The organism is Acinetobacter proteolyticus, from assembly GCF_000367945.1.
Lineage (GTDB): Bacteria > Pseudomonadota > Gammaproteobacteria > Pseudomonadales > Moraxellaceae > Acinetobacter > Acinetobacter proteolyticus.
The window spans coordinates 2,553,794-2,610,635 of sequence record NZ_KB849179.1 but is presented as its reverse complement, the minus strand read 5'-3'; the positions used below and the strand labels follow the sequence as shown (position 1 = coordinate 2,610,635).

At 43.0% G+C, this 56,842-nt stretch carries 59 protein-coding genes, 2 tRNA genes and 1 riboswitch (1 of these 62 only partly in view); of the genes, 34 read left to right on the top strand and 27 right to left on the bottom strand.

Annotated elements, in window-relative coordinates:
* The first annotated feature begins 1 nt into the window (after position 1).
* The gene (locus F993_RS04920) at positions 2–346 is read left to right on the top strand and encodes a hypothetical protein (protein WP_004656137.1); all 345 of its coding nucleotides are present in this window, start codon (positions 2–4) and stop codon (positions 344–346) included.
* Between the two features lie 56 nt (positions 347–402).
* Here the strand turns inward: F993_RS04920 and F993_RS04925 are convergent, their stop codons facing one another.
* Positions 403–666: a DUF2798 domain-containing protein gene (locus F993_RS04925; protein WP_004656136.1), complete on the bottom strand. Its 264-nt coding sequence runs from the start codon at positions 664–666 to the stop codon at positions 403–405.
* A gap of 245 nt (positions 667–911) precedes the next feature.
* On the opposite strand from F993_RS04925, the gene F993_RS04930 reads away from it, so the two are divergent.
* Positions 912–1,250, top strand: coding sequence for a tRNA-binding protein (locus F993_RS04930; protein WP_032812754.1), 339 nt, complete (start codon positions 912–914; stop codon positions 1,248–1,250).
* A 1-nt stretch (position 1,251) separates the two neighbouring features.
* Here the strand turns inward: F993_RS04930 and lnt are convergent, their stop codons facing one another.
* On the bottom strand, positions 1,252–2,811 hold the full coding sequence (gene lnt, locus F993_RS04935) for an apolipoprotein N-acyltransferase (RefSeq protein WP_004656131.1): 1,560 nt from the start codon (positions 2,809–2,811) through the stop codon (positions 1,252–1,254).
* Positions 2,808–3,647 (bottom strand): HlyC/CorC family transporter, encoded by an 840-nt coding sequence (locus F993_RS04940; RefSeq protein WP_004656129.1) that lies wholly within the window; start codon positions 3,645–3,647, stop codon positions 2,808–2,810. Before F993_RS04940 ends, lnt begins: the two co-directional genes overlap by 4 nt.
* A 175-nt stretch (positions 3,648–3,822) precedes the next feature.
* Here F993_RS04940 and tusA point away from each other — a divergent pair, with 175 nt between their 5' ends.
* Positions 3,823–4,080: a sulfurtransferase TusA gene (tusA, locus tag F993_RS04945; RefSeq protein WP_004656127.1), complete on the top strand. Its 258-nt coding sequence runs from the start codon at positions 3,823–3,825 to the stop codon at positions 4,078–4,080.
* A 70-nt stretch (positions 4,081–4,150) separates the two neighbouring features.
* On the opposite strand, the gene F993_RS04950 is transcribed toward tusA, so the two are convergent.
* Complete coding sequence (locus F993_RS04950) at positions 4,151–5,863, bottom strand: electron transfer flavoprotein-ubiquinone oxidoreductase (RefSeq protein WP_004656124.1); 1,713 nt, start codon at positions 5,861–5,863, stop codon at positions 4,151–4,153.
* A gap of 187 nt (positions 5,864–6,050) precedes the next feature.
* Here F993_RS04950 and F993_RS04955 point away from each other — a divergent pair, with 187 nt between their 5' ends.
* From F993_RS04955 to F993_RS04975, 5 genes are all read left to right on the top strand, one after another.
* Positions 6,051–6,674 (top strand): DUF1285 domain-containing protein, encoded by a 624-nt coding sequence (locus F993_RS04955; protein WP_004656122.1) that lies wholly within the window; start codon positions 6,051–6,053, stop codon positions 6,672–6,674.
* Positions 6,675–6,717: 43 nt separating this feature from the next.
* A complete protein-coding gene (murI, locus tag F993_RS04960; RefSeq protein WP_004656120.1) occupies positions 6,718–7,605 on the top strand; it encodes a glutamate racemase in 888 nt (295 codons plus the stop codon).
* A gap of 95 nt (positions 7,606–7,700) precedes the next feature.
* Entirely contained in the window at positions 7,701–8,729 is a 1,029-nt protein-coding gene (locus tag F993_RS04965) for a DUF4062 domain-containing protein (protein WP_004656118.1), read from the top strand.
* Between the two features lie 70 nt (positions 8,730–8,799).
* Positions 8,800–9,816 (top strand): ferrochelatase, encoded by a 1,017-nt coding sequence (gene hemH, locus F993_RS04970; RefSeq protein WP_004656116.1) that lies wholly within the window; start codon positions 8,800–8,802, stop codon positions 9,814–9,816.
* A gap of 29 nt (positions 9,817–9,845) precedes the next feature.
* The gene (locus F993_RS04975; RefSeq protein WP_004656115.1) at positions 9,846–10,490 is read left to right on the top strand and encodes an MBL fold metallo-hydrolase; all 645 of its coding nucleotides are present in this window, start codon (positions 9,846–9,848) and stop codon (positions 10,488–10,490) included.
* Between the two features lie 27 nt (positions 10,491–10,517).
* Here F993_RS04975 and F993_RS04980 read toward each other — a convergent pair whose 3' ends face one another.
* On the bottom strand, positions 10,518–10,709 hold the full coding sequence (locus tag F993_RS04980; RefSeq protein WP_004656113.1) for a DNA gyrase inhibitor YacG: 192 nt from the start codon (positions 10,707–10,709) through the stop codon (positions 10,518–10,520).
* 91 nt (positions 10,710–10,800) lie between these two features.
* Here F993_RS04980 and F993_RS04985 point away from each other — a divergent pair, with 91 nt between their 5' ends.
* The 5 genes from F993_RS04985 to F993_RS05005 all read left to right on the top strand — a co-directional run bounded on the left by F993_RS04985 (position 10,801) and on the right by F993_RS05005 (position 15,178).
* The gene (locus tag F993_RS04985; RefSeq protein ID WP_004656111.1) at positions 10,801–11,445 is read left to right on the top strand and encodes a class I SAM-dependent methyltransferase; all 645 of its coding nucleotides are present in this window, start codon (positions 10,801–10,803) and stop codon (positions 11,443–11,445) included.
* Complete coding sequence (locus F993_RS04990; protein WP_004656110.1) at positions 11,438–12,640, top strand: TIGR03862 family flavoprotein; 1,203 nt, start codon at positions 11,438–11,440, stop codon at positions 12,638–12,640. The genes F993_RS04985 and F993_RS04990 overlap by 8 nt, the downstream gene beginning before the upstream one ends.
* Positions 12,641–12,758: 118 nt before the next feature.
* Positions 12,759–14,021: a C4-dicarboxylate transporter DctA gene (gene dctA, locus F993_RS04995; protein WP_004656108.1), complete on the top strand. Its 1,263-nt coding sequence runs from the start codon at positions 12,759–12,761 to the stop codon at positions 14,019–14,021.
* Positions 14,022–14,146: 125 nt separating this feature from the next.
* Entirely contained in the window at positions 14,147–14,557 is a 411-nt protein-coding gene (locus F993_RS05000) for a GFA family protein (RefSeq protein WP_004656107.1), read from the top strand.
* Between the two features lie 18 nt (positions 14,558–14,575).
* Positions 14,576–15,178 carry a flavin reductase family protein gene (locus F993_RS05005; RefSeq protein ID WP_004656105.1) on the top strand — a complete coding sequence of 201 codons (603 nt, stop codon included), beginning with the start codon at positions 14,576–14,578 and terminating at the stop codon, positions 15,176–15,178.
* Between the two features lie 74 nt (positions 15,179–15,252).
* Here the strand turns inward: F993_RS05005 and F993_RS05010 are convergent, their stop codons facing one another.
* The gene (locus tag F993_RS05010) at positions 15,253–15,888 is read right to left on the bottom strand and encodes a TetR/AcrR family transcriptional regulator (protein ID WP_004656103.1); all 636 of its coding nucleotides are present in this window, start codon (positions 15,886–15,888) and stop codon (positions 15,253–15,255) included.
* Positions 15,889–16,103: 215 nt separating this feature from the next.
* Here F993_RS05010 and F993_RS05015 point away from each other — a divergent pair, with 215 nt between their 5' ends.
* A complete protein-coding gene (locus F993_RS05015) occupies positions 16,104–16,844 on the top strand; it encodes an SDR family NAD(P)-dependent oxidoreductase (protein ID WP_004656101.1) in 741 nt (246 codons plus the stop codon).
* Positions 16,845–16,912: 68 nt separating this feature from the next.
* Here the strand turns inward: F993_RS05015 and F993_RS05020 are convergent, their stop codons facing one another.
* Positions 16,913–17,245, bottom strand: coding sequence for a HopJ type III effector protein (locus F993_RS05020; protein WP_004656099.1), 333 nt, complete (start codon positions 17,243–17,245; stop codon positions 16,913–16,915).
* 138 nt (positions 17,246–17,383) lie between these two features.
* On the opposite strand from F993_RS05020, the gene F993_RS05025 reads away from it, so the two are divergent.
* The 3 genes from F993_RS05025 to F993_RS05035 all read left to right on the top strand — a co-directional run bounded on the left by F993_RS05025 (position 17,384) and on the right by F993_RS05035 (position 19,239).
* On the top strand, positions 17,384–18,235 hold the full coding sequence (locus F993_RS05025; protein WP_004656097.1) for a DUF2071 domain-containing protein: 852 nt from the start codon (positions 17,384–17,386) through the stop codon (positions 18,233–18,235).
* 78 nt (positions 18,236–18,313) lie between these two features.
* Positions 18,314–18,380, top strand: a riboswitch (Fluoride riboswitch).
* 132 nt (positions 18,381–18,512) lie between these two features.
* A complete protein-coding gene (crcB, locus tag F993_RS05030) occupies positions 18,513–18,893 on the top strand; it encodes a fluoride efflux transporter CrcB (protein ID WP_004656096.1) in 381 nt (126 codons plus the stop codon).
* Between the two features lie 16 nt (positions 18,894–18,909).
* The gene (locus F993_RS05035; protein ID WP_004656093.1) at positions 18,910–19,239 is read left to right on the top strand and encodes a DUF190 domain-containing protein; all 330 of its coding nucleotides are present in this window, start codon (positions 18,910–18,912) and stop codon (positions 19,237–19,239) included.
* An 89-nt stretch (positions 19,240–19,328) separates the two neighbouring features.
* Here the strand turns inward: F993_RS05035 and F993_RS05040 are convergent, their stop codons facing one another.
* The 4 genes from F993_RS05040 to F993_RS05055 all read right to left on the bottom strand — a co-directional run bounded on the left by F993_RS05040 (position 19,329) and on the right by F993_RS05055 (position 23,141).
* The gene (locus F993_RS05040; RefSeq protein ID WP_004656092.1) at positions 19,329–19,583 is read right to left on the bottom strand and encodes a type B 50S ribosomal protein L31; all 255 of its coding nucleotides are present in this window, start codon (positions 19,581–19,583) and stop codon (positions 19,329–19,331) included.
* A gap of 213 nt (positions 19,584–19,796) precedes the next feature.
* Positions 19,797–21,089 (bottom strand): ABC1 kinase family protein, encoded by a 1,293-nt coding sequence (locus tag F993_RS05045; protein WP_004656090.1) that lies wholly within the window; start codon positions 21,087–21,089, stop codon positions 19,797–19,799.
* A 198-nt stretch (positions 21,090–21,287) separates the two neighbouring features.
* Entirely contained in the window at positions 21,288–22,649 is a 1,362-nt protein-coding gene (locus F993_RS05050) for an MATE family efflux transporter (protein WP_004656088.1), read from the bottom strand.
* A gap of 30 nt (positions 22,650–22,679) precedes the next feature.
* Complete coding sequence (locus tag F993_RS05055) at positions 22,680–23,141, bottom strand: DMT family transporter (protein ID WP_004656086.1); 462 nt, start codon at positions 23,139–23,141, stop codon at positions 22,680–22,682.
* A gap of 139 nt (positions 23,142–23,280) precedes the next feature.
* Between F993_RS05055 and hemW the strand changes: the two genes are divergently transcribed.
* Entirely contained in the window at positions 23,281–24,435 is a 1,155-nt protein-coding gene (gene hemW / locus F993_RS05060) for a radical SAM family heme chaperone HemW (protein WP_004656085.1), read from the top strand.
* Between the two features lie 125 nt (positions 24,436–24,560).
* On the opposite strand, the gene F993_RS05065 is transcribed toward hemW, so the two are convergent.
* From F993_RS05065 to F993_RS05080, 4 genes are all read right to left on the bottom strand, one after another.
* Positions 24,561–24,636: transfer RNA gene (locus tag F993_RS05065), tRNA-Lys, on the bottom strand.
* A 120-nt stretch (positions 24,637–24,756) separates the two neighbouring features.
* Positions 24,757–24,832 (bottom strand) — tRNA-Lys (locus F993_RS05070).
* Between the two features lie 173 nt (positions 24,833–25,005).
* Positions 25,006–26,847 (bottom strand): long-chain-acyl-CoA synthetase, encoded by a 1,842-nt coding sequence (locus tag F993_RS05075; protein WP_004656082.1) that lies wholly within the window; start codon positions 26,845–26,847, stop codon positions 25,006–25,008.
* A 196-nt stretch (positions 26,848–27,043) separates the two neighbouring features.
* Positions 27,044–30,391: an Rne/Rng family ribonuclease gene (locus F993_RS05080; protein WP_004656080.1), complete on the bottom strand. Its 3,348-nt coding sequence runs from the start codon at positions 30,389–30,391 to the stop codon at positions 27,044–27,046.
* A 788-nt stretch (positions 30,392–31,179) separates the two neighbouring features.
* Between F993_RS05080 and F993_RS05085 the strand changes: the two genes are divergently transcribed.
* The 4 genes from F993_RS05085 to F993_RS05100 all read left to right on the top strand — a co-directional run bounded on the left by F993_RS05085 (position 31,180) and on the right by F993_RS05100 (position 34,216).
* The gene (locus F993_RS05085) at positions 31,180–32,112 is read left to right on the top strand and encodes an RluA family pseudouridine synthase (protein ID WP_004656079.1); all 933 of its coding nucleotides are present in this window, start codon (positions 31,180–31,182) and stop codon (positions 32,110–32,112) included.
* On the top strand, positions 32,109–32,783 hold the full coding sequence (locus F993_RS05090) for an HAD-IA family hydrolase (protein WP_004656077.1): 675 nt from the start codon (positions 32,109–32,111) through the stop codon (positions 32,781–32,783). The genes F993_RS05085 and F993_RS05090 overlap by 4 nt, the downstream gene beginning before the upstream one ends.
* Before the next feature lie 73 nt (positions 32,784–32,856).
* Positions 32,857–33,555, top strand: a complete 699-nt coding sequence (locus tag F993_RS05095) for a helix-turn-helix transcriptional regulator (RefSeq protein WP_004656076.1) — start codon at positions 32,857–32,859, stop codon at positions 33,553–33,555.
* A gap of 52 nt (positions 33,556–33,607) precedes the next feature.
* Positions 33,608–34,216, top strand: a complete 609-nt coding sequence (locus F993_RS05100) for a glutathione S-transferase family protein (protein WP_004656072.1) — start codon at positions 33,608–33,610, stop codon at positions 34,214–34,216.
* Between the two features lie 48 nt (positions 34,217–34,264).
* Here the strand turns inward: F993_RS05100 and hcaR are convergent, their stop codons facing one another.
* Complete coding sequence (hcaR, locus tag F993_RS05105) at positions 34,265–35,185, bottom strand: DNA-binding transcriptional regulator HcaR (RefSeq protein WP_004656071.1); 921 nt, start codon at positions 35,183–35,185, stop codon at positions 34,265–34,267.
* A 386-nt stretch (positions 35,186–35,571) separates the two neighbouring features.
* On the opposite strand from hcaR, the gene F993_RS05110 reads away from it, so the two are divergent.
* On the top strand, positions 35,572–36,624 hold the full coding sequence (locus tag F993_RS05110; protein ID WP_004656069.1) for an MBL fold metallo-hydrolase: 1,053 nt from the start codon (positions 35,572–35,574) through the stop codon (positions 36,622–36,624).
* Here the strand turns inward: F993_RS05110 and F993_RS05115 are convergent.
* The 3 genes from F993_RS05115 to F993_RS05125 form a co-directional block, all read right to left on the bottom strand.
* Positions 36,611–37,018, bottom strand: a complete 408-nt coding sequence (locus F993_RS05115; RefSeq protein ID WP_004656068.1) for a DoxX-like family protein — start codon at positions 37,016–37,018, stop codon at positions 36,611–36,613. The two genes, F993_RS05110 and F993_RS05115, sit on opposite strands and share 14 nt — an antisense overlap.
* On the bottom strand, positions 37,015–37,455 hold the full coding sequence (locus F993_RS05120) for a thiol-disulfide oxidoreductase DCC family protein (protein ID WP_004656066.1): 441 nt from the start codon (positions 37,453–37,455) through the stop codon (positions 37,015–37,017). The genes F993_RS05115 and F993_RS05120 overlap by 4 nt, the downstream gene beginning before the upstream one ends.
* Positions 37,456–37,546: 91 nt before the next feature.
* The gene (locus F993_RS05125) at positions 37,547–39,067 is read right to left on the bottom strand and encodes a catalase (protein ID WP_004656064.1); all 1,521 of its coding nucleotides are present in this window, start codon (positions 39,065–39,067) and stop codon (positions 37,547–37,549) included.
* A gap of 584 nt (positions 39,068–39,651) precedes the next feature.
* On the opposite strand from F993_RS05125, the gene F993_RS05130 reads away from it, so the two are divergent.
* Entirely contained in the window at positions 39,652–40,110 is a 459-nt protein-coding gene (locus F993_RS05130) for a hypothetical protein (protein WP_004656063.1), read from the top strand.
* Between the two features lie 67 nt (positions 40,111–40,177).
* Here the strand turns inward: F993_RS05130 and ptsP are convergent, their stop codons facing one another.
* Both ptsP and F993_RS05140 read right to left on the bottom strand, forming a co-directional pair.
* Positions 40,178–42,472 (bottom strand): phosphoenolpyruvate--protein phosphotransferase, encoded by a 2,295-nt coding sequence (gene ptsP, locus F993_RS05135; RefSeq protein WP_004656062.1) that lies wholly within the window; start codon positions 42,470–42,472, stop codon positions 40,178–40,180.
* A gap of 93 nt (positions 42,473–42,565) precedes the next feature.
* Positions 42,566–43,042: an RNA pyrophosphohydrolase gene (locus F993_RS05140; protein ID WP_004656060.1), complete on the bottom strand. Its 477-nt coding sequence runs from the start codon at positions 43,040–43,042 to the stop codon at positions 42,566–42,568.
* Positions 43,043–43,226: 184 nt separating this feature from the next.
* On the opposite strand from F993_RS05140, the gene F993_RS05145 reads away from it, so the two are divergent.
* The 4 genes from F993_RS05145 (at position 43,227) to F993_RS05160 (ending at position 47,109) form a co-directional block, all read left to right on the top strand.
* Positions 43,227–43,877: an HAD family hydrolase gene (locus tag F993_RS05145; protein ID WP_004656058.1), complete on the top strand. Its 651-nt coding sequence runs from the start codon at positions 43,227–43,229 to the stop codon at positions 43,875–43,877.
* A gap of 137 nt (positions 43,878–44,014) precedes the next feature.
* Positions 44,015–45,448 (top strand): DUF2252 domain-containing protein, encoded by a 1,434-nt coding sequence (locus F993_RS05150; RefSeq protein WP_004656057.1) that lies wholly within the window; start codon positions 44,015–44,017, stop codon positions 45,446–45,448.
* A gap of 57 nt (positions 45,449–45,505) precedes the next feature.
* Entirely contained in the window at positions 45,506–46,252 is a 747-nt protein-coding gene (locus tag F993_RS05155) for a sporulation protein (RefSeq protein ID WP_004656055.1), read from the top strand.
* Positions 46,253–46,323: 71 nt separating this feature from the next.
* Entirely contained in the window at positions 46,324–47,109 is a 786-nt protein-coding gene (locus tag F993_RS05160; protein ID WP_032812535.1) for a glycine-rich domain-containing protein, read from the top strand.
* A gap of 9 nt (positions 47,110–47,118) precedes the next feature.
* Here the strand turns inward: F993_RS05160 and F993_RS05165 are convergent, their stop codons facing one another.
* Positions 47,119–47,982: a LysR family transcriptional regulator gene (locus tag F993_RS05165; protein ID WP_004656052.1), complete on the bottom strand. Its 864-nt coding sequence runs from the start codon at positions 47,980–47,982 to the stop codon at positions 47,119–47,121.
* A 53-nt stretch (positions 47,983–48,035) separates the two neighbouring features.
* Positions 48,036–48,242, bottom strand: coding sequence for a DUF2061 domain-containing protein (locus F993_RS05170; protein WP_004656050.1), 207 nt, complete (start codon positions 48,240–48,242; stop codon positions 48,036–48,038).
* 341 nt (positions 48,243–48,583) lie between these two features.
* Here F993_RS05170 and leuC point away from each other — a divergent pair, with 341 nt between their 5' ends.
* From leuC to leuB, 4 genes are all read left to right on the top strand, one after another.
* Complete coding sequence (leuC, locus tag F993_RS05175; RefSeq protein WP_004656048.1) at positions 48,584–50,002, top strand: 3-isopropylmalate dehydratase large subunit; 1,419 nt, start codon at positions 48,584–48,586, stop codon at positions 50,000–50,002.
* Between the two features lie 12 nt (positions 50,003–50,014).
* Positions 50,015–50,665 carry a 3-isopropylmalate dehydratase small subunit gene (leuD, locus tag F993_RS05180; RefSeq protein ID WP_004656046.1) on the top strand — a complete coding sequence of 217 codons (651 nt, stop codon included), beginning with the start codon at positions 50,015–50,017 and terminating at the stop codon, positions 50,663–50,665.
* A 136-nt stretch (positions 50,666–50,801) separates the two neighbouring features.
* A complete protein-coding gene (locus F993_RS05185) occupies positions 50,802–51,377 on the top strand; it encodes a hypothetical protein (protein ID WP_004656044.1) in 576 nt (191 codons plus the stop codon).
* A gap of 45 nt (positions 51,378–51,422) precedes the next feature.
* The gene (gene leuB, locus F993_RS05190; protein WP_004656042.1) at positions 51,423–52,502 is read left to right on the top strand and encodes a 3-isopropylmalate dehydrogenase; all 1,080 of its coding nucleotides are present in this window, start codon (positions 51,423–51,425) and stop codon (positions 52,500–52,502) included.
* A 53-nt stretch (positions 52,503–52,555) separates the two neighbouring features.
* On the opposite strand, the gene F993_RS05195 is transcribed toward leuB, so the two are convergent.
* Positions 52,556–52,954: a hypothetical protein gene (locus F993_RS05195; RefSeq protein ID WP_004656041.1), complete on the bottom strand. Its 399-nt coding sequence runs from the start codon at positions 52,952–52,954 to the stop codon at positions 52,556–52,558.
* Between the two features lie 175 nt (positions 52,955–53,129).
* On the opposite strand from F993_RS05195, the gene F993_RS05200 reads away from it, so the two are divergent.
* Positions 53,130–53,501, top strand: a complete 372-nt coding sequence (locus tag F993_RS05200) for a lysozyme inhibitor LprI family protein (RefSeq protein WP_004656039.1) — start codon at positions 53,130–53,132, stop codon at positions 53,499–53,501.
* Between the two features lie 65 nt (positions 53,502–53,566).
* Here F993_RS05200 and infA read toward each other — a convergent pair whose 3' ends face one another.
* Positions 53,567–53,788 carry a translation initiation factor IF-1 gene (gene infA, locus F993_RS05205; RefSeq protein ID WP_001284370.1) on the bottom strand — a complete coding sequence of 74 codons (222 nt, stop codon included), beginning with the start codon at positions 53,786–53,788 and terminating at the stop codon, positions 53,567–53,569.
* A 229-nt stretch (positions 53,789–54,017) separates the two neighbouring features.
* Here infA and F993_RS05210 point away from each other — a divergent pair, with 229 nt between their 5' ends.
* Positions 54,018–55,025, top strand: coding sequence for an AraC family transcriptional regulator (locus F993_RS05210; RefSeq protein WP_004656037.1), 1,008 nt, complete (start codon positions 54,018–54,020; stop codon positions 55,023–55,025).
* A 45-nt stretch (positions 55,026–55,070) separates the two neighbouring features.
* Here the strand turns inward: F993_RS05210 and truA are convergent, their stop codons facing one another.
* Positions 55,071–55,868, bottom strand: a complete 798-nt coding sequence (gene truA / locus F993_RS05215) for a tRNA pseudouridine(38-40) synthase TruA (protein WP_004656033.1) — start codon at positions 55,866–55,868, stop codon at positions 55,071–55,073.
* A gap of 15 nt (positions 55,869–55,883) precedes the next feature.
* Positions 55,884–56,842 carry the 3' portion of an asparaginase domain-containing protein gene (locus F993_RS05220; RefSeq protein ID WP_004656032.1) on the bottom strand. It continues 10 nt past the right edge of the window, so only the last 959 of its 969 coding nucleotides appear in the window; its start codon lies beyond the right edge, outside the window; the stop codon is at positions 55,884–55,886.

The following is a 56,842-nucleotide window of genomic DNA, read 5'->3' as shown; positions in this document are numbered from 1 at the left end:
GATGAAAGCATTCTTTATGTTGGATGAACTGAATCAGTTTCATTGGGCAATGCTTAAATCTGTATTGCTCATTTTAAGTTTATTACCTTTTAGTGAAGGGGCTTTAACATTGTGGCAAGCTTCGGAAGGAAGTAGTCAAATCATAATCGGATTTTTTGCACTGAGTATGTTGAGTGCATGGTTTGTATTGTGCTTTTTAAGTGCCCTAAAAACCAGTGTTTGGGATAACCATGAGCTGATTTCTAAATATGAGCAGCTTGTATTTAAAGCCTATCGATATATTCCGATGCTGTTTTTATCAAGTCTTGTGGCGTATTTATCGGTGCAGTTGTCGATTAATTTCTAAGCAGAAGATGTTCAAAAAAACGTAGACCCAAGATCTACGTTTTTTATGGTCTAAATTTAAGCTGGTCGAACCAAGAGCATTGTCATTTTACGCACGATAGGTAACACCAAGAGCAGCACAGGAAATGCGATCAGCCAAGAAATTCCCCATGCTGACATCCACGTTGTAAAAGAGAACTGCTCAAAACCCATACTTCTGAGCGTACTAATACAAGACACAATAAAAGTCATAATAATGGACAAGAAGAACGGTAAAACAATGGATGCGTAACGATTAGGAATTTTTTGAAAATTAAAAGAAGAAGATTTTGAACGCTGCATTTTTTACTCCGTAAACCAACAAACGCCAGTGCCTTATCCAAGATAAAAAATATCTTGATCAAATAGCTCCAAGCCTTGTTGGAGATATGTTGGCACGTTGATTGACGTAAACGTTTACGGCTTTATGATCAGCAAAATTAATTTAGCATGAAGTTGCTCAATTGAAAATAAAAATAAGCGTATTTATTGAGTTGGATAGATTCGCTATGCTGCAACTGGGCTTAAAAGAGAGAAAAGGAAAAAGTATGCAACAGATCGAATGGAATGACTTTACTAAGGTTGAATTACGCGTGGGTAGAATCATTCAAGCGGAAGTGTTTCAACAAGCACGAAAACCCGCTTATATTTTGCAGGTGGATTTTGGTGAAGAGCTGGGGATCAGAAAATCCAGTGCGCAAATTACCAAGCTGTATCAGCCTGAGAGTTTGATTGGAAAATTGGTGGTTGCTGTGGTGAATTTTCCGAAAAAGCAGATTGGACCGATTCAATCAGAGTGCTTGGTGACAGGTTTTCATAATGCAGACGGGGATGTCGCACTTTGTGTCCCAGAGTTTGATGTTCCTCTGGGCACAAAGTTACTGTAATTTATCGACGTGATTTGAAGCTAATATCAACTTTACGTGGACGATAGATCCAGCCTACGATTAATAAAAGCAATGAGAAAATCAAGATTGGGTAATCGCTTAGGCGGTTATACAGCGTTTGCCCTTGCATAGCAGGTAATTCGCCACGTAACACGGCTTCTTGATCCATTGGCGCCTGTTTAACAATATGACCATGCTGATCAATAAATGCAGTCACACCGGTATTGGTGGCACGAATAAACCAACGACCATTCTCTTTGGCACGCATCTGTACCATTTGCAGATGTTGCCAAGGTCCAGCCGTCCCCGTGAACCATGCATCATTCGACACGGTGATTAAGAAGTCACTATTAGCGGCATTACGACGGGTGAGGTTGGGATAGGCCACTTCATAGCAAATTGCGGCTGCCAGTGCATGACCTTTTACAGTCAGCGGTTTTTGATTGGCTTCACCGCGTGAAAAACCACTCATGCTGACATCGTTCTGCATCGCAGGAAGTACCCATTTCAGCATGCCTGACAATGGAATATATTCACCAAATGGGACTAAACGTTGTTTCTTATACAGGCCAAAGGAGTCGCTACCCGATGCCATAATGCTGTTGTAATACAACGGTTCACCCACTTGTTGGGATTTGGCTAGATCCCAATAAGGAATTCCAGTGACCCAAGCAGTATCGGTTTTCTTCGCTTGCGCCGTCATCGCATCCAAAAACTCTTGAATATCAGTCTGGAACATTGGAATCGATGATTCAGGCCAAACGATGAGATCACGGCCCCATTCTGCGCGCGTCAGGGTGGCATAGATTTCCAAGGTTTTAATTTGATATTCGGTCAGCCATTTCAGATCTTGTGGAATATTGCCTTGAATCAGTGAAACACTCAGCGGCTTCGCTGCTTTAGGCTGCACAAATTGAATAAAACCAGCGCCCCAAGCACCGAATACGAGGAGTGCAGAAGGAATGGCCCAGAACCAACGGCGATTTAAAATCTCAACCAAGGCACAGGCCAATACAATTACGACAAAAGAAACGGCATAGACCCCGAATAGCGGGGCATAGCCATCGAGTAAGCGTTCAGTGAAGGCATAACCTGCAAATAACCACGGGAAACCGGTAAAGACCCAAGTTTTGGCCCATTCAAATAATACCCAGAGTGGCGCGAAAGTCAGCGGTGTTTCCGGGAAGAAGCGACGATATAACCACGTTTGAAATGCGGTAAATAAGCCCATTGCGGCTGCCATAAAGACAATCATCAAAATGCTTAGAAAGGCATTGGTATCGCCATAGGTATGGATTGAGGTATACAGCCAGAACGCGCCGACAAACCATAAACCAAAACCATAGGCCCAACCGAGCGCAAAAGCTTGGCGTGGACTACGTTGACGTAATACCGCATACAATAGTGCAGGCGACAGAATCGCAAGCCACCAAAAGTAATAAGGGGCTAAAGCCAAACTAAAGATTGCACCTGAAATCAGTGCAATTAATAGGGGAAAAATAAAAGGAAGCTGAGTGTGTGCTTGAGATGGATTTAACAGCTTCTCAAAATAGGTTCTCATTGACGGACAGCTCGAATCAGATGAATAGTGCGTGCATCTGCTTCAATAATGGTAAATTGCCAATCGCCAAGCTCAATGGTTTGACCTTGTAAATCGCTCACTAAACCAATCTCTTGCAGCAGTAAACCGCCCATAGTTTCAACTTCATCGTCAGAAAAATCTGCATCTAAAATAGTGTTGAAGTGTTCGATTGGTGTAAGTGCCTGCACAATCCAGGTATTGGCTGTGGTCGGGTCATTGTCTGGGACGATATACAGCGCTTCTTCATCTGCAATATCGTGCTCATCTTCAATTTCACCGACAATCTCTTCGAGAATATCTTCGAGGGTAACCAAACCCGAGGTTGAACCATATTCATCAATCACGATGGCAATATGGGTCTGGGTATTTTTTAACATGCGGAGTACTTGGTCTGAACGTGCACTTTCAGGCACGAAGACAGGCTGACGCATCAATGAACGAATATCGACTTTGACATTGCGCTCGGTTAAAAATGGCAAAAGATCTTTCGCTAATAAGATACCCACCACATTGTCACTTTGATCTGCTGAAAACACAGGGAAGCGTGAATGTGCAGAATCAATCAGTACATGCAGAATATCAAGTAATTGATCGTCTTCCTGTAAGCTGATAATCGCTGTACGCGGTGTCATGACTTCTCGAATCTTGGTTGCTGGCAGATCGAGAACACCCTCAAGCATAGCAACAGTATCTGGCTCTAAAAAGCGACGTGAGTCTTGAACTAACTTGAGTAATTCATCGCGGGTTTCAGGTGCGGTGCCTAACCATTTTCTTAAGCCACGCATGCCCCACGACGGACTGGATTCCTCGACCATGATCTTTCCTAAAGACTCTCTATATCAATTAGATGATTTTCATCATACCGAAGATAAAGCCGATATGCATCAATAAAACGATGTAAAAAACGTACAGTTTTTCAAAACACTGTTGATGATTTTTATATGAGCGGTTTATGCTAAAATGTGAATCTTCGAATATTTGAGTTTTATGATGTCTGAACAACCAAAACTTCCTGCTGTTCAAATCAATACGCGAGGTTTACGTTGCCCCGAACCTGTGATGATGTTGCACCAAGCTATTCGCAAAGCCAAGTCTGGCGATGTGGTTGAGGTACTTGCTACAGATCCGTCAACCTCATGGGATATTCCAAAGTTTTGTATGCATCTCGGACACGAATTGGTATTAAAAGAAGAAAGTCTGGATGAAAACAGTAATACTGAATACCGCTATCTGGTGCAGAAGGGTTAAGTGTCATTTCAGCCAAATAAAACGAAAGCATAAAAAATCCGAGTCTAAACTCGGATTTTTTTATTTTGAATTACATATTCGGATAGTTCGGACCACCGCCGCCTTCAGGCGTTACCCACGTAATGTTTTGTGATGGGTCTTTGATATCACAAGTCTTACAGTGGACACAGTTGGCTGCGTTGATCTGGAAGCGTTTAGAACCGTCATCATTTTCCATGATTTCGTAAACCCCTGCAGGGCAGTAGCGTTGAGCTGGCTCATCCCATTTCGGTAAGTTAACGTTCACTGGAATTGAAGGATCAGTTAACTTCAAGTGTGCTGGTTGGTTTTCTTCATGTACGGTATTTGAGATAAAGACTGAAGATAAACGGTCAAAAGTCAACTTGCCATCTGGTTTTGGATAGTTTGGCTTAAACGTAGAAGCATCTACAGTTTTAAGCACTGCAAAGTCTTGTTTAAGATCATGCAAAGTGAATGGCACTTTAAAGATGTTTTGATCGATAAAGTTAAATGCACCACCAATCCATTGACCAAACTTATGCATCGCTGGACCAAAATTGCGTGAGCTATATAACTCTTCTTTTAACCAAGAATTGTTATATTTATCTGTGTAAGCAGTTAATTCTTTATCAAAGTGGTCTTCACCTTCAAGTACACGTGCAATCGCAAGATCACCGCCTTTGGCCACACCCGCCGCAATCGCTTCAAATACTGCTTCACCACACAACATGCCTGATTTCATTGCAGTGTGTGAGCCTTTGATTTTTGAGAAGTTCAAGAAACCAGCATCATCACCAATTAAGCAACCGCCTGGGAAAGTGAGTTTAGGCAATGCATTGAAGCCGCCTTTCACCACAGCACGTGCGCCGTAAGAAATACGTTTGCCGCCTTCAAGGAATTGTTTGATGGTTGGGTGTGTTTTCCAACGTTGCATTTCCATGAATGGATACATGTGCGGATTTTCATACGATAAATCCACGATCATGCCCATGGTGACTTGGTTATTTTCTGCGTGATATAACCACCAGCCACCAGTAGAACCTGTTTCAGACAAAGGCCAACCTGCGCCATGCATCACTAAACCTGGTTTGTGTTTTGCAGGATCGATTTCCCAAAGTTCTTTAATCCCGATCCCGTAATGTTGTGGATCAGCATCTTTGTCGAGATTGAATTTTGCAATCAAGCGCTTACCAAGGTGACCACGGCAGCCTTCAGCGAATAAGGTATATTTGGCATGTAGCTCATAGCCAGGCGTGAAGTTATGCGTTGGCTCACCATTTTTGCCAATCCCCATATCACCTGTTTGAATGCCTTTGACTGTACCATCTTCATGATAAAGCACTTCAGCAGCAGCAAAGCCTGGGAAGATTGAAACTTCAAGTTCTTCCGCTTTTTGACCTAACCAACGAACCACATTACCAAGGGAAACCACATAGTTTCCATCGTTGTGCATTGATTTCGGTACCATCCAATGCGGCATTTTTTGTGCTTTGCTATCAGATAATAAGAAATATGTTTCGTCGCCCGTTACAGGGACATTGAGAGGTGCACCTTCTTCTTTCCAGTTCGGAAATAATTCATTGATGGCACGTGGTTCAAGTACAGCACCAGAAAGGATATGCGCACCTACTTCAGAGCCTTTTTCAACAACACAAACAGAAAGATCAGGCAGGTTGTTTTCAATCGCTAATTGACGAATTTTAATCGCAGCAGACAAACCCGAAGGTCCTGCGCCTACGATCACTACGTCAAACTCCATCGCTTCACGTTCGATGTGTTCCATGTAGGACTCCTCATATTTTTAGGGGTGGCAACCGTAATATTGCGATTCGGTGCTGCCATGAGTGTTCTGAATTGCCAAACACAAATGATAGTATTGTGCTTGCAAACGTTTGGGATAGTATAGTTTTAATCCTTGATCTCGCCAATTGGCTGAGTGGTCATATTTTCTCGTCAGCAAGGCATAAACTATGATAAATGAAAATGATTCTCCACCAAGCTCTTTACAAAATAAGGGAAAAATCGTGTTTTCTGATGATAAAAACTTAATGGACATTGCACAATACATAAAAGATGTACAGCAAAGTCACAAAAGGTCAATTCCCCCTTTAGAGCAATGGCACCCAAAGCATTGCGGCAAAATGGATCTACGTGTAAAAGCCAATGGCGAATGGTGGCACGAAGGTCAATTGGTCAAACGCCAAGCGCTTCTGGACCTGTTTACCAAGGTGCTCTGGAAAGAGGATGGCAAATTCTACCTCAAAACCCCTGTTGAACAGATCGAAATCGAGGTTGAAGATGAGCCTTTATTGATCAATCAGGTTGATCAGGTCGAGATTGAAGGGAATACCTATTTGCAACTGACCACGAGCAATCAGGATGTGGTGATTGTCGATGAAGCGCATCCAATTTTTATGCGTGAATATCAGGGTGAGTTAAGGCCCTATGTACATGTGCGATTCGGCATCAATGCCTTGATCCAGCGGCAAAGTTTTTATCATCTTGTCAACTACGGCAGTTTGTCTGAAACTGCACAAGGCGAGACGGTTTTAACACTAAAAAGTGGTGATTTGGTCTTGCATTTGAGCACCTGAGGTTTAAGCTTAAACCAGTGAATAACCGAATACCCGTGCGTATATGACTGCCGTTCAAACCATGCCTCTTTTACTCAATCCTATGCCACATGCATCAGCAGATGCACCGATTGGCGTTTTTGATTCAGGCATCGGCGGATTGTCCGTGGCACAGGAGATTGCCCGACATTTACCCAATGAACGCATTCTGTATTATGCCGATACCGCACATGTACCTTATGGCGCGCGTTCCGATCAGGAAATCCGCCAACTTACAGCACAAGCGATAGAATGGCTGTATCGTCAAGGCTGTAAAATTGCAGTGGTTGCCTGTAATACCGCTTCAGCATTTAGTCTGGACTATTTGCGTGATCATTATGGTGAGCGTTTTCCGATTGTGGGTTTAGTCCCAGCCTTAAAACCTGCAGTGATTCAAACACAGTCTAAAGTTGTAGCGGTATTGGCGACGCCAGCAACCTTTCGTGGACAGCTGATTAAAGATGTGATGGCAAACTTTGCCCAGCCAGCAGGGGTTAAAGTCCTGACGGTAACCAATCTGGAATTGGTGCCTTTTGTTGAGGCTGGACAACAGATGAGTCCTGCTTGTTTGACAGTGTTGCAGCAGATTTTGCAGCCAGTGGTGCAACAAGGTGCCGACTTTTTAGTCTTGGGTTGTACTCATTATCCATTCTTAAAAGAGGCGATTCGTCAGATTTTTGATGAAAAGTTAAAATTAATTGATTCTGGACAAGCAGTTGCGCGACAAACTGCGTATATTTTAATTAAAAATGGGTTATTATGTGACAAATTGCGTCATAATATTACACGGATTGAATGTTATGTCAGTGGGAACAATGCTGTAGCGCTGCAAGCAGTTTTACAACATCTGATCCCTGAACAATTTACATGGAAGATTAAAAATCTGGACGATATTAGGGTGGAAAATCACTAAATCGTGCCATTTTTATAGATTTTATTGGGGTTAGCTGTTAATAAAAATCAAGATGCATACTTGATATTATTGATAAATGAATTGGGGCTTCGCCTATGCAAGATACTCGTTATCAAGTCTTTATTTCCACCTCTGGCAATGAAATGCAACCAGAGCGAGCGGTTTTGGCACAAACTTTAGTGGGCATGGGGTTTCTGTCGTGGGGACTGGAACAACGTACGCCCTTAAGTACCTCGATTGCCCGTCGTCAGATTGATGATTGTGACTATGTGGTGATTCTATTAGGTAGCCAGTATGGTGAGCAGTCGGTTTCAGGTGTGGGCTATATGCATCTGGAATACATTTATGCGATGACTAAACAGAAGCCTGTCATCGTGTTTATGCATGAAGATCCCGAATCACGTGATGCAAAACTACATGACCATAAATCTGAATTAAAAGAAAAATTTAAAGAGTTTAGAAAGCAGCTTCAACATGAGGTCGATCAAGTCTTTTGTTATCGTACTTTAAGAGATTTAGAACTTGCTGTTCGCTCCAGTATGCCGCAAATGTTAGAACGTTACCCTGTCGTGGGGTGGGTTCGTCCACAAAATACGCAGGTATTACGGGATGAAATTGATGCATTGCGTGCCAAAGTCAAACAACTGGAAACAGAGCTGGGCAACCGTGAAGCAGATCCGCTGACCAATGTCCCTAAAGTCTCAATGCATGAACTGTATTCTTTTGAATATCGAATGCATGCTTATCAGGATGGTAATTTCAAAGAAGTTAAGCCACATCGTAAAATGACATGGGCTCAATTATTGAATGTCTTGGGCTCGGCTTTTGTTATTCCAACACCAGAAGAATATTTTTCTAAACGCATGAATGAATATTTAAATGAAACGGGTCTGGAAGATGCGCGCAAGGAGATGCCCAGGACACATGCGGTTTCTCGTGCTCAAGTCAATATTCGGGCGTTGCATGAGATTAAATTGCAGATGCGTCAAAACGAATGGATTATGCCAACGGGACGCGATGATCGTCAGCGTATGCTGTGGCAATTGACGGCAAAAGGGCAGAAATTGCTAGAAAGTAATGTGCTAGACAGTAATCGGGTTTTTCAGTTTAAGACAATGCATTAATCCAATTTAGAAAAAAACGCTAAAACTGCTAAAGTAATTGAATGAATTCAATGAAAAGCGGATGCGGTCCATGTTATTGACACAAAAACCTAAAGTGACAGTGGTTCTGGCAAATTTAGGCACGCCCGATGAAGCCTCTGTGCCTGCTGTACGACGTTTTCTAAAGCAATTTTTATCTGATACCCGTGTGATTGAGATTCCCAAACTGCTTTGGTGGATCATCCTGCATCTATTTGTGCTGACCTTTCGCCCGAAACGTGTGGCTGAAGCTTATGCATCGGTTTGGTCAAATGACTCGCCAATGCGTGAAATTGTTCTAGAACAAACACTGCTGATTAAACAGCGGTTACAAGAAGAAAATCATCAGTTTGAGCTTACGGTTGTTCCTGCCATGACCTATGGGCAACCTAGCATCTATACCGTGCTGGATCAGTTGGCAGAAAATCCACAAGAACATGTGATTCTATTACCGTTATTTCCACAGTATTCTGCGACCTCAACCGCACCGTTGTATGATGCATTCGCCAAGTGGATTCCCCAGCAACGCCATTTGCCTGGCATTACCTTGATTAAAGATTATTATCAGCATCCGATGTTCATTCAGGCCTTGGCTGACAGCGTATTAAATTACCAATTGCAGCATGGAAAACCTGAAAAATTACTCATGTCGTTCCACGGCATTCCTCAGCCTTATGCAGATAAAGGTGATCCTTATGCCGATCGTTGTCGAATGACCGCGCGTCTAGTTGCGGAGGCTTTGCATCTGCAAGAGCATGAATGGGCGATTAGCTTCCAGTCAAGATTTGGCAAGCAAGAGTGGGTCAAGCCCTACACTGACCAATTATTGCAACAATGGGGTGAGCAAAATGTACAGTCCGTACAGGTGATTAGTCCTGCATTTTCAGCCGATTGTCTGGAAACACTAGAAGAGTTGGCGATGCAGAATAAAGAAATTTTCCAGCATGCGGGCGGTGGAGCATATGCCTATATTCCTGCCTTAAATGCAGATCAGGCACATATAGATTTGCTTGCAAGTCTGGTTCAAGCTAATCTTGACGCACTGACCCATACCTTAGCCCATCGTTAAATCGACGCTTTTTTTCGCCAGAGGTTTCTATGCTGCAAGTCAAAATTGTTCCCGTTACTGCGTTTGCCCAAAACTGTTCCATTCTTTGGGATAGCGAGAGCAAAGAAGCGATTTTGATTGATGCGGGCGGTGATGCTGCGGTATTGAAAAAAGAAGTAGAGGCCTTGGGTCTCAAGGTCAAGGAGCTATGGTTAACCCATGGTCATCTGGATCATGCTGGTGCCGTGGGTGAGTTGGCTGACACATGGAAAATCCCCGTGATTGGCCCACATAAAGAAGACCAGTTCTGGTTGGATATGATTCAGGAAGTCTCGGCGCGTTATGGCTTTCCAATTCCACAGCCTGTCAAAGTCGATCAGTGGCTCGAAGGTGGTGAAGTATTAAAATTGGGTGAGGATGAATTTGAGGTGCGTTTCGCGCCAGGCCATACCCCAGGACATGTGATGTTCTATAACGCCAAGCATGGTTTGTTATGGACAGGTGATGTGCTGTTTAAAGGTTCGATTGGTCGTACTGACTTTCCGAAAGGCAATCACCAACAGCTGTTAGATTCGATTCAGCGTGAATGCTTTAGCCTGCCAGATGAAACGCAATTTATCTCAGGGCATGGGCCTATGAGCACCATCGGCTATGAAAAGCAGTTCAATCCTTTTGTGGCAAGCAAAGCGGGTTAACCACGACATCTTCAACGAAGAAGATGATTAATCTTCATAATCATCTTCATGGCGTTTCAGGTCAGCTTGTGGCGCATCTTGTGTTGGCAGTTTGTACTCATCACTCGCCCAAGCACCGAGATCAATCAATTTACAGCGTTCTGAGCAGAAGGGACGAAATGCATTAGCTTCCCAAGTACTGGCTTCACCGCAACGCGGGCAGGGGAATGTACGTGGCATAGAAAATTCCTAAAACAAAAACTAAATAGATTAGGCAAAAGTAAGGTGAGTTGTTAGACTTATGCCGATTTCTAGATAGTTTGATGAGATTATGTCGATTCGTCAATTTCAAGCACAACGTATGCAAGCCCCTCGTGATTTTATTGCCATTCCCAATACGCCGATCTGCGTAGAAATTGGGGCAGGAAAAGGCAAGCACGCCTTGTTGTTTACGGGGCAAAATCCGCACACCACGTTGTATGCAATTGAGCGAACCAAAGAAAAATTTTTGGCGATGCAGAAGCAGCACCAATTAGAGCCGCGCGAGCATTTACATCCGATTCATGCTGATGCATTGCCGTGGGTGGTGCATGCTTTGTTCCCTGCGCAAGTGCAACAGTTTTTTATTCTCTATCCAAATCCAGAACCGCATAACCCGGCACAGCGCTGGCTGAATATGCCATTCTTCGAGTTTCTACTGTCTCGCCTTCAACCGAATGGTACGATTACACTAGCAAGCAATATTCCTGAATATATCGATGAAGCAGAACAGCAATTAATAGCCCTGTGGAAACTGCCCTTCGAAAAGCAAAAAATTGCAGCAGATTCTGCCCGAACACATTTTGAAATTAAATATTTAGAGCGCGGTGAGTTGTGCCAACAGTTGATCATCCGTAAACCAGAAGGTTATGTAACGCGCTTTGATGACTTCGCCCCTTTACAAGGTCAAAAAGCGCAAGAGCAATCTGATGTCTAAGCGTGTTGCGATTATTGGTGCTGGTCCAGCGGGCTTGATGGCTGCTGAAGTATTGAGCCAATACGACTATAAAATTGATGTATTTGAGCAGAAACCTTCGGCAGCACGTAAGTTCTTAATGGCGGGTAAAACAGGACTCAATATTTCGCATGCTGAGCCTGTCGAGTACTTTATCCAGCGTTATGATCAACCTGAATGGTTAGGCCCATGGGTCAGGCAATGGGATGCACAGTGGATTCAGAGCTGGATGCAAGGTCTGGGTATTGAGTCCTATGTTGGAAGTTCTGGTCGGGTTTTCCCGATTGAAATGAAAGCTGCACCCTTACTTCGTGCTTGGTTAAAACGATTAATGGCGGATGGTGTACGTTTTCATTACCGTCATCGTTGTGTGGATGTATCCAATAATCAACTCACGATAGAAAACCAAACTCAGCGTTTTAACGCAAACTATGACGCGATTATTTTGGCTTGTGGCGCAGTATCATGGTCGCAGTTAGGCAGTGATGGTGCGTGGCAGCAATGGCTGGCTTCAAGCGAGATTGAGCCTTTCCAAGCCAGTAATGCAGGTGTGCTCAAAACATGGTCGCCGTTTATGCAGGCGTGTTTTGGTCAGCCACTGAAGCGTGTCAATGCATGGGTACATCCCGAACAGCAAAGTCATGGCGATATCATCATTACTCACTACGGCTTAGAAAGTGGCGTGATTTATAAACTCGGTCGTGATTTAAGAGCACAACTGTCGCAACAGGAGAATTTACACTTACATCTAGACTTATTGCCAGATGTCAGTCTTGATCAATTAGAAAAGAAGCTACAGGGCAATAAAAAGCAGTCCTTGGCCAATCTCTGGCGTAAAGCAGGTTTGGACAATGTCAAAATTAATCTGCTGCGGGAAGTCGTCGAAAAAAGCTTATGGTCAGATGCCAAGCAAATGGCACAGCAAATCAAACAGCTCCAAATCTCCTTAGAGGGCTTCCGTCCAATCGAAGAGGCGATTAGCTGTGCAGGCGGGGTAAAGCAAAGCGCTGTATCACCACAATTGCAATTGCAGTCCAATCCCTACATCTTTTGTTGTGGTGAAATGTTGGACTGGGATGCACCAACAGGGGGATATTTACTGACAGCTTGTTTTGCGACGGGGCGTGCAGCGGGAGAAGGCGTGCATCAACGCTTAGAGCACAGTCCTATAAGATAATGTTTTCAAAAGAATTGACTTAAATTTATATATTTTTCATGTTCTAAATCACTCGATTTCCATCTCTTGGCGAGTTTCTTGCACTGTTGATATTTATCTTGTTATTGATGAATGTTCAATGTGGCAGAAGTTCAAGTCCAGTCTATTTCTTCAAGTTATTTTTGCTTTAATACTCGGCATTATTATTGGTATTAGCTTTCACGATTTTTCTTTAGCGTTAAAACCATTAGGAGATGGCTTTATTGCGTTGATCAAGATGTTGATTGCGCCTATTGTTTTCTGTGTGGTTGTTCTGGGAATCTATGGTGCAAATGACATTAAAAAAATGGGAAAAGTGGGCGCAAAAACCATTTTATATTTTGAAGTGGTCACTAGTATTGCACTGATTTTGGGGATTGTGGTTGCCTATGTATTCAAACCGGGTGTTGGGATGAATATAGATATTACTCAACTAGATGCTAAGGACCTCAATGTTTATACCGAACGTGCACATAGTCTCGGTTCAGGATCAGATTTCTTACTCCACCTTATTCCTAAAACATTTGTAGATGCTTTTGCCCGTGGCGATATTTTACAAGTTTTATTGATTGCAATTTTGTTTGGTGTCGCATTATTACTGATTCCAAAACATTTTGCTGAGCTGATTTGCAAGGCAATCGAAGCATTCTCTGAAGTGTTCTTTAAAATGATGGCTTTGATTATTCGTCTAGCTCCAATCGGTGTTTTTGGGTCAGTCGCCTACACCACCGCAAAATTTGGAGTAGATTCACTGATGCAACTGGGCTATTTAGTCTTACTATTTTATGTGACTTGTATTCTATTTGTGCTGATTGTTTTAGGTGGAATCCTTAAAATTTCAGGTTTGAATATATTCAAATTTCTAAATTATTTTAAAGCAGAACTGTCCATTGTATTGGGAACAGCATCTTCTGATTCTGTGCTGCCACAGATTATGAAAAAGTTGAAAAATTTAGGGATCAAGGAATCAACCGTAGGTTTGGTCATTCCGACAGGTTATTCTTTTAATCTCGATGGATTTTCTATTTATTTAACGCTTGGAGTAATATTTATTGCGCAAGCCTGCAATATTGATTTATCCATGCATGATCTCCTGGCAATTTTATTGGTTTCTTTAGTGACTTCTAAAGGTGCGCACGGTATTCCGGGTTCAGCCCTCGTTATTTTGGCGGCAACTTTATCCGTCATTCCGAGTCTTCCAACCATTGGCTTGGTTTTGTTGTTATCCGTGGATTGGTTTATTGGAATTGTACGTGCGTGTACCAACTTGATTGGAAATTGTGTGGCAACGATTGCGATTGCACATTGGGAAAAAGATATTGATCATGCACGTGCCCAAGAGGTATTAAACCAAAAAGTTTAGCTGTTGATTATTGCAAAGGATTGTCCGAGTAAATTGGCATATTCTGAATAAATACCATTTGTAATTTGCATGGGAATGAGATCTAGCCTATATTTTTAGTGGAAAAATCATCAAAGGAATGTGCAATGTCTCAGATCTCGCCTATATATCGTGGCAGTTGTTTATGTGATGGGATTCATTATGAGATTCATGGTGTAATTGGTGAGATCATACAATGCCATTGTCAGCGCTGTCGCAAAGCCAATGGCACGGCTTATGCAACCAATGCACCGATTAGCAGTTCAGCTTTTAAAATCGTACAAGGTGAAGAACTGGTTAAAAAGTTTGCTGCATCGGGCGTGTATCGCTGGTTCTGTGGAGAATGTGGCTCTCCACTGATCAGTTCGCGCGATGCACAGCCTGAGCTTTATCGATTAAGAATCGGGACTCTGGATACACCTTTGCAGCAAAAACCGAGCATGCATATTTTTGCGGCTTCCAAAGCAGAGTGGGACTGTATTGCCGATGATTTACCGCAATATGCTGAACGTCCCTAAATTGGACCTGTTGTTATCATGATTTTTGAAACGTCTGATTTAGATGCCAATGAAATCTATCGCTTGTTGGTTGGGGGAATTACCCCTCGACCGATTGCGTGGATCAGTACCCTGTCGGCGGATGGGGTTGCCAATATTGCCCCGTATTCCTTCTTTAATGTCGCCAGCTGTAATCCACCTATTCTGTGGTATTCACAAGTGAATCCAAGAAATGGTCAGGATAAAGACACTATCAGAAATTTAATTGCGACCAAAGAATGTGTGGTGCATATTGCCAATACGGCTTTATTGGAAAAGATGAATTTATCCTGTGCTTTATTGCCCCCAGAGCAAAGTGAATTTGAGTTTGCTGAGATTGAGTCTGAACCCAGTCATGCGGTTGCAGCGTTAGCGGTAAAGCATGCGCCTGTGCGTTATGAATGCCAGTTAAGGGAAATCATTCAACTGAGTACGCTTCCATTAGGTGGAACAGTAGCTTTGTTAGATGTGAAATCGATTTATGTTGATGATCGACTCTGGGATGGGCAGATGATTGATCAGCAGCAACTTCAGAGTGTCGGCAAAATGGGTGGAGATTTTTATAGTTTAACGACAGCTTTGCGAAAATTGTCGCGCCCTTGAATCCTAAAACATTAAAGAAAAAAGGAGGTATTAAGCCTCCTTTTTATTTTGCAATAATCTCTTTAGCTAAAGACTTAATCATGAAGTTGTCTGATTTGTGATGTGGCAACGCGTGAGTCCCAGTGACGCATGATTTCTGTTACTGCTGCATCTAAAACAGCACCAGAAACTCCATCACGGGCTTGTACGGATATGCCAAGTAAAAAGCTATATATGCTAGTCGCATAAGCATCGATATTCGTATCAGCCGTTAATTCACCTGTTTCCACAGCACGTTGAACGCATTGTGTAAATCTATCGCGAGTTGTTAGGCGATGCTGGGTTAAGAATTGTTGAATGTGGAGATTTTCGGGGGAACAGGTCGCCGTTGAAAGAACCAATAAACAGCCTTTTGGATGACTGAATTCAGTTTGCATTTTCACGGATTGGCGCAGAGTTCGTTCAATCGCTTCTCTTGGGGTAAGACTTTCATCCCAGAGACTGTTCGTGACCTGACCATGCGTTGCGATGTAATACTCAATGACTTCTCGGAATAATTCTTCTTTGGAACCAAAAGCAGCATAGAAGCTAGGAGCACTGATACCATTGCCAATATTAGCTTTGAGCAGGGCCAAGGATGTCGAGTCATATCCGTATTGCCAAAATAGATGCATGGCCTGCTGAATTGCTTGATCACGTTCAAAGGTCCTAGGTCGGCCCATTTGTGCCATTTGGAACTCCTCTATTTAATGAGATATATACTAGTCGATACAAAAGTCGTTGACAATCAGAAATACTAAGCCTACATTTATATCGATCGATACATATATTGGTGCTGATTAAGACTTACTAACGATCATTATTGCTTCAGCCCATTAAGTAGGCTTAGCAGAGAGTTGGAACAGCACTGAATTTCTGATTATGTTTTAAAATAGGGATTTTTATAATGAATACACTTACAGGTAGGGTTGCTCTCGTGACTGGCGGAAGTCGAGGTATTGGTGCGGCCATTGCTCGTATGCTTGCGAAACACGGTGCAGATGTGGCGATTACGTATAGTCGTTCGAAGCAACAAGCTGAGGCTGTCGCTACAGAAATTCGTGCCTTGGGTCGACGTGCAGAAGTTATTGCTGCTGATGCGGTTGATGCCATTCAGGTAATCACTGCGGTAGACACTACGGTCGACCGACTTGGACAACTGGATATTTTAGTCAATAATGCGGGTAATTTTTTGACTGGACGAATTGATCAACTCACATTAGACGATTATGACCACACCATGTCTGTCAATTTACGTGCAGTGTTTGCTGCGACCATGCAGGCAAGCAAGTATTTGCCTGATGATGGACGTATTATTTCGATTGGCAGCTGTCTTGCATCAAGAACAAGTCGTGATGGGATCAGTTTATATGCAACCAGCAAAGCTGCCTTGGTGGGTTTGACTAAGGGGGTTGCGCGAGATCTGGGCAAGCGCGGTATTACAGTCAATCTTGTCCAGCCAGGACCAACCGATACCGATATGAATCCTGCTGACGGAGCACATGCCGATGCCGCACGAGAGACGCTGGCATTGGCTGATTATGGACAACCTGATGATATTGCCGCAACTGTACTTCATCTGGCGGGTGAAAGCGGGCGTTATATCACAGGTGCCGTGATTGACGTGGATGGTGGTTTTAATGCTTGAACAGGCGACATAGAAAGAATTTTGATAAAGCAAAGTGATAAAAAAGGAGGCATTGCGCCTCCTGTTTTTTATTTTGCAGTCAGTGCTTCACTTTCAAACTTCACGCCATCCCAGCCATGTTGCATAAACTGGCGAATATTTTGATGGTCGGTGGCTTCTGGCGTTGCCAATACAGATGCATAATGCTCCGCAAATAAACTGAGCGTATCCGCTTGATTCAAACCTTCAATTTTTGCAAAGCTAAGTACTTTAGCACTGCCTTGGTTCTCAGTGGCTGCATTTGACTGGGCGCCATTTTGAAAGGCTGTTGGAGTGTGTTGATAACGTGCTTCGATAAATGCTAATACATCAGCAAATTTTGCCGAGCCATCTTTCAGTTGTGCCAATAAGCTTTGAGCCATTTCAAAATTCCATGTTTATTGAATCAATGGCAGCATCATAACATTGAAAATGTAGAATAGAAGCTGGACACGATTTGAACTGGACGTACTAGAGTCAGCAGTTTATGCTCAGACAGAGCATTAATCTATTGAATAATAATGAATAGACATCGTTTAAAGTTATCAATATCTAACGCTGTGCTTCGACTTTTAGCACCGATTCTAAGTTGTGGTTTGCTGTTACAACTCCGCCGTAGGATGATGCGACGACTGCCTTTTATGCGCTTGCAGAGTCAGGTCAGCAATGTGGTGTACTTGTCTTGGTTGATTGATGTTGAGCAAGTACGTCTGCGCTATCCGAAATCTGTACCGTTATGGGAAAAAGATGGGAAAACCATTTTTACCATTTTGACTTATCAGCATCAGCATTTTGGATTCAGTTTCTTGGGGAAATTACGTCAGTTCATGCCTTCACCCAAACGAAGCAACTGGCGCTTTTATCTGGATGATTCACAGCCCAAGACGGTGATCTTTGAGCAGATCGTGGTTGATCAAGTACTGTATGTTTTGGGCGGTCGTCTGGCCAGCGATGTAATGCCAGCACAATATGCATCGACGTTTCAGCATCAGCGGGCAGAGCACCTGATTCATACTGAAATGAGTGTTGATGAGGATTATTCTTTGAGCAGTGATGTGAAAATCAAAAGCGAGAAACAGTTACCTGAGGCATGGCAGCAGTTATTTCCCTCTTGGGATGCTGCCGTTCAATTCTTAGTTGATCAAGATCATGCATGGACAGAATGGATCGATCAACCTACTCGAATGTCGCAAGGGCATATTCAGATGCCTGTACAGTTGCAACACATTCAAGCTGCTGAGATTCTGAGCTTACAGGCTCCTCAATTGTTGCAACAATTCGGTTTAGATGAGGATGCCGAAGCGTTTGCTTTTGTGATTCCAGCACTGGATTTTGAAGTGCTTGGCGAGCAAGTTTTATTTAAAATGGCATAAATTGTGGATAACTTTATGTTTATACACAGTTACTCGAAGCTTAAAACGCAGTTGAGTTGTCTAAAAATTATGTTATTTTAGAACAAAGGAGATGGCATTCCTCCTGTTACAAACCGCCACTGTGGCTAATGATGCCTACGTTACCCTGAACAGGGGGCGTAGGTTCGTGCGTGCTCTGTTCCCATTTTGGAGTTCGCAGATGAAAAATAATCAAAAAAACATTGATCTATCCATGTTAAATATCGTTTTATCTCCTGCGCGATGTGTGGAGTAAGCCATGTATTATCCTTTACTCTCAATCGCACTTGGCTCGGTACTTGGCGCATGGTTGCGTTGGTTCTTGGGTTTAAAACTCAATCCAATTTTTCCCAATATTCCTTTAGGTACGGTCACCGTTAACTTTGTTGGTGGCTTTATTATTGGTTTTGCCATCTCTTATTTTTCTCAAAGTTCACTGAGCCCGAATTACAAACTGTTTGTGATTACAGGCTTTTGTGGTGCATTAACCACCTTTTCGACCTTTTCTGCTGAGATTATTGCTTTATTACAAAGTGGTAAGTTGGGGTATGCCTGTGCAGCAATTTTGATTCATGTGATTGGTTCTCTGATCTTTACTATCTTGGGCATGAGTTTGCATCAATGGCTGAGTGCTGCATAGCTTTGGAGTGATGACAATGAATGGATTTTTACTGAGTTTTTATACGGCACAAAATCGGACTTATCAGGGACAACCGATGAGTGAATGGTTGTTAGCTGTGGCGAAGCAGATGAATTTGCGTGGAGCAACAGTGCTCGCTGGGCTGGAAGGTGTGGATCACCGAGGCTTATTTCATTCTGCTAGTTTTTTTGAGTTGGCGGATCGCCCCATACAAATTCAGTTTGCGGTAAGTAATCAACAGGCGACTGAATTATTGGACTATTTAAATGACAAAGAAATTTCTTTGTTTTATGTCAAAACACCGATTGAATTTGGGGTGGTGGGGCTGGCCAAGCCGGATTCTTGAAAGTGGCATAAAAAAAGAAGTCTAAGTGGAGGAGAGATAGCCTTAGACTTCTAATGCTTACAGCCTAATGTGTGAAACTTAAATGAAAATTAAGCTTTACGGTTAAAGCGTGCAAAGCGTTTGTTAAAGCTTGCGACACGACCTTCATTGCTGGCTTGACGAACTTCACCTGTATAAAACGGATGCGAAGCACTGGAAATATCAAGTGTCACATAAGGATAGACCTGACCTTGATATTCTTTGGTTTGTTTGGTCTGTAGCGTGCTGCCAATTAAAAAATAAGCATCGGCATTGGTATCGTGAAACAACACTTGTTGATAAGCAGGATGGATATCTTTACGCATTTTGAATGACTCCTATTATTAATAGAAATGTTATAACATAACAATATATGCCGTCAATCTTATTCATTTCAAGTTTTTTTGGAATTTATTTGTAAACAATGAATCTGCGAGCATGAGATGTGGAACTTTACTCAAGCCATTTGATTTTTTTTAAAGTTTGAATATGAATGAAATAAAAAATACCAATCATCTGATTGGCATTTTTATTAAAGTTTAGTTCGGGACCAATTCTTCAAATAAATCGTTGAGATTGTCATGCACTTTGAGATGAATCAGGTTCCAGTAATGTCCTGAAATGGTTCGGTTGACCATTAAGGTATCTGGAGAAGGCTTAAACACATCCCAGTATTTCAATGATTGTTTGACTAGACGTATGCCATCGTGATGTGATGAGTTTTCGGCAAAATCATAATGTGTACTTAAAGGGCGCAACAGGATTTCAATCCATTGTGTATATAACTCACTTGGGAATTTCTGCTTTTCAGCAATCGAATGTAATTCCACCAGTAGATCTTCAACCTGAGCAATATCTTCTTGGCGAGCAGCATTCACCAGTGCTTTGAAATGCTGAATGATTTCAGGTGAAAGGGTCTTTACGCTGCCGTAATCATAAATAATCACGCTGCCATCTGCACGGAAAGCAAAGTTGCCTGGATGTGGGTCACAATGGAAACGCTTCAAGAAAAACATTTCCTGTCCTAAAGCACGAATCAGACGACGACCAATTTGATTACGTGTTTCAACCGACCATGTACTTGCCGTTTCGATGGATTCGCCTTGTTCAAGGCTGAGGGTCAATACACGACGAGAAGAATAATCTTTATATACGGTTGGGATAATGATTTGATTATCCAGCTTTTCATGGAAGGTTTTAAATACTTCTAGGTTTTGTGCTTCAATTTCATAATTCAGTTCCGCAGAAAGGCTGTCTTGGATTTCCTGAAACAGTTGATCTTGTAACTTCTTATCAATCTTTAATACGCCCATTAAGCGTAAAGCCAGACGAACCTGTTTTAAATCACTTTCACAGGCTTGATCTACCCCAGGATATTGCACTTTCACCACAACAGCTTGTCCGTTGGGCAACACTGCACGATGCACTTGACCAATTGAAGCAGCAGCAAAAGGCTCTGTTTCAAAGGAACTAAAAATCTGGTTTAAGGGCTTGCCCAACTCTTTTTCAACTTGTTGCTGAATTGCAGCAAAAGGCATTGCAGGGGCTTGGCGTTGCAGTTTGGCAATGGCTTTCGCGACTTCTGGTGGGAAAATATCTTTATATTGCGAAGCAATTTGCCCGACTTTCATCACCGCACCTTTCATCTCACCTAAGGTGTCGGCAATTTGTAAGCCGATGTCTTGGAACAATTTGCTTCGAGCAGCATTTTTTTGTTCTTCATCTGCGGTGAGATTACGAATGGAGTTGGCAACGCTTTTGCTGGCAATACTTGCGGTCATGCCAGCCAGTTTGAAAAAACGCTTACTGGGAGAGCTTGCATGTTTTGCCATATGGACTTGACCTCGGGTGATCCAGTTTCAACGTGATGCTTTGATCATAGGCGACAAAACTTAAATTGCCTATAACAAAATGTTAAGTGATGTAAGTATGCGGTGAAGGAGGAGAAAATGGCGGTATCGATGAGCGCATAAATTCAAGAGCAGTATCCGTACTGCCCTGAATCTATAATGCTCAATGCGAGTTAATTTTTATGGATTGAGATTTACGCGCTGTGCCAAACGTTTATTGTTCAAATATAAACGGCCGATCAGCAATACACAGGCAATACTTAAACCAATAATTAGACCGAGCCAGACACCCGCAGCGCCCCAAACCGTATAGCGCGCAAGGTAGAGGCCGATTGGGAAGGCCACCACCCAATACGCCATTAAGGTGATCCACATTGGCGCTTGAGTGTCCTGCATGCCGCGTAAGCAACCTGCGGCACTGACTTGCCAAGCATCCATCAACTGATAAGCCATCGCGAACCAAAGCAGGTACATTGCCACAGGAATGACATTGATATCCGTGGTATAGATCGCCACGATATAGGGACGTGCAAGTACAATCAAGGTCATGGTCAAGCCAGCAAAGATCGTGGCCGTGATCAATCCCACGATTTGTACTTGACGCATCGCATGCCAGTTTTGTTCGCCGTAATACATGCCAACACGAATCGTCAGGGCAATGGCTAAGGACAGCGGAATCATAAATAGCTGTGAAGTAACCGAAATTGCAATCTGATGGGCTGCAATGGCATTTTCGCCGAGCGGACCCAGTACAATCGCCCCAGTACTGAAAATACTGACCTCAAAGAATACCGCCAGACCAATCGGTAAACCCAGTTTTAAAATGCGTTTAATCCACACTGGATCAAGTTTTTCCCACGTAGTGAAGATCGGTGCCTGTTTATAGGCTTTGGCTTTGGAAATATAAATCGCCAAAGTGATAAACATCAGCCATTGCAAGATCGCCGTTGCAAAACCACAACCTGCGCTGCCTAATGCTGGAATTGGCCCAAAACCATACATAAAGATAAAGTTCAGCGGAATCAGTACCAATAAGGCAATCAAACTAATGGCTGTGACAGGGCGTGGATGCCCCAAGGCTTCAGAATAACTGCGTAGTGCCGCATACATCATGACTGCAGGCATACCAAAACCAATCGCATGTAAGAACAGGCTTGCTTTGGGGATTAAGCTTTCAGGCACGCCAAACAGGGGCAGAAACATGGGCATACCTTGCAGAATCAACATGGCAACAACACCAAGAATCACCGCAACCCATAGAGATTGGCGGGCAATGGTTGGAATTTTTTCAGGGGTTCTTGCACCACGCGCCTCAGCCACCAACGGTGTTGTTGCCAGCATAATCCCTGCAAAGAGCAGCATGACAGGAATCCATAGACCGACACCCACGGCAATCGCAGCCAAATCAGTGGCAGACAAGTGCCCTGCCATAATCGTGTCAATTAAACCTAATCCAGCTTGTGCAAACTGGGTGATCAGGATCGGAAACATCAAATGAAATAGCTGTTTAAGTTCAAACCGCTTGGTTGTGGCATGGGACACAAAAATTACTCTTATTAAAATGAGGGAGAATTAGCGTTGTAGTGTGAACAGCACACCAATAAAAATCACAATACTACCGAGTAGTCGTTGCCAGTTAATCGGTGTTTTTTCTGTACCTAACCAGCCAAAGTGATCAATCAACATTGAAATGACCAGTTGCCCGAAAATCACTAAACCTGAGAAAGTCAAAAATCCAAGTTTAGGTGCAGTATAAATGCTCATACTGATTGCATAAACCCCAAGGCATCCCCCTAACCAGAGAAACCATGGAATTTGGGAGAGTTCGGTTAAACTCGGTTTGTCTACACCTTGGAAATAAACCAACAGGGCTAGAATAATCGTTCCAATACAAAAGGAAAGTAAGGCAGCTTGTAGTGGCGAGTTCAGATACTCTCGGAGTTGTGCATTGATTGCCGTTTGAAAGGCCATTGCAATTCCAATCCCTAAAGCTAGGGGCAGAATAAACAGCAATTGGCTGGAAATTTTCATCATATTATCGGTCTAATTGTTGTTTATGCTTTCAGTCTAACTGAATACACTGGGGATGATAAGCTGTATGCCGTATTGAAGCTGCAACCGTCCCGAGTCGAGTCATGTTAAAATAGTCAGGTTCTGTCATTGAGCTTGTATTTTGAGTCCGTTAAATCCAGCAAATATTCCACTGTCTTTGTATATCCATATGCCGTGGTGTGTACGTAAATGTCCTTATTGTGACTTTAACTCGCATGCTGTTCCTAATGGGGAGTTGTCACTGGATTTGGAACAGCAATATCTTGCGGCATTGGTGGCTGACTTTGAGACGCAGGTTGAAATGGCGCAAGGCCGATCGATTCATAGCGTGTTTATTGGGGGAGGGACGCCGTCACTGATTTCTGCACAAGGTTATCAATGGCTATTTGATCAACTCAAAGCACGTTTAGACTTTGAAGCCGGCTGTGAAATTACACTGGAAGCCAATCCTGGGACAGTTGAGCATGATCCATTTGCCGATTATCTGGCGGTGGGGATTAATCGTTTATCACTCGGTGTACAAAGTTTTGATCCTGAACACTTACAGCGACTTGGTCGGATTCATTCAGCCAATAATGCATTGGATGCAATTCAGCAGGCGCGTCAGGCAGGCTTTGAGCGTGTGAATGTCGATCTGATGCATGGTTTACCCCAACAGACTGAGCAACAGGCCTTAACCGACCTGAGATTGGCTGTGGAGCAGGGTGCAACGCATATTAGTTGGTACCAACTGACCATTGAACCCAATACGGTTTTCTTCCGCACTCAGCCGGTATTACCGCAAGACGAAGTGCTAGAACATATTCAAGAAAAAGGTGAAGCCTATCTGATCGCCAATGGTTATGTGAATTATGAAGTTTCCGCATGGCGTAAAGAAAAACCATCTGCACATAACTTAAATTATTGGCAATTTGGTGATTATCTGGCGATTGGTGCAGGTGCACATGGCAAAGTCACTCGACCTGATGGAGTCTATCGTTTTCAGAAAACCCGTTTGCCAAAAGACTATTTAGCTAAAGTACCTGCTGAACATGTGCAAATGAAGCGGATTGAGGCAGAGGAATTACCTTTTGAATTTATGATGAATGCCTTGCGTTTAAATCAAGGTGTGGCTGCTGACACTTATACTCTGCGCACAGGACTCGCGTTAGAGGATTTGAATGAGACATTGCATCAGTTGCGTGAGAAAAGACTCCTTATTACCGATGAGCGTCGAATTGCCTGTACTGAACAGGGACATATCTTTTTAAACTCGGTGTTAGAGAAATTTTTATAATTCAATGCTTGTGATGCTTTAAGCATGGATGCTTAAAGCAATTCAAATAGGTCTGTCATTTTTTTGAAAGAAATTGGGCAGACAATAAAAAAGCCTCATCAATCGTGATGAGGCTTTTTAGAATTTGGTGGGTCGTCCGCGATTCGAACGCGGGACCAACGGATTAAAAGTCCGCTGCTCTACCAGCTGAGCTAACGACCCTGAGCGAGGAGAAGTAAAACAACGTTTTACCTGAGCGCAAGAGAAAATCTATGATTTTCTGTGGCTTAACCTCTTACAGGCGTTTGTAAAATACATTTCACAAACTCTCAAAACATTAGATGGTGGGTCGTCCGCGATTCGAACGCGGGACCAACGGATTAAAAGTCCGCTGCTCTACCAGCTGAGCTAACGACCCTAAGCAAGTATTTAAACATGCCACACAAGTAAAACTAATTTGTTCTAAATGCGTCTTCGTTTTGATGTTGCGTATTCTAGCAACTTATTCAGCTAACACAAGAGGAAATTTAAAAACATGTGCATGATTGTTTATAAAAAGCACGATTTCCTCTTGTTTAGCTAAAAAATAAACTAGAAACGGTATTGATAGCCCTGAATATTGTCAAAGATCTCTGTATTTACATCAGTGTAGCTGCTTGCACCCGGTAATAAAACCAGTAAACGTTCAGAGGTTTTGCTTGGATTAAAGCCATCTTCTTTCAGTTTATTCTTCTGATATTTAAATGTACCTGTGGTTTCAACTTTCTCTTGAACACGCAAAAACACTGGAATGGCATAAGATGGTAAACATTTTTTGAATACATTGACCATATTGGTTAAATCTGCATCATTGAGTGCTGCGCCATCAACCAAAGTAATCGCGGCCATACCAGCGCGACCATTGGTATTTGGAATTTCAACGCCGTAAACCACTGCTTCTACGATCTTTTCATATTCACAGACCATATTTTCGACTTCTGTGGTTGAAACATTTTCACCTTTCCAACGGAAGGTATCACCTAAACGATCCACAAACTGGGCATGGCGGAAGCCGATGTCACGAACCAAGTCACCAGTATTGAAATAGGAGTCACCTTGGGTAAACACATCTTTCAAAATCACCGACTTGTTCTTTTCTGGATCAGTATAGCCATCGAAAGGTGAGCGACTGGTGATTTTGCCAATCAGCAAGCCCACTTCGCCGGTCTTCACTTTCTTGCAGTGACCTTTTTTATCGCGGACCAATTCATTCTTTTCTTTGTCGAATTCAACGATTGCATACGGTGTTGGAGAGAAGCCAACGGTATTGTCAAAGTTGAAGATATTGCTAAAACCAACATTACCTTCGCTTGATGCATAAAGCTCAAGCACTTCTTCGACACCAAAACGCTCTTTGAATTTGCCCCAGATATTTGGACGCATGCCATTACCGATCATCTTGGTCACGCGATGCGCACGATCTTGTTCTGTGACAGGTGCATCAATCAGATAGCGACACAGTTCACCGACATAACCAATCGCAGATGCATTGAACTTTTGCACATCTTTCCAGAATGCACTGGTTGAATATTTACGACGTACCGCAAGTGTTGCACTGCCTGCAATCACGCCACACCAACACACCACCACACCCGTTGCATGGTAAAGCGGTAGGGTCACATACATCACGTCATCTTTGCCGAGATTGAGGATATGGCCATAGGTGCCATATGCTAGTGTCCAACGGCTATGCGTGAAAATTACGGCCTTTGGTAAGCCTGTTGTACCTGACGTATAGATATAGAACAGTCCATCTTTCCCTGTCACAGTGCGGGTGGTCGATGGATTAAATTTTGGAAACTGGTCAATTTGTTGGGCAAGATTCACATAGCCTTGTGGTGCCGTGCCTGCATGTTTACGGGTTTCTTGATCCGCAAACCAGTGAAAACGATCTTCAGCAACTTTCAAATCTTGGCGTGCTTCATCAATGGCGGCACGAACTTCCTCACCTGCAATGACGGCAATTGGATTGACTAAGTTGATGCTGTGTGCAAGGACTTTACCCACCTGTGAGGTATTGACGAGAGCAATCGTGACGCCAATTTTAGCCAAAGCCACGATGCTGGCAATCAGTTCAGGACGGTTTTCAACCATCACTGCAATCACATCGCCTTTTTTTGCGCCAAGCGATAAATAGTAATGCGCAATCTGGTTTGCCCATTCATTAAGTGCTTGGTAGCTATAGCTTTGATCTTCAAATAACAGTGCAATGCCTTGAGGGTTGCGCTTGACTGCTTTTTCAAAGGCAATACCTAAACCCGCGGGAGACGTTGGTGTTCGCAAATATGCTTGTTTAAGACCATTGAGGATATGAGGGACTTTAGTGATGAAGTTTGGAAGTCGAGTAGCAACATCACCAAGAGTAATAATATCGGTCTGCGTAGTTTGGCTCATATCAATCCTGTTTATTTTTCGATCAATCCAAGAAATGGCTATCCGTTAGAACACAACCATTCACACCATTGTTGTTGATGCTGATTTGTAATGGTAAGTGCCTAGAGCAATCAACCTAATTTTGACAAAATAACAAAAAAGCCTAGTCATCGGAATGACTAGGCTTCGCCTTATTGAGTGCAATTTAGCAAATTACTCACTCAGCTGTGGCTTTTTTAGGTGGACGGCCACGCGGACGACGAGGGCGGCTAGATTTCTCTTTTTCCGCTTTCGCTGCTTCATCTTCTAGTTCCGCCTCTGTTGCTGCTGGCTTTTGCTCTGCTTTTTCAACAGCTTGAGCAGGCACAGCAACTTCTGCAACAGTCTCGGTCACAGTTTCAGCAGTCACCGCTGGTTCAACTGCTTCAACCTCAACGGGTGCAACTTCGGTTGCAGCCTCTGCACTGGCAAGTTCTAAAGGTTGTTGCTCAGGTGCAGGGGCTACTTCTTCTGTGACAACCGCAACATCTGCTTGTTTCACTTCTTCTTTCGTTTCAGTGTTTTCAACAGGTGCTGGAGTAGCAGTCGATGCAATATGTGCTTCTTTCGCTTGTTCCGCAGCAAGTTTAGCCAAACGACGACGTTCACGCGGATCATTGGCAACACGAATAGCCGCAGCTTCAGGTGGTGTTAATGCTAACACTGGCGCAGGTTCAGCTTCTTCAGTCGGCTTTTGACTTGGAAGCTCAGCATCACGTGTTACAGGACGCTTTTCTTCCTCAACTACTGTTTCTACCACTAAAGAGCTTGCATATTGCTCAGCAAACTTTTGTAGGGCACGGTTAAACGTAGTGATCAAACCAAATTGCTCAATCAAAATGGTGCAATCTTCACCGTAAACATGACGAATCAAGCTACCCAAGGTGTATTGACCCAACGCTGGAATTTGCGATGGTGCAATTTTTGGTACAACAACTGCTTTCTGAGCTGATTGATGACCACGTTGACGGCGACGTGAACGTGGGTCATTGCTGGCACGTTTCACCGGTGCTTGAGCTGTCTCTTCTACCACAGCAGCAGGTGCTTCTTTCGCAACCACTGGTTCTGCTTGAGCTACAGGTTTTTTCTCAGCTTTTTCGACCACAGCAGGCGCAACTTCTGCTTTTGCAATTGGCGCATTGGTCTGTTGCGGATTCAGCGCCACAATTTCACTTTGGCCTTGATCAATATTCACAACAAGTGCAGTGTTCATTGGTTTGCTACGAGGTGCATCAACCACATCCACTTTGACTTGTTGTGGATTTGCGACAGCTTCAGGCGCAGCCACAGGAGTTTCATTCAATACGCTTTGGTCGCGATGACGATTTGGGCGATTTGGACGTTGCTGGTTACGGTCACGACGTGGTAACGGCGCAGAATCATTGCCTTGAGCATCATGATGCTGTTGCTGGTTTTGAGACTCTTGCGGTTGTTGGCGTTTTTGTTGACGCTTTAACTCACGCTGCTCTTGGCGCTGTTCTTGACGTGACAGTTGAACCACTTCTTCATGCACTTGATTTTGTTGTTCATGTGCATGTGCGTGTTGTTCACGTTGCTCTTTGTGCTTGCGCTTCTTCTGGTTTTGATTTGGACGATGTGATTTCTCGTCTTTTTCAAAAGTTTCACGTGCTTCTTGTTTCACAGGATTTTGTGAAATATAGGCATTGTTTGCTGCGGCAGGTGCAGCAGTTTCAGTCACAACAGGTACGTTGACTTGACCAAACTGACCACGGCTTACTGCGCCATTGTTGACCATTTGCTCAATCGCTGCTGCTGCATTTTGTGCAGAACGTGATTGGTCCGTGGTTTGTGCTTGTTTTTGAACAAATAAGTTCTCTAACCAAGCGCAAGGACTTGCTGACTTTTGCGTGCTTGCTTGGTTTTGTTTGGCTTGCGCAGCCTGTTGCTGAGCAGCTTTCTTCTGTGGTGCAGCAGCTTGATTTTGTGCAGCAGGTGCATGGTGATGCTCTGCATCTTCCAAATGCCAGTCTGAAGATTCATAGCCCAGTTCTTTTTCGCTAGAACGGGTTGCTTCAGTACGTTCGTAGCTAGAAGGTGCAAAACCATCTGGATTAAACTGGATTTGGTAATGTGGTGTTTCCAAGTGCGGGTGAGGCAATACGGTCACACGTACATTTGAAGTTTGCTCTAAGTAAACTAGGCTGTGACGCTTTTCATTCAATAAGAATGCCGCAATTTCCACAGGGACTTCGACTTGAACTTCACCTTGACGTTCACGTAAAGCAATTTCTTCAACCTTACGCATAATTGAAAGTGACAGTGAACGTAAGTCACGCACCATACCTGTACCATGACAGCGTGGGCAAACGTAACCTGTCGCTTCTTCCAAAGATGGGCGTAAACGCTGACGGCTCATTTCCATCAGACCAAAACGTGACAGTTGACCGAACTGGATACGTGCGCGGTCGCTTTGCGTTGCTTCACGTAATTTCGCTTCCACCATACGCTGGTTACGGTCTTTGGTCATGTCGATGAAATCGATCACAACGAGACCACCGATATCGCGTAAACGCAGTTGACGTGCGATTTCTTCAGCTGCTTCCAAGTTGGTATTTAAAGCCGTTTCTTCAACATCATGACCGCGGGTTGATTTCGCCGAGTTAATATCGATTGAAACCAAAGCTTCAGTTTGGTCAATGACGATTGAACCGCCAGAAGGAAGTTTTACTTCACGTTCATAAGCCGTTTGGATCTGGCTTTCAATCCCAAAATGAGCGAATAACGGCTCATTCAAGGTATAGGTTTTTAGTTTGTCTAACTGACGTGGCATCACTGCTTTTACGAAGTTATAGGCTTCGTTATAGGCTTGCTCACTATCAATCAGGATTTCAGCAACGTCATCACGTAAATAATCACGGATTGCACGTGTCACCACACCCGCTTCTTGATGCACCAACATAGGTGATGGACCAGAGCTTGCTGAACCTTGGATTTGTGCCCAAAGGTCAAGTAAGTGTTGCAAGTCGAGTTGTAACTCTTCTTGAGTACGGCCAATCCCCGCAGTACGAACAATCACGCTCATGCCACGTGGTACATTTAAAGAGGCTAAAATCTCTTTCAGTTCTTCACGCACTGAACCTGAAATTTGACGGCTGATACCGCCACCTTTCGGATTGTTTGGCATAAGTACTAAGTAGCGACCTGCCAGCGAAATAAAGGTAGAAAGGGCAGCACCTTTGTTGCCACGCTCTTCTTTTTCAACTTGAACCAGTAATTCAGTGCCTTCAGTAATGAGTTCACGAATATTTGAAGTTTGACGAGGGTCAGCTTTGAAATACGAGTTGGCAATTTCTCGCATAGACAAAAAGCCTTGGCGCTGTGCGCCGTACTCAACGAAAACCGCTTCTAAAGACGGTTCAACGCGAGTGACATGACCTTTATAAATATTTGATTTTTTTTGTTCGCGTGTACGATTTTCTAAATCGAAATCGTAAAGACGATTACCAGTGATAAGTGCAACGCGAACTTCTTCGGCGTGGGTTGCATTAATCAACATACGTTTCATGGGTGTGACACCTAATAGTGATGCACACAAACAACAAGCCCAATATTTTTGAGCAAACATCAAATTGGCACGATCAAGACTCAGAAGCAACGTTGTGTAGGTCGCTCTGAAACCACTGACTGTAAATATCCAGCTGGGCTCTGATACGGTTATTTCGATGTCAGCAATATTGCTTCAATCTGGAATCCGTTGATATTTCATGGCATGTCTGACATCTGTGAAATATCACTAGATCCGACATAATCAAAGTTTCCTGTACGCTTCACTGGCGGGTGAGCGGTGCATTGGATGGTGACTTTCACTGTCATTAAGCATTGAAGTCGATCCATCTGGAAGTCTCGATACGGAATGATCATCGTATCTCTGCTTGGCAGTTCCAATGCATCAACGCTTTAGCCTGAATGCGACATCAGGGAGCACATTGTCTGATGTGGATCAGTTTACGTTTAATAACCAGCAAATTGCTGGCGACATATTTTTTCTGAACAAACTGTATGTGCTGATGCACAATTAAACGCAACAGTTTGCCATTTTGCCGATATAATAAGCCTTCGGCGTCGGCATAATTCTTTAGGACCTATCCGAGTTGTTGGTGAATATCTCATCGATTGAAAATTTTATCTAAATAAAATTTTTGATTTGATGCTCACTTACGGCGGTATCCGTGCGCTGAATATATCAAACCTTGCAGCATCTGCCTATGGGCTAAGTTTAGGTTTCTTGTGAAATAACTTAGCTAAATGATCATTTTTTAATCATATTTAGCAAATCTTGGATTAATCGAGCGTATGAATTCTACACAACAATGGCAAAGTGTCACTTGGTTTGACGTGGATGAGCATCAAGACGGGCAGCGAATAGATAATTTTTTATTTACCCGATTAAAAGGTGTACCGAAGAGTCGAATCTATCGTTTGATTCGTGAAGGACAAGTACGCGTAAACAAAAAAAGAATAAAAGCAGAAACACGTTTGAACATTGGCGACCAGATTCGGGTTGCACCAATTCGTTATGAACAAAAGGATGAAAGTGCTGCACCTGTGAGTGATAGCGTGGCACAGAGCCTGCTCAGTCGTGTGGTGTATGAAGATGAAGGGCTGTTGGTAGTCAATAAACCTTCAGGGATTGCTGTCCATGGCGGCAGTGGCGTTGCTTATGGGCTGATTGAGGCCTTGCGTGCCGCAACGGGTAAAAAATATTTGGAACTGATCCATCGTATTGACCGTGATACCTCTGGTTTAGTGATGATCAGTAAAAAGCGCAGCACTTTAAAATTACTGCAAGACCTATTGCGTGAGCATAAGATTCAAAAAACGTATGCGGCAATTGTCAAAGGCCAAGTCAGCCTAGATCAACAAATGATTGATGCGCCGTTGTTACGTTATGAGCTGGCCAATGGTGAACGTCGTGTTCGTGTCACCAAAGAAGGTAAGCCGAGTAAAACCAACTGGAAAGTAGTGGAGCGTTTTAAAACGGCCACTTTGGTGCATGCTTCACCGCTTTCGGGGCGTACCCATCAAATCCGTGTACATGGTCTTAGTATTGGTCACCCTTTAGTCGGGGATGATAAATATGGGCATACTACGGCCTATACCGGTCCAGAAGCCCGCCGTTTGTGTCTACATGCGATGCGTTTAGAGATTCCAAACTATCCCGCTATTGAAGCGCCAATGCCTGAAGATATGCAACAGGTGATTGATCAGTTGAGAAAGCAGAAATGAGTCAAAATATCGAACTGGTGATTTTCGATTGGGACGGAACCTTATTCGATTCGGTTGGGCAAATCGTGGCAAGTCTGCAATATGCAGCACAGCAATTTGAACAACCGCTTACGGATGATGCGGCAAAAAGTATTATTGGCTTAGGTTTACCTGAAGTCATGCAAATCCTGTTTCCACAAGTTCCGCATTTACAGCAAGATATTTTACAATGTTATGCCGATCACTATGTGGCAAATTCCAAAGGTGATGCGTGGTTTAGCGGTGTTGCAGCGTTGCTCGCGGATTTAAAACAACAGGGTCTGAAGTTGGCCGTAGCAACGGGTAAAAGCCGTAAAGGTCTAGATCGTGTCTTGGCACAAACCGATAGTCATACGCTGTTTGATATCACCCGTGCCGCCAGTGAAACCAAGTCCAAGCCAGACCCGCTGATGTTGCAGGAAATATTGACTGAGCTGGATGTAGCGGTTGAGCGTGCAATTATGGTGGGTGATACCAGTTATGACTTGGAAATGGCACAAAACCTGAATATGCCACGGATTGGGGTCAGTTACGGGGTGCATAGTATTGAGACTTTACAGCAATTTCAGCCGCTCACCATCGCACACAATGTTCAGGATTTACATCGCTATTTGCAAAGCGTGTTGAATATTGCCGCTTTAACTGAAAGTTAAGCGATACCCATCAGATCAAAGACAAGAATGGGAGAGTCCGCTTTCCCATTTTCATAATAACAATAGGGACAACATGAGTCGTTCAATCCGTTTGCTCAATCTATTACAGCTGCTTAGAGAATATCGCTATCCGGTCACTGCACAGGTGTTGGCGGCGCGTTTGCAGATCAGTCAACGCAGCGTCTATCGCGATATTGATACCTTGCGGGTACAGGGCGTGAATATTGATGCAGCAGCAGGGTTGGGTTTTCAACTGAAACAGGATTTCCTGCTTCCACCGATGACATTGAATGAAACCGAGATCGAAGCGATCTTTTTGGCCCTAAATTGGCTGAATGATATTCCTGATCTGGCCTTGAAATCGGCCTCGACTTCGGTATTGGCCAAGCTCAATGCAGTGCTGCCTAAACATTGTCAGCAGCAACTTGAACAAACTACTTTAAGATCGATCAATGTCTGGTTGCCTGTCGATGAAACATTGGTAGAGCAAGTGCGTTTGGCGATTCGTCAGCAAGTCAAAATCTTGGTCGATTATGCGGATGAGCAGCAACGCGTCAGTTCCCGTACATTATGGCCATTTGCGCTAGGTTATTTTAATGATCGCATTGTCTTGGCCGCTTGGTGTGAACTACGCAAAGGTTTTCGCCATTTTAGGATTGATCGAATTCGAGCATTGAGCTTGAGTCAGGAACTGTATCCACAATTCAAACAGCAATTATTCCAACAGTGGTGGACACAAGAAATGTGCCGTTCGACTACTGACAAAAACTGACAATCAAAACAATTACATTGAAATAAGAATAACTCACTAAGGAAATATCAAAATGGCACTTCAACTTTATACCAATAATTTTTCACGTGGCGTCGTGGTTGACTGGTTGCTGATCGAACTGGGCATTGAATGTGAACGTATCGAAGTTGCTTTCCAAACCGAAATGAAGGCCCCTGAATACCTCAAAATTAATCCCTTTGGCAAAGTTCCTGTGCTGGTCGATGATGGGATTGTAGTTTATGAGCTGGATGCAATTTGTGCTTATCTGGCGGATAAATTTGCAGACAAAGGCTTGGCACCTGCACTGAATGATCCAAAACGTGGTGTTTATTATCGTTGGTTATTCTTTATTTCTGGGCCTTGGGAAGCCGCTTCAACCAATAAAATGCTCGGTGTAGACGTCGCACCCGATCAAAAATCTTCTGTTGGATACGGGGATTATCAGGATGCCTATAACGCTTTTGTGCAAGGTCTCAGCGAAGTTGATCTCTATTTATGTGGCAAGCAGTTTACGGCCGCGGATGTCACGGTTGCTGCAATGTTATTTTGGCAGCTAAAAATGGGGGAGATCGAATCGCATCCTGCAATTGAGCATTATCTGGAAAACATTAAACAAAGACCAAGCTATCAAAAATTTGCTGAATTTTTTAGTAATGCCTAAGCTGAAAAGTCTATTCATCCAATAAAGAAGCCGATTCATTCGGCTTTTTTATATTCTCGGTTCTGATTTGAGATCGGTGATGTGATCGAATGAAAATACACGTTGAATCTCTTCAATGAATTGTTGTGTTGCGTCACTGGGGTTTTGTTTTTGATAGCTGATAAACACATCCAGGTAGGGTAGCGGTTGACTGAGGGGTTTGACGACGATTTGGTCGGTGGCTAGTGCTTGGATATAGGCCGGTAAAATGGCACAACGATGCCCTGAATGCACTGCTTGAATAGCCTCGGCAATGTTGCTGGCTTCATCGATGTTTTGAAAATGAATTTGCTGCTGTTTAATGTATTGGGTAATGATTCGTGCCAAAGGCGCAGACAGCTTGTGGGCTAAAATGGTCAGGGGTAAATCCTGTAATTGAGCAAGGTCGATCTGTGCATGCTGTGCCAAAGGATGTTGTTTTGGCAGCATAAACACCAAAGGTTCTTTGAGGACCAATTGACTTGCAAATGCTTCATTTTCAAATTTTTGATTAATAAAAATCAGGTCTAAATCGCCTTTTTTAAGCTTATTGATTTGATCGCTTTCTTTGAGATTGAGTGTTCGAATTTGCAGTTTGGGCAGACGAACTCTTAAACGCGGCAAGATATAGGGGAAAACGCGGATTTCAGCAGAGGGCACAAAACCGATTTTTAAGCATTGCACTTTTGCCGCAGCAACCTGTCGTGCCATGGTCACCGCTTTGTCTGCCTGTGTCAGGGTCAGGCGAGCTTGTTCGAGGAAAACCTGACCTTCATCGGTTAATTCAACTTTACGTTTGGTACGATGTAACAGTTGCACACCAACATCATCTTCGAGGTCTTTGATTTGCTGACTGAGAGAGGGTTGAGACGTGTGTAGTTTGAGTGCTGCTTTACTGAAACTCAGCTCTTCAGCAACGGTAATGAAATAGCGTAAATGACGTAATTCCATAAGACGGGTCCAAGAATGTCTTATTATTGTTTTGCTGATGATGAGAAAATCATACTGTTGCCGCATTATATCTGAGCTTGTTTTATATACAATATGCTTTTTTCTAAAATATAAAAAATAGCAAAAAAGGAGCTGTTTCTGCTGGGTGCTGAATTGTCAGTATGCTTTATTAGTTCGGTAAAATTGTGTTGACTCAGCGAGAGAAAATCAACATAAGGCATAAGCTTATGTTAGGATCAAAGATCGGTGTTAGAAACTGGAATAAAACGAGAATAGTAAAAAAATCATCATGATTTAAAAGACTATCCCGTTAACTATAATCTATGGACAACACAGGACCTACATCACCTACCTCATGCGATGAGATTCCATCAAAGAAGACCTACATGAAAGATAAGCCGACATTAACCTATCAATTGCCGACACAATCTTGCTTGAGCCACACTTGGGGGAAACCTCCTTTTCCACATGAGGCTTCTGATCATTGTGGGATTGATCGCTTCTATAATCTAGAAAAACCGTTAACACCTTATGATCGTAAAGGATTGTTAAAGTGGTTAGCCACACGGCAGTCTTATACTTGGAATGTGGACCGTTCACATGAATGGACCTTGCGTAATCACATGCTGGAGTTGCCGCAAAATAGACCACATGCCGATTTGAATGACTGGCAAATTTGGTTTGTGGGACATGCCACTGTTTTAATTCAGATCGGTTCTTATAATTTTTTGACCGATCCCGTCTGGTGTGAGTATGTCAGCCCGAAACAGGGCAATGGCCCACGCCGTGTCTGCCCTGCGGGGATTGCCTTAGAACATTTGCCAAACATTCATGGGGTACTGTTAAGCCACAATCATTATGACCATATGGATTTGGCGACTTTGGAATGGTTACATCAAAAATTCGAAATGCCGATTTATACAGGCTTGGGCAATGGCTATTATCTACCTAAGCATTTACACGTCATTGAGATGGATTGGTGGCAGGAAATTCCATTTCATGATGAATTGAAGATTGCCTATACACCTGCACAGCATACCTCTGGGCGAGGGGTTCGAGATCAGAACAGAGCGCTGTGGGGCGGTTTTTCTTTAGTTGCTAAAACAGGGCATTGCTTCTTTGCTGGCGATACAGGCTATTCCACGCACTTTAAACAAATCCATGAGCGTTATGGCGATGCACGTGTGGCCTTATTGCCGATCGGAGCTTATGAACCACGCTTGCTGATGCGTTATGTACATATGAATCCACAAGACGCATTTCATGCCCATTTAGATCTGCATGCCCATCGTTCCTTGGCGATACATTTCCGAAGCTTCCAGCTTACAGATGAAGATCGCGATGCGCCTGAACATGAACTTCAGCAAGCCATGAAATCCTCTTCAAAATTGGTCAATCCATTTTATTGTATTCGTGAGGGGCACTTTATTCGGGCTTAGGGCTTTGTAGGGCATCTATACACCATAATGAAATCAGTGAAAGACTGCCCAAGGCGATATTCATGACAACGGGATTGAAAGCTTGATAGATCTGGTCTGGATAAATCAGTAAAACGACAATAAATAAGCCAATCAAGCTGATGATGTTGAACCAATGCAAGTATATGTGTGTCAGCCATAAAAAAAGAATGCCAAAGATAATTTCAGCAATCCCAGAGCATGAAATCATCCATGGAATATAGACTGCTGCAATATTGAGTTGTTGCCAAACATAGTGTTCATCTTGCACCTGAAAAATTAATTTGGGAATCAATCCTTGATATATCCATAGTATCGCAATGACCAACTGACTGAATTTTAAAATCTTTTGGAGGGGTAGATGGCTATGGTTCATCTTAGGGCATCATCCAGAAGGAAATGTTGCTGAATATCTGGGGTCACGACATAACATTGTTCCGTTTTACCAAAAAGGCGGTAGCGATTTAAGGCGACACGGCGATAAGCAAAATCTCGGATGGGTTTAGGCACAACACGGGCATACTTTAAGCTGCGATAAGGGAAATCCAGTCGCCGCATAATACGTAGAAAGGCAGTCGATTCGGTATAACATTGACCATTTTCCAGTAATACCATCGTTTCAAAATGATCAGTAGGAAGATGGCAATAGGTGAGGAGTTGCTGTCCGATATTGGATTGCACTGAAACCAGTTTAAATTGACAGTGTAGATCATGCTTGATCATAAAATCTGCCCAAGCTGAGCAAAGCACGCACTCTGCATCAAACAGGATGATGTCATGGCTTTGGATTAGGTGTTCTAATGATTTCAGCATATTTATTGTTCTAATGGGGGGTGAATAAATTGTCCCTCAACTGCATTAAAAAAGCCATCCGAGGATGGCTTTTTATTTCAATATTTAAGGTTTACAGAAAGCTAGGTAAATGACGGGCTGGATCGGTTTCACGAGCAGCTTGAGCATCTGCAACCGTCATGCCTAATGCTTTCGCTACGCCTTCACCATAAGCAGGGTGGCATGCATAACAGTTACGGATATGACGATATTTGATGAAGTCCAAAGCATCACCCATGGCACGTGCTGTATTGCCAAATAATGCATCTTGTTGTTCAGGTGTCATCAATTCGAACAAGGCGCGCGGTTGACTGAAGTAGTCATTATCATCTTCACGATAATCCCAGAAATCGGCATCGCCGTTAATTTTTAATGGTGGTTCTTTGTACTGAGGTTGCTCTTGCCACTGACCAAAGCTGTTTGGCTCGTAATGTGGTAAGCCACCATAGTTGGCGTCGATACGGCCTTGACCGTCGCGGTGGTTACTATGTACAGGGCAACGTGCAGCATTGACTGGGATTTGTTGGTAGTTCACACCGAGACGGTAGCGTTGAGCATCCGCATAGTTAAATAAACGCGCTTGTAACATACGGTCTGGTGAAACACTGATACCAGGCACCAAGTTGCTTGGTGCAAAAGCAGATTGTTCCACATCCAAGAAGAAGTTTTCTGAATTGCGATTCAGTTCAAACTCACCGACTTCAATCAGTGGATAATCACCGTGAGGCCATACTTTGGTTAGATCAAATGGATGGTAGGGAACTTTCTCTGCTTCTTGTTCTGGCATGATTTGTACGAAAAGGGTCCATTTTGGATAGTCTTTGCGTTCGATTGCATCGAATAAATCACGTTGGTGACTTTCACGATCTTGACCTACCAGTTCACCTGCTTCAGCATCGGTCAGGTTCTTAATCCCTTGCTGCGTTCTAAAGTGGAATTTTACCCAGAAACGCTCATTGGCAGCATTAATGAAGCTATAGGTATGGCTACTAAAACCATGCATATGGCGATAGCTTGCAGGAATACCACGATCCGACATGACGATGGTCACTTGATGTAGCGCTTCTGGCAGTAAGGTCCAGAAATCCCAGTTATTGGTTGCGCTACGTAGATTGGTTTTAGGGTCGCGTTTAACCGCCTTGTTTAAATCAGGGAATTTACGCGGGTCACGCAAGAAGAATACAGGGGTGTTATTTCCCACCATATCCCAGTTACCTTCTTCGGTATAAAATTTTAAAGCAAAACCACGAATGTCTCGTTCTGCATCTGCTGCACCGCGTTCACCTGCAACGGTGGTAAAGCGAGCGAACATCTCGGTTTTTTTACCAATTTCGCTAAAGATTTTAGCGCGGGTATATTGCGTAATATCATGGGTTACGGTGAAAGTACCAAATGCGCCAGAACCTTTAGCATGCATACGACGCTCAGGAATCACTTCACGGACAAAGTTGGCAAGTTTTTCATTTAGCCATAAATCTTGGGCTAATAAGGGTCCTCTAGCGCCAGCGGTCATACTATTTTGGTTATCAACCACAGGTGCACCAAAATCAGTGGTTAAGTGGCTATAAGGACATTTTTTATCGTCTTGGCTCATGTTCTATCTCCATCAAGATGACCTGTGAGCTAGGTCACCTCAATTGTTTGACCGTTCAAAGATATGAATGTTGGACCGTATCATGTACAAAATGGGTATCGAAATGTCAGATGCCTAAATTGATTTGCAATGATAAAGTTCGCATCCTTTGTATTTTTACTCTAGGTTGATGAAAGCTTTTTTTCCAATGGATTAAAGTTGATGTCATAAATGCTTTATTCGATTGAAGCTGTTTAAAGCTTAAACATGAGTTGAGTATTTGTAGATATGAAAATTGTTAAAAAAAGATAAAAGATAATGAAAAAATAAAGACTTACTGCTTTGCTTGGTTTTAATGGAAACTGAATCTGAGGCTAGATTGGCAAAATTTTAAAGCCGTTATTTTTGTTGAAAAATAGTGCTGTTACATGTTGGAGTTATGTAAAAAGGCCTAGAACGGTTTCGTTTATTGTTTTTGATGTGTATGAAAAATAATCAATAGATTTGAGTTGCAGACATCGAAAGCTCAGTAGCAAATATGTAAACCCTTAAGATTTTTGCGTTTGCTATGTTATTTTGGGCTTTTATTTGGAGAGCTGAAAAGAATGAAAAAATTAGCATTAGGTTTCGGGTTATCTTTAACTGTTTTAGCAGGTTGTACAGCAATGCCACAACAAGACGGAAACAAAGCAAATTCTACCGCTTCATTGAAAGTTGAGTTTGTTGGGCAAGGCGCTTATGCAGTTACGCCGCAGCAGGGCACCGTCAGTTTATATGCCGTGGACAGTCAGATTGCAGATGTGCCTGCAACCTTGATTCAGCAGCAAAAAGTTCAAATCTCTCAGGTGCCATTTACAGTTGATTTTACTGTTCCAGCGGATCACCGTCAGCGCATTCAGCCACCAGTTCGTGAGGATGCGCAAATCAAATATTATGTCACTTGGGAATCGGATGCCAAGAATTTGACCGGTAAAGATGCCATTGTGATTGATTATGATCGTCAATTTCCAAGCGTGAGTTTGGATGGTGCTAAACAACAGATCTACCTGCGTTCAGCAAAATAAATTATGCAGTAAATAAAAAAGGCGATGCACTAGGGCACATCGCCTTTTTTATATTGAAATGTCTTGTTTAGACATTGAGCATACGATTGGATTTAACCATATCGGCCAAGCCATGGGTTCTGAAATAATGCTCCAACCAGCTTTTAATCACCAATGGGTTATTCATTTGTAGCACATCATCCAACAGTTTTTTAGCATCAGTCATCGGCACATGGCAAATTGCTTTACGGACACGGAGAATGTTACTTGAACTCATTGAAAGGGTATTAAAGCCCATTGCCATCAGTAGAATGGCTGACAAGGGGTCTCCCGCCATTTCTCCACAGACACTGACTGGTTTTTGATGTTCGTGGCAGTCTTGAACCAAACGTTTTAGTGCACGTAATACCGATGGGTGGAAATGCGAATAGACGTTGGCCACATGTGGATTATTCCGATCAACTGCCAGTAAATACTGGGTCAAATCATTAGAACCGACCGAGAAGAAATCAACCAATTCGGCAAATTCATCAATTTGTAATAGCACGCTAGGCACTTCGACCATAATCCCGATTTTCGGTTTGGTGATTTTGACTTGTTCTTCTTCTTGTACCGCAATCCAGTCTCGTTCCAACAGATACAGCACTTCTTCCACTTCACTGACGCTGGTCACCATCGGCAATAAGATATGCAAATTGTTCAGGCCAATACTGGCTTTGAGCATGGCACGAATTTGCGCAGAGAAAATTTCAGGATGGTCCAGCGTGAAACGTAAACCGCGCCAACCTAAAGCTGAGTTTTCTTCTTCAATACTGAAATAAGGCAAATCTTTATCCGCACCAATATCGAGGGTACGCATAATTACAGGCTTGTTGGCAAAATGGCTGAGTTGTTGACGATAGATAGCACGTTGTTCTTCTTCGCCAGGGAAACGTTCGCGTAGCATAAAAGGAATTTCACTACGATAGAGTCCTACACCTTTAGCGCCCCGTTGTACACCACGAACCACATCAATCATTAAGCCTGTATTGACGAATAAAGGAATAGACACGCCATCAGGCGTAATTGCATCTTTAGTTTCGTATTGCTTTAAATCTTTGGCGATTTGCTCTTCTTCTTTTTGCACTTCCTTATAACGTTGACGTAGACGACGGGGAGGATTGACGAAGACCCGCCCTTGATAGGCATCCACAATCATCTCCAGATCATCCAGTGTCGTAATCGGTAATTCGGTAACCCCTACGACCGTTGGAATGCCGAGCGCACGGGCGACAATCACCATATGTGAGTTGGCCGCACCCTCAGAAGTGACAATTGCCGCGATATTATCAACAGGCAATTCGACCAAGGCCGCCGTACTGATCTCTTCACCAATCAAAATACTATCAGGGCTGAGTTCACGGTGACTGGTATCATTTTCTTGCAGGCAAGCCAAGATTCGGCGCCCAAGATCTTTCAGATCAGAGACACGTTCACGAAGGTAGTCATCTTCCATTTGTGCAAACAGCGCCACATGTTTGTCGATGACTTTACGTACGGCACCTTGTGCCCAACTGCCTGCACGAATATGGTCTTTAATTTCGCTTGGTAAGGCATTCTCATCCAGCATACGTAAGAACACGCTGAACAGTGCACGCTCTTCAGACATGAGCGAGTCTTGCATTTTCTCATCTAAAGATTGAATCTCTAGACGGACTGCTACAATGGCTTGATCGAGTAATTCTAATTCATCACTGATGTCTTCAGCTTCACGATCAGGAATCGCACCGAGATCAGCAGGGGGATAGAGTACGATTGCACGGCCTAGTGCTACACCGCCTGCGCCCGACACCCCTTGGAAGGTTTTATAACTGGGGCCATTGCTGGGTTTACGGAATACATCGATGTTGCCCACCGCATGTGCATGGGCAATCACGCCAGAAAGTTGTGCGCACAAGGTCACCAAAAAGGATTCTGCCGCTTCACTAAAATCTTGTGATTCTTTATTTTGAACCACTAATACACCCATCACCTTGCGGCGATACATGACCGGAACGCCCAGGAAGGAGTTAAACAGCTCTTCACCTGTTTCAGGCAAATAAGCGAAACGTTCGTGTTTGGGTGCGTTGTCTAAGTTAACGATTTCTTCACGTTGACCGACCAAACCAACCAAACCTTCACCAACACTGAGTGATACGGTGCCAACCGCCTCGGGTTTTAATCCTTTAGACGCCATCAGCACGTAGCGACGATTACGCTCGTCCAATAAATAAATTGAACACACATCGACATGCATGGCATCGGCCACATGATTGACCATAATGTCCAAGGAATCATGCAAACTGACGGACGCATTAATTTCTTGCACAATGCGTCTAAGCGTGTCGAGTTGCATGTTTGACATGGATGTTTACTCCAATTTATTGAATCGTTATAGGCCTAGTTATAACAGCTCTCTTGTCAAAAATCATTGCTTAAAGTGATGATTCTTTGACAATTAACGCTGAGGTAGTTGTAAACATAATTCCATCATGGCTTTACGGTAAACATCACGTTTGAAGTTGACCACTTGACCCAATGGGTACCAGTAACTCACCCATTGCCATTCATCGAACTCGGGTGGGTCTGATAGGTTTAACTGAATATGATGCGGCGAGGCCGTTAACTTCAGTAAAAACCATTTTTGCTTTTGTCCAATACATACCGGATCTGAATCTGACCGAATGTACCGATGTGGCAAACGATAACGCAGCCAACCTTTTGTTTGCGCTATAATTTGGACGTGTTCGGGCAATAAACCGACTTCTTCTCTCAGTTCACGAAAAAGTGCCTGCTCAGGGGTTTCACCAAATTGGATCCCTCCTTGTGGAAATTGCCAAGCATTGTGACCAATGCGTTTTGCCCATAAAACTTGTCCGTCATCGTTTGCCAAAATGATCCCGACGTTGGGTCGGAAACCTTCTGAGTCGATCATTTGGCTACCTAAATTTTGTCTATATCGTTGACTTTGATCTCGGGGACAGTCACTCTTCTTGTCCAACTCGAAAAAGGTCAAAGTAAAATGTTTAAAAATTGCTATGATCTTAACGAATTTCTATCGACTAGCGGAGATAGATTTACATTTTTTTTCTTAATTTTCAGTTTAAACGAGAAATTCTATGCAATTGGCTTTGTTTGATTTAGATCATACGCTGTTAAATACCGATTCAGACCATTCTTGGGGAGAGTTTTTGGTCAATGAGGCTTTGGTTGATCCAGTTCATCATCGTCAAATGAATGACAAGTTTTATGAAGACTATAAAGCAGGACAGCTTGACCCGATTGCCTATAATGAATTTGTATTTGAATTTCTGACCAAACATGACAATGCCTATTTAACTGAGTTACATCAGTTGTTTATGCAGAAGGTTATCCGTCCGCAGATGCGCCCTAAAGGCTTCGATGCGATTAAAAAGCATCAGGATCTTGGTCATGCCATTGTCGGCATCACCGCCACCAGTGACTTTATTACCGCACCGATTTTCCGTGAATTTGGCATTACCGAGATTATTGCCACCAATGCGGAAGTGATTGATGGAGAATATACTGGGAAAGTCACAGGGATTCCATGCTACCAAAAAGGCAAGCTGGCGCGTCTGGATCAGTGGTTGGCTGGCCAGTCCGTGTCTGAGTCATGGGCATATTCTGATTCAATCAATGACCGTTTCTTACTTGAATATGCGACCCATGCGATTGCAGTCAATCCAGATGACCGTTTAGAAAAGCTAGCCAAAGAACAGGCTTGGGATATTCAAGACTGGTCGATTTAAGGTTTTGATTCATTGCCAATATCGCTGTGTAAACAGAGGTATTTGGCAATGATCTATTCATGTTTAAAAATTAAAAAAATCATTATCATATTCATTCAATTTATTGCTATAACACTACTGGATTTATAGGGGGTGTTATGACAAAACAACAAATCAAATTACCTAAACAACTCTGGACTGCAGAGAGTATTGATCTCACACGACATCGTTATCAAGGCAAGTTATTGAGCAAAAGTGAAGGCTTTCATTTAGGTAAGGCGCAACGAAAAAAAATTCCACGTGAAAACTTAGCTCAACTTTCAGTACGCCCAAAAGGCACCACAGCGTTAACACTTTATGATTGGAGTAATCAGGGACGTTTAACACAATTACAGTCAATTCGTGCCAAGCGGATGAGTGTCTCGCCATTTACGTTCTATCGTGGTATGCCCGCGCTGATGCTGTTTGATCAAGCATGGGAACAATACAATTCAGGCTTGTTTCAGCAAATTTGTGGCGATTGCCATTTAAGCAACTTTGGCGGTTTTGCCAGTCCTGAACGTAACCTGTTATTTGGTATCAATGACTTTGATGAAACCTTGGTTGCGCCATTTGAGTGGGATTTAAAACGTCTGGTGACAAGTTTTGTGATTGCGGCCAAAGATATTGGATTGGGAGAGCGCAGCGGCTTAAAAGCCATTAAAACCATGCTAAATAGCTACCGCCAACACTTACTTGAGAATATGGCCTTATCACCATTGCAAGTTTGGTATGAAAAGGTCGATGCCAACACCTTATTAGAAAATACCGAATGCCGAAAACTCAGAAAGAAACGTGCCAAGCATTTAGATTCAGCTCAAAAGCGTAATGCCCATTCAGTGTTACCTAAGCTGACTCAACAAGATGCTGAAACTGGGTTTAGACATTTTATTGATGATGCTCCTTTACTGTGGCACCCCAAGGCAGATGAACCCTTTGCTGAACAGGTTGATGAGTTTTTTCAATGCTATCGTAACTCATTGAAATATGACCGACAGGTATTGTTTGATCGTTATCAGCGGACCGATGTGGCACTCAAAGTGGTCGGGGTCGGTAGCGTTGGAACCCGTTCAGCAATTGCCTTGTTTGAAGATGCAGACCGTGAACCATTGATTTTACAAATGAAAGAAGCCAATCCGTCTATTCTTAGTCCGTTATTTAAAGACAAAGTTCAGCACGAAGGTGAGCGGGTGATTCATGGTCAGCAATTGATGCAAGCGGCCAGCGATATCTTCTTGGGTTTTTCCAGCCTGCAACAAGATTTTCATGTACGCCAGCTACGAGATATGAAAATTTCGGTTGATCTTGCCGATATGGATGATGAATATTTCTATGAATATGCGGAAAGCTGTGGCCTTGCTTTAGCCCATGCACATGCCAAAGCAGGCAATGCCGATGTATTGATGGGTTATTTAGGTGAAGGCAATACGATCATTGAGGTTTTACAGGATTATGCCACTCAATCGGCTGAGCGTAATCTAAATGACTATCAGCAATTTATGAACGCAGTAAGCGATGGTCAGATTCAGCTCGCTGGTGATGATGTCCTTTAATCATAGGTCTGTTTGGACAGACATAAAAATAGTGATGATTTGAGAGAAAAAAGACAAATGTTTAGCAAAATTATGTCAGGTTTGGGCCTGCAAGGTGTCACTGTTGAAACTCGTTTATTTAATTCAACCTTACAAGCGGGGGAAACGCTACGCGGTGAGATTAATTTTAAAGGTGGCTCAACCGATAAAGATATTAAAGGTCTGTATTTGCAATTGATGACCATGGCTGAGGTAGAGTCGGGTGATCATGAATTTAATCAGCCTTTGGTCTTGGATCAATGGTTAATCAGTGCTAATTTTTCATTGCCGGCAAATCAAGCGCACCATGTTCCTTTCACCATGGAAATTCCGCATGAAACGCCAATCACCGAAGTTTCTTGCCGCCGTAATGGGACACGGGTCTGGATCAATACCCGTCTGGATGTGGATTGGGGTGTGGATGCAACGGATCGTGACTATTTAAGCGTTCTGCCAACACCTGCCATGCAAATGTTTTTACAAGCTATGCAGCAATGTGGATTTGTTTTGTCGACGGTGGATGTAGAGAAAGGGCAATTGACTGCACAGAACTTTAGATCGACCATTGGCTGCTACCAAGAGTTGGAGTTTGTATCTTCACACATGTTTAGTGGTTTTAATGAGGTGGAAGTGTCTTTTGTGGCTGAACCACATCAAACCCATGTCATGCTGGAGATCGACCGCCGTTTCCGCTCAGATCAGTTATTGTCGATGACGATTCCGCATCATCTCTTAGATGTCCAGCAGATGGCGCAGCAGATTCGCCGTTTATTGCAGATTGGATAAGCGAGATTAAACCTCCCTTTGGGGAGGTTTTTTGTCATATGATTGTCATTATTTATTTTTAAGATCAAATGATGAAAATAAAAATAAATCAGGAAGCCCAGACTTCCATCTTGCTCGATACATTATTGCAATTAAAACGACAATATCCCATGATCAAAATGCGATGGATCGCTCTCCCGATTTTCATGCTGATTTTGATGTACGGTTGGCAGCAACAGTTTTTTACCGCATGGGTGATCTTGCCCTTTGTGTGGACAATGATTGTGCTGAATCTTGCCTTGCTTGCGCATTTTAAATCTAAAAAATTACAAAAGATTGAGCAATTCAAATTCGATCCGATTTTCTGGAATAAATTTAGATTCTATTATCCTGAACTGGGTCTAAAACAACGGCAATTGATCGAAGTTGGATTTAAGGATTATTTGGCTTTGCATGTCATGCAAAAACAGGCTTATGCCATGCCTTCGCATGCCGTTGATTCGTTATGGCATGTCATGCTGGAATTTCCAAAGCAGTACCAAGACTTATGTGAACGGCTTATTGGTCGGCAGTTACATCATAGCCCCTATGAAGCGAGCACAACGTCCACGCAGCAAACGCAACAGTTATTTGCGACATGGCGAAACAGTTGTGGTTTACATGCCTATCAACCAAGAAATACCACGCTGTTACCTAGACTGTTTGCGATTGACCAAGCCTTAAATTGGCAAGATGGGCAGTATTTTAATCTTGAATTGATGACCAAGGATTATGCGCAATACCTGCAGGCACAATCTTCGTCATCCTCTTCAAGTTGCAGCAGTAGCAGCAATAGCTGTAGTAGTTGCAGCAGTTGTGGGGGCGGTGGGGGAGATTAACAGATGCCACTAGCCTACATGCATCATTCGAATCAACTCTTCAGCCGCTTTAGACTGAATTCGTGCAGGATGCCAAACCATACCGAGTTGACGCTGCATATCCAGTTTTAAATCGAGTTGTTTTAAATCCTGATTGACTAAGGTTTTTGGCAACACCGACCAGCCGAGACCAATCGAGACCAACATTCGAATGGATTCTAAGGGATTATTGCTCATGGTAATTTTTGGTTTTAAACCATTTCGCTCAAACTCAGACAAGGTGATCTGACTGGTATAGGTTTGTGCGGCAGGTAATAAACTTGGGTAAGCAATCAGGTCTTCGAGTTTAAGTTGGGGTTGTTGTGCCAAAGGGTGGAAGGGCGCAGCCACAAACACCAATGGATCATTCCAGATGGTTACATAATTCAGGCGATCATGCCCCACTGGCGGTAAGGTTAAAAATGCCAGTTCCAGTTCACCTGCCAAAACCTGTTCATGCGCTTGTTCTGAATCGACAAAATGCACATCCAAGGTCACTTGAGGATAGTGCTGCACAAAATTTTTCAATGGTTCAGCCAAATGATGCAAACCAATATGATGACTGGTACCAATCTTTAAGCGGCCTTGGACCTGTGCTTGCTCATGACTCAAAGTATGATGAATTTCCCCTAATTCATTCAGCCAAGTCCGGACTTTAGGTAATAGAGAGTGTGCGGCATGAGTGGGCTGAATGCCCCGACCTGCAGATTCAAACAGCTTGACCCCAAAGTAGTCTTCCAAGCTGTGAATCCGTTTAGTGACTGCGGGTTGGGTAATAAATAATTGTTCTGCTGCGATGGAAATTGAACCGGTTTCCATCACTTTTACAAATGCTTCAAAAGCAGCGAGGTTCATACAAGCTTGTCCAAGGAGATTTTAAAATTAGTTTTATAAGCAGTATGTTTGAATTAGAAATAATTCCATACTTTTTCATGAAAGAAAAAAGCAAAGGCTTGTACCGTTGGTTCAATTAAACTTAAGGTAGCTGCCATGAGCCAATTGCCTGTAATCAGGTAAGCAACGATCATCGCAACACTAATATGCATGATGTAATAACTCAAGGTTTTTTTCAAAGTCCGACTATTGTTCATGACAAATTGTTGAATATTTGACATCTGTTTCACCTTACAAAATCTCTATTTAATTAAATAATAATCATTATCATTTAAAATGTAAAAAGGAAATTTCAATTCAGCACGATTGGATTTATAAATCGTGAGGTGATTGATTTAATATCAGCTGCTCAAAGCCAGAGTATGTATGAAATGTGCTCAGCCAAGACGATTTAAATTTATTTTATTTAATGAGATGATCAAGATATAAAATTTCAATTTATCATTCCTAAAAGTTTATTAATTTATAAAAATGATAAATTAGATTTATGTGAAGCGATTGCTATAATCAATTCAAGATCAAAATACCCAGACCAATGGCAAGCACGATGGAGGGCGACGACATGGCAGGCAAAACCTTATATGACAAATTATGGGATGACCATTTAGTAAAACAACGCGATGATGGTTCGAGCTTAATTTATATTGATCGCCATTTATTACATGAAGTGACTAGCCCTCAAGCATTTGAAGGTTTACAGCTTGCTGATCGCCAACCTTGGCGTTTAAGTGCTAACGTTGCAACACCTGACCATAACGTGCCTACTTCTAAAAAAGAGCGTGAACAGGGTATCGCAGGGATTGAAGATGATACTTCTCGTATTCAGGTACAAACCTTAGATGACAACTGTAAAACCTTTAATATCGTTGAGTTTGGGATTAATGATATTCGTCAAGGCATTGCCCACGTGGTTGGGCCAGAACAAGGTTTAACTTTGCCGGGTATGACCGTGGTCTGTGGTGACTCACATACCGCAACACATGGTGCTTTTGGCTGTTTGGCACATGGTATCGGGACGTCAGAAGTGGAACATGTATTGGCAACACAGTGCTTGGTACAGAAGAAGTCGAAAAACATGTTGGTGCGTGTTGATGGCGTATTAGGTACGGGCGTGACCTCAAAAGATGTGGTGTTAGCCATTATTGGCAAGATTGGGACCGCGGGCGGTACAGGTTATGCCATTGAGTTTGGTGGTCAAGTGTTCCGTGATATGTCAATCGAAGGTCGTATGACTGTATGTAATATGGCAATCGAAGCGGGTGCTCGTGTGGGGATGGTTGCAGTCGACGACAAAACCATTGCCTATGTCAAAGACCGTAACTATGCACCGAAAGGTGAACAGTGGGATCAAGCAGTCGAATATTGGAATACCTTACATTCAGACGAAGATGCTGTATTTGATGCGGTGGTGGTCTTGAATGGTGCAGAGATTGAGCCACAAGTGTCTTGGGGAACTTCTCCTGAAATGGTGATTCCTGTTTCACAGGCAGTACCAACATTAGAACAAGCTAAAGATGATGTACAACGCAATGACTGGACCCGTGCTTATCAATACATGGGATTAACGGCAGGTCAAGCCTTGGCCGATATCCAATTAGATCGCGTCTTTATTGGTTCATGCACCAACTCACGTATTGAAGATATTCGTGCAGCAGCGGATGTGGTAAAAGGCCGTAAGGTTGCGTCGAGCATCAAACAGGCGATGATTGTGCCGGGTTCTGGTTTGGTGAAACAACAAGCTGAGCAAGAAGGTTTAGATCAAATTTTCTTGGAAGCAGGTTTTGAATGGCGCGAACCAGGTTGTTCGATGTGCTTAGCGATGAACGCAGATAAATTACAGCCAGGTGAACATTGTGCTTCGACCTCGAACCGTAATTTTGAAGGTCGTCAAGGTAACGGCGGACGTACGCATTTGGTCAGCCCAGCGATGGCTGCTGCCGCTGCGATTGCGGGCCATTTTGTTGATGTTCGTTCATTCTAAGGGAGCACAAGCATGGAAAAATACACTGTAGAGCAAGGTATTGTTGGGCCTTTAGACCGTGCCAATGTCGATACCGATTTAATTATTCCAAAACAATTCTTAAAGTCGATTAAACGTACAGGTTTCGGCGATAACTTATTTGATGAGTTACGTTATTTGGATGAAGGCTATTTAGGTCAAGACATTAGCAAACGCCCGAAAAATCCTGATTTCGTATTGAATCAACCGCGTTATCAAGGTTCAAGTATTTTATTGGCACGGACCAATTTTGGTTGTGGTTCTAGCCGTGAGCATGCGCCTTGGGCGTTGAATGAATATGGTTTCCGTACCGTCATTGCACCGAGCTTTGCCGATATTTTCTTTAATAACTGCTTTAAAAATGGCATGTTACCTGTGATTTTATCTGAACAGGTGGTGGATCAGTTATTTAAAGAATGTGCTGAGAATGAGGGTTATCAACTGACCATTGATTTAGAGGCTCAGGAAGTGCGTACCCCAACAGGTGAAGCATTTAAATTTGAAATTGATCCATTCCGTAAGCACTGCTTATTAAATGGTTTGGATGATATTGGCTTAACTTTACAAGTGGCAGATGATATTCGCGCTTTTGAAGCCAAGGCGAAACAAGCGCGTCCGTGGGTGTTTCAAGACATCCAAGCTTAAGTTTGGGTCGTAGAAATACATTTGGGTTTTAGACATTTTTAACATAGGCATAGCGCAGAGATTGAACTCTTGTTAACATGCTAGCGGATAATATTTTGCTTACATGTTAACAAGACATGAGGACTGGGCTTGAATAATGAAAAGAAGACTCGCTCGCAGTATTTTACTGTGTCTAGGCGCTGTTACGACTTTGACTGCATGTCAAAATGCACCCAATGTGGTGGATCAGGTTCGTATTGCACAGAACACATTGGAAAGTAAGGCGGACAACACAACTTTATATTGTTCAGGTGTTGAGAATTGTGAGTTTGAACGTATTGGTGACATCGATGTCATTGATGCAAAGACTCATCGGATTAGCCAAAAGGCAATGGAACGCGGCATTGTACGCTTACATGGTTCAGTATTTAGCCGCAAACAGCAGGTCTATTTAAGTGTGCCAGCCAAGCAATATGAGGTCGTGATTCGCTTCTATCCAATTTCTCCTGACCGTTCCGAAACTTTCCATGTGATTCATGCATTTAAACCGCATGTGCGCTATACCTTTAAAATGTACCGAGACCGAACACGTCGTTCAGGTAGTTTACTTAATGTTTCTGTGCCTGATCCGTTGTGTGTAGATTTACAGCAAGAGCAACACACCATTCGTCGTTTCTGTCGTCCATTTGACGTCAGTACAGGTCTGGGTGAGTTTGTTGAGAAAAAGGTTTAATTGGCTTGCAGCGTCATCGTTGCACATAGGAAAATTGGAAAATAAATGTCGAAGCATATTTTGATTTTAGCGGGTGATGGCATTGGTCCTGAAATCGTAGCAGCTGCTGAAAAGGTTTTAACCAAGGTCAATGATAAATTTAATTTAGGTTTGACATGGGAACATGGTTTGCTCGGTGGTTCTGCAATTGATGCACACGGCGAACCATACCCAGCCGTGACCAGTGAACAGGCGAAAAAAGCCGATGCGATTTTATTGGGTGCAGTGGGTGGTCCGAAGTGGGATAGCATTGAGCGTTCAATTCGCCCTGAACGTGGCTTGTTGAAAATTCGTAGTGAACTCAATTTATTCGCCAATTTACGTCCTGCAATTCTGTATCCACAATTGGCGGATGCATCGAGCTTAAAACCTGAAATCGTTGCTGGCCTTGATATTCTGATTGTTCGTGAATTAACGGGTGGGATTTATTTTGGTCAACCACGTGGTATTCGTGAACTCGAAAATGGTGAAAAGCAGGGTTATAACACGGATGTCTATTCAGAAAGTGAAATCAAACGCATCGCCAAAGTTGCTTTTGAGTTAGCTGGGTTGCGTGGTGGCAAGGTCTGTTCGGTAGATAAAGCCAACGTTCTTGAGGTGACGGAGTTATGGAAGCAAACTGTCACTGACTTACAGCAAGCACAGTATTCAAATATTCAGTTGTCGCATATGTATGTGGATAATGCGGCAATGCAGTTGGTACGCGCACCGAAGCAATTTGACGTGATCGTTACGGGTAATTTGTTCGGTGATATCTTGTCTGACGAAGCAGCGATGTTGACGGGTTCAATCGGCATGTTGCCATCTGCCTCTTTAGATGAAAACGGCAAAGGTATGTATGAACCATGTCATGGTTCAGCGCCAGATATCGCAGGTCAAAATATTGCCAACCCATTGGCGACTGTACTGTCAGTGGCGATGATGTTGCGTTATACCTTCCGTGAAGAAGCGGCTGCGAAGGCCATTGAAGATGCGGTCGGTCAGGTGTTAGACCAAGGTTTACGTACTGCCGATATCATGTCGGAAGGTATGAATAAAGTCGGGACAGATGCGATGGGTGAAGCTGTGGTTGCAGCATTAAACTAAGCATTGAAGTTTATTAAAAACGCAGCTTTAGCTGCGTTTTTTTATTTAATGAATTAGCAGGCTTTGCCTTCATAACGAATTGATTGCGCAATTTGCTGCTGATTCAACTCAAAAATAATATGGCATTTTAAGTTCAGATCATAAGCACTGCCTGCATTGCCAGCACTTTGAATCGGAATATTCTGAGCGCCAAGTTCGGTTGATTGTGCAATCGGAATCGGGATACGGACGGGACGAATCACGGTATAAATCAGTTGATTATTTTGCTTAACAGGCTGGGCCAGTGTTTGGAAGCCTAAGGGCTTTAAGTCGAGCTGTTGCTGAATGGTCTGCGCAGATTGCCCAATAAATGGTTTTAGATAGTCGGGCAGACTAATATTTGGCTGATTTGATGTCGCACAAGCTTGTAAACCGACCAGCGTACAGAACAACAGGTATTTATAATTTTTCATTATGATCATCCTTTATTTTTTTGATCTTTTTTTATTCAATGGCAAAAGTGCAGCTGTGTCGAGAGCATTTATGTGAATTGCTAAAAAGATACAATCTTGTCTACTTTTGGACAATGTTCAAGCCCAGCAAAATATGCTTAGATAATGATGATAATTAAGCGATTTGGACAACTTCATGCGCAAAATAATATTTGGCTTAATCTGTGGGGCAATGGCAACATTGAGCTATGCGGATAACTGCGAAAATGCCCGTAATACTTATGATGATATCTACTGTACCAATAAAATTTTTGCCAGTGCAGATGCTGATTTAAATAAAAACTATCAGCAATTACGCAAACAGCTGAGCGATACACAACAAAAAATTTTAAAAAAATCACAACTGGCGTGGATTCGCCATCGTGATGCAGAATGTAGTGATGATTCCAAGAGTACGGTTTATGTACAATGCCAATTGAATGCAACGCAAGAACGCAATAACTGGCTGCAAGAACGTATCCGTGAATGTCAGACAGTGGGCTGTAAAACGACACGTCTCAGTGAATAAACGTTCACATGAGCAATAAAAAAAGCCACATAAAGATGTGGCTTTTTTGCATTCACTAATCTGACTTAGCGTGCACGATAAGTGATACGACCCTTAGTTAAATCATAAGGTGTCATTTCAACTTTAACACTGTCACCTGTCAAAATACGAATATAGTGTTTACGCATTTTACCAGAAATGTGAGCAATAACTTCGTGACCGTTTTCTAAACGTACACGGAACATCGTATTAGGAAGCGTTTCGGTGACAACGCCTTCGAACTCAATGAGTTCCTCTTTATTGGCCATAGCCTACCTGAGATCAAATTGGGAAGGCGCAAATTATAGTCAATTTATTTAAAATTTACAAGATCAACTCAGTGAGAGGCTGTCAGATATTAACCGAAAGAAACTGTCAGACAATCTTAGATTTTTTTTAACAAAATAAGCAGAATATTGTTGTCAGTTTGGTCAATCAACGTTAATCTAAAATTGTTGTTCATTGTCATAATAACGTATCTACAGGGAAGGGCACTGCGTGGGTCAGCTAACAGATGCATCAGTTGTATTGCGCTTTGGTTATCAGGCAATTCGTAAAGCAGGATTACCAACTGAAGAGATTTTAACAAAGGCTGGTGTTGCATTAAATCAGGTGGATACCAATGCAAGAACGCCGTTAAGTGCACAAAATGCATTTTGGATTGCTGCACAGGACGTCAGTAATGATCCAGATATTGGACTCCATCTAGGTGAACATTTACCACTTTATCGTGGTCAAGTCATTGAACATTTATTTATCAGTAGTGAAACCTTTGGCGAAGGCTTGAAGCGTGCTTTGGCCTATCAACGCCTGATCAGTGATGCTTTCGATGCCAAACTGGTGATTGAAGATGGTCGTTGCTATTTAAGCAATGGCGAACAGTATTGGCCAGATAATTTAGTGAACCGTCATTTCTCTGAATGTGCCATGTCAGGCATTTTACGTTTCTTTAAATTTATTACCGAAGGTCAGTTTCACCCGATTTATATTGATTTTAACTTCAATGAAGGTGCTGCTGATGACGAATACTTTAGAGTCTATGGCTGTCCTGTCAGTTTAGGGCAAAAAGAAACCCGTCTTTATTTTGATGCAGCTGTACTGGATTATCCGTTATGGCAAGCAGAGCCTGAATTACTGCAATTGCATGAGCAATTGGCGATTGAAAAATTACAAGAACTGGCACGCTATGATTTAGTGGGTGAAGTCCGCCGTGCCATTGGTTCAACTCTTGAAAGTGGCGAAACCACTCTGGAGACGGTGGCGGCACAGTTGAATATTACGCCACGTCGTTTAAGAACCCAACTCAGTGAAGCCAATACCAGCTTCCAGCAAATTCTTTCGGATTATCGTTGCCGTTTAGCGAAAAAGCTATTGGCGAATACCAATGAAAGTGTAGAGCGTATTGTATATTTAACGGGTTTTTCTGAACCAAGTACTTTCTATCGTGCCTTTAAGCGTTGGACAAATGAAACGCCAGTTGAATATCGCAAGCGTAAACAACGTTAATTGGTTGCAAATAAAAAGCCTTATCACTGTGATAAGGCTTTTTTATTAATCAGCTAAATTCAACCAGTGTGGGCCTAAAGGCAGCTGCGGTAAATCGAATTCATCAGGATAATAAGACTGAATAAAATATAAACCATCAGGTGGTGCGGTAATACCAGCAGCGGTGCGATCTTCTGCGGCAAACATGGTATCAATATGGTCGATGTCATACATGCCTTGTCCAATTTCAAGCAGGCAGCCCATGATATTACGCACCATATGGTGTAAGAAGCCATCCGCTTGAATATCTAAGACCAGATAATGCCCATGTTCGAATAAGCGACAGTGTTTTACATGGCGTACAGGTTGATTCGATTGACAGGCAGCAGCACGAAAAGTCTCAAAATTATGCGTACCCTCGAATTTGGCAGCAGCAGTAATCATCTTTTGCACATCAAGCTTTTGATAAAGATGGGTGACCTGTTTATATAACAGGGCAGGGCGAGTCGGAGCGTTATACACCACATAGCGGTAACGTCGTGCCACCGCTTTGAAACGGGCATGGAAATTCTCATCCATGCATTTAATCCACTGGATTGAAATGTCTTTGGGAAGTTGGCTATTGGCCCCACGAATCCAGCCTTGTTCAGGTCGAATGGCTTCAGTGTCGAAATGCGCCACCATATTGGTCGCATGTACGCCTGCATCCGTTCGTCCAGCACCATGCAACATAATCGGCTCATTGGCAATACGACTCAGCACTTTTTCTATGGTTTCCTGAACAGTGATAACGCCAGCCTGTTGGGTTTGCCAACCACGGTATTGAGTACCGCAAAATTCAATACCGATTGCATAACGTTGCATGTTCTAACCTCAGAATTAATGTTGATGCCAATGTTCGAACCATTGTTCGTGGGTCGGATATTTTAAATACATTTGCAAGACTTTTGCATATAAATCGGCATGGCTATGGCAATCATTGACTAAAACTTTGGCAGATTGAATCCATGAGCTAATCGCATAACGTTGATCGAGTTGCCCAAAGGTCACTTGAGTACTAATAATTGGCAAACATTGTTTGTGATAAAGTTGTTCAAACAGGGCCAGGATTTCATCATTGACAGCGATATTACCTGTACCAAAGCCCTGTAGCACCAAAAAGTTGGGTGGGCTAAGCAGAAGATTTTTTAATTGTAAAATGAATTGTTGTTTCGCAATCGGCTGTAACATCAAATTCAAGACACTGAGTTGAGCAGCTTGCTCAATGTGTTGATTTTGGACAATAAGAGCATCTGCAGTGGTGTCACAGCTCTGATCTGCCTTGATGCCAACAAAGGCATCTAATTCAGTGGTATGGGCTTTTAAAGTGCTTTGTGCATGAAAGACTTGCTCGTGGAAGGCAAGATAAACACCACTTGGCAAGGCAAGGACTTGTTCCAGTGCTAAATACAGGTTGCCGATTGCATCGGTGAATTCACGGGTATCGTTGCCTTCAATATTCAATAATGGATATTGGCTGCCCGTAATGATGGCGTGGCAAGAATGGCCTAAAAAACGTGCCAGCGTTGCAGCGGCGTAGCTTAAGGTATCCGTCCCATGAATGATGACAAAATGCTGAAAGCCAATGAGTTGTAATTGTTGGATTTGCTGCACCAGCATTAACCAATCGGTTGCGGTACAGGCACTGCTGTCTTTAATACTGGGCGCAGCGAAACATTCTACCTGTAAATGTGGTGGAATCACCTTCGCTAATAAAGGTAAAAAATCCTGTTCAGGCATTGGCATCAACGGTTCGCCAATACAACCAAACGTCCCACCCATATAAATTAAAGCGATTG

Excerpts from the sequence above, each read along its gene's own strand:
- dctA (WP_004656108.1), top strand. The coding sequence starts at position 12,759 with ATGTGGCAGAAGTTCAAGTCCAGTCTATTTCTTCAAGTTATTTTTGCT.
- tusA (WP_004656127.1), top strand. The coding sequence starts at position 3,823 with ATGTCTGAACAACCAAAACTTCCTGCTGTTCAAATCAATACGCGAGGT.
- F993_RS05170 (WP_004656050.1), bottom strand. The coding sequence starts at position 48,242 with ATGTCAAATATTCAACAATTTGTCATGAACAATAGTCGGACTTTGAAA.
- F993_RS05005 (WP_004656105.1), top strand. The coding sequence starts at position 14,576 with ATGATTTTTGAAACGTCTGATTTAGATGCCAATGAAATCTATCGCTTG.
- F993_RS05115 (WP_004656068.1), bottom strand. The coding sequence starts at position 37,018 with ATGAACCATAGCCATCTACCCCTCCAAAAGATTTTAAAATTCAGTCAG.
- crcB (WP_004656096.1), top strand. The coding sequence starts at position 18,513 with ATGTATTATCCTTTACTCTCAATCGCACTTGGCTCGGTACTTGGCGCA.
- F993_RS04980 (WP_004656113.1), bottom strand. The coding sequence starts at position 10,709 with ATGCCACGTACATTCCCCTGCCCGCGTTGCGGTGAAGCCAGTACTTGG.
- F993_RS05125 (WP_004656064.1), bottom strand. The coding sequence starts at position 39,067 with ATGAGCCAAGACGATAAAAAATGTCCTTATAGCCACTTAACCACTGAT.
- lnt (WP_004656131.1), bottom strand. The coding sequence starts at position 2,811 with ATGAGAACCTATTTTGAGAAGCTGTTAAATCCATCTCAAGCACACACT.
- F993_RS04990 (WP_004656110.1), top strand. The coding sequence starts at position 11,438 with ATGTCTAAGCGTGTTGCGATTATTGGTGCTGGTCCAGCGGGCTTGATG.
- F993_RS05090 (WP_004656077.1), top strand. The coding sequence starts at position 32,109 with ATGAGTCAAAATATCGAACTGGTGATTTTCGATTGGGACGGAACCTTA.
- F993_RS05185 (WP_004656044.1), top strand. The coding sequence starts at position 50,802 with ATGAAAAGAAGACTCGCTCGCAGTATTTTACTGTGTCTAGGCGCTGTT.
- F993_RS04920 (WP_004656137.1), top strand. The coding sequence starts at position 2 with ATGAAAGCATTCTTTATGTTGGATGAACTGAATCAGTTTCATTGGGCA.
- F993_RS05010 (WP_004656103.1), bottom strand. The coding sequence starts at position 15,888 with ATGGCACAAATGGGCCGACCTAGGACCTTTGAACGTGATCAAGCAATT.
- F993_RS05155 (WP_004656055.1), top strand. The coding sequence starts at position 45,506 with ATGTTTAGCAAAATTATGTCAGGTTTGGGCCTGCAAGGTGTCACTGTT.
- F993_RS04965 (WP_004656118.1), top strand. The coding sequence starts at position 7,701 with ATGCAAGATACTCGTTATCAAGTCTTTATTTCCACCTCTGGCAATGAA.
- F993_RS05040 (WP_004656092.1), bottom strand. The coding sequence starts at position 19,583 with ATGCGTAAAGATATCCATCCTGCTTATCAACAAGTGTTGTTTCACGAT.
- F993_RS05140 (WP_004656060.1), bottom strand. The coding sequence starts at position 43,042 with ATGATCGACTCAGAAGGTTTCCGACCCAACGTCGGGATCATTTTGGCA.
- F993_RS05195 (WP_004656041.1), bottom strand. The coding sequence starts at position 52,954 with ATGAAAAATTATAAATACCTGTTGTTCTGTACGCTGGTCGGTTTACAA.
- F993_RS05120 (WP_004656066.1), bottom strand. The coding sequence starts at position 37,455 with ATGCTGAAATCATTAGAACACCTAATCCAAAGCCATGACATCATCCTG.
- F993_RS05055 (WP_004656086.1), bottom strand. The coding sequence starts at position 23,141 with ATGATGAAAATTTCCAGCCAATTGCTGTTTATTCTGCCCCTAGCTTTA.
- F993_RS04940 (WP_004656129.1), bottom strand. The coding sequence starts at position 3,647 with ATGGTCGAGGAATCCAGTCCGTCGTGGGGCATGCGTGGCTTAAGAAAA.
- hemH (WP_004656116.1), top strand. The coding sequence starts at position 8,800 with ATGTTATTGACACAAAAACCTAAAGTGACAGTGGTTCTGGCAAATTTA.
- leuB (WP_004656042.1), top strand. The coding sequence starts at position 51,423 with ATGTCGAAGCATATTTTGATTTTAGCGGGTGATGGCATTGGTCCTGAA.
- hcaR (WP_004656071.1), bottom strand. The coding sequence starts at position 35,185 with ATGGAATTACGTCATTTACGCTATTTCATTACCGTTGCTGAAGAGCTG.
- F993_RS05145 (WP_004656058.1), top strand. The coding sequence starts at position 43,227 with ATGCAATTGGCTTTGTTTGATTTAGATCATACGCTGTTAAATACCGAT.
- F993_RS04925 (WP_004656136.1), bottom strand. The coding sequence starts at position 666 with ATGCAGCGTTCAAAATCTTCTTCTTTTAATTTTCAAAAAATTCCTAAT.
- F993_RS05130 (WP_004656063.1), top strand. The coding sequence starts at position 39,652 with ATGAAAAAATTAGCATTAGGTTTCGGGTTATCTTTAACTGTTTTAGCA.
- F993_RS05035 (WP_004656093.1), top strand. The coding sequence starts at position 18,910 with ATGAATGGATTTTTACTGAGTTTTTATACGGCACAAAATCGGACTTAT.
- truA (WP_004656033.1), bottom strand. The coding sequence starts at position 55,868 with ATGCAACGTTATGCAATCGGTATTGAATTTTGCGGTACTCAATACCGT.
- leuD (WP_004656046.1), top strand. The coding sequence starts at position 50,015 with ATGGAAAAATACACTGTAGAGCAAGGTATTGTTGGGCCTTTAGACCGT.
- F993_RS04985 (WP_004656111.1), top strand. The coding sequence starts at position 10,801 with ATGTCGATTCGTCAATTTCAAGCACAACGTATGCAAGCCCCTCGTGAT.
- infA (WP_001284370.1), bottom strand. The coding sequence starts at position 53,788 with ATGGCCAATAAAGAGGAACTCATTGAGTTCGAAGGCGTTGTCACCGAA.
- F993_RS05080 (WP_004656080.1), bottom strand. The coding sequence starts at position 30,391 with ATGAAACGTATGTTGATTAATGCAACCCACGCCGAAGAAGTTCGCGTT.
- F993_RS05020 (WP_004656099.1), bottom strand. The coding sequence starts at position 17,245 with ATGGCTCAAAGCTTATTGGCACAACTGAAAGATGGCTCGGCAAAATTT.
- F993_RS05160 (WP_032812535.1), top strand. The coding sequence starts at position 46,324 with ATGAAAATAAAAATAAATCAGGAAGCCCAGACTTCCATCTTGCTCGAT.
- F993_RS05025 (WP_004656097.1), top strand. The coding sequence starts at position 17,384 with ATGAATAGACATCGTTTAAAGTTATCAATATCTAACGCTGTGCTTCGA.
- F993_RS04950 (WP_004656124.1), bottom strand. The coding sequence starts at position 5,863 with ATGGAACACATCGAACGTGAAGCGATGGAGTTTGACGTAGTGATCGTA.
- F993_RS05015 (WP_004656101.1), top strand. The coding sequence starts at position 16,104 with ATGAATACACTTACAGGTAGGGTTGCTCTCGTGACTGGCGGAAGTCGA.
- F993_RS05000 (WP_004656107.1), top strand. The coding sequence starts at position 14,147 with ATGTCTCAGATCTCGCCTATATATCGTGGCAGTTGTTTATGTGATGGG.
- F993_RS05165 (WP_004656052.1), bottom strand. The coding sequence starts at position 47,982 with ATGAACCTCGCTGCTTTTGAAGCATTTGTAAAAGTGATGGAAACCGGT.
- F993_RS05200 (WP_004656039.1), top strand. The coding sequence starts at position 53,130 with ATGCGCAAAATAATATTTGGCTTAATCTGTGGGGCAATGGCAACATTG.
- F993_RS05150 (WP_004656057.1), top strand. The coding sequence starts at position 44,015 with ATGACAAAACAACAAATCAAATTACCTAAACAACTCTGGACTGCAGAG.
- F993_RS04930 (WP_032812754.1), top strand. The coding sequence starts at position 912 with ATGCAACAGATCGAATGGAATGACTTTACTAAGGTTGAATTACGCGTG.
- leuC (WP_004656048.1), top strand. The coding sequence starts at position 48,584 with ATGGCAGGCAAAACCTTATATGACAAATTATGGGATGACCATTTAGTA.
- F993_RS05075 (WP_004656082.1), bottom strand. The coding sequence starts at position 26,847 with ATGAGCCAAACTACGCAGACCGATATTATTACTCTTGGTGATGTTGCT.
- F993_RS05045 (WP_004656090.1), bottom strand. The coding sequence starts at position 21,089 with ATGGCAAAACATGCAAGCTCTCCCAGTAAGCGTTTTTTCAAACTGGCT.
- F993_RS04955 (WP_004656122.1), top strand. The coding sequence starts at position 6,051 with ATGATAAATGAAAATGATTCTCCACCAAGCTCTTTACAAAATAAGGGA.
- F993_RS05110 (WP_004656069.1), top strand. The coding sequence starts at position 35,572 with ATGAAAGATAAGCCGACATTAACCTATCAATTGCCGACACAATCTTGC.
- F993_RS05095 (WP_004656076.1), top strand. The coding sequence starts at position 32,857 with ATGAGTCGTTCAATCCGTTTGCTCAATCTATTACAGCTGCTTAGAGAA.
- F993_RS04975 (WP_004656115.1), top strand. The coding sequence starts at position 9,846 with ATGCTGCAAGTCAAAATTGTTCCCGTTACTGCGTTTGCCCAAAACTGT.
- F993_RS05085 (WP_004656079.1), top strand. The coding sequence starts at position 31,180 with ATGAATTCTACACAACAATGGCAAAGTGTCACTTGGTTTGACGTGGAT.
- murI (WP_004656120.1), top strand. The coding sequence starts at position 6,718 with ATGACTGCCGTTCAAACCATGCCTCTTTTACTCAATCCTATGCCACAT.
- F993_RS05100 (WP_004656072.1), top strand. The coding sequence starts at position 33,608 with ATGGCACTTCAACTTTATACCAATAATTTTTCACGTGGCGTCGTGGTT.
- ptsP (WP_004656062.1), bottom strand. The coding sequence starts at position 42,472 with ATGTCAAACATGCAACTCGACACGCTTAGACGCATTGTGCAAGAAATT.